Origin of the sequence: Streptomyces sp. NPDC056600 (genome assembly GCF_042792855.1) — a bacterium.
Lineage (GTDB): Bacteria > Actinomycetota > Actinomycetes > Streptomycetales > Streptomycetaceae > Streptomyces.
Window position 1 is genome coordinate 197,367 of sequence record NZ_JBHTVQ010000002.1, and the last position, 56,185, is coordinate 253,551.

General features: G+C 73.1%; 45 protein-coding genes and 1 pseudogene. 14 read left to right on the top strand and 32 right to left on the bottom strand.

Going from position 1 to position 56,185, the window contains the following annotated elements; translation table 11 throughout:
• Positions 1-345 precede the first annotated feature (345 nt).
• The 6 genes from ACFRAV_RS02100 to ACFRAV_RS02125 all read right to left on the bottom strand — a co-directional run bounded on the left by ACFRAV_RS02100 (position 346) and on the right by ACFRAV_RS02125 (position 8,681).
• Positions 346-1,680 carry a glycoside hydrolase family 43 protein gene (locus ACFRAV_RS02100; RefSeq protein WP_382550702.1) on the bottom strand — a complete coding sequence of 445 codons (1,335 nt, stop codon included), beginning with the start codon at positions 1,678-1,680 and terminating at the stop codon, positions 346-348.
• A 251-nt stretch (positions 1,681-1,931) separates the two neighbouring features.
• Positions 1,932-3,578: a glycoside hydrolase family 27 protein gene (locus ACFRAV_RS02105; protein WP_382550566.1), complete on the bottom strand. Its 1,647-nt coding sequence runs from the start codon at positions 3,576-3,578 to the stop codon at positions 1,932-1,934.
• A 212-nt stretch (positions 3,579-3,790) separates the two neighbouring features.
• The gene (locus ACFRAV_RS02110) at positions 3,791-4,702 is read right to left on the bottom strand and encodes an amidohydrolase family protein (RefSeq protein ID WP_382550568.1); all 912 of its coding nucleotides are present in this window, start codon (positions 4,700-4,702) and stop codon (positions 3,791-3,793) included.
• A 93-nt stretch (positions 4,703-4,795) separates the two neighbouring features.
• Positions 4,796-5,779, bottom strand: coding sequence for a 3-hydroxyacyl-CoA dehydrogenase NAD-binding domain-containing protein (locus ACFRAV_RS02115; protein ID WP_382550570.1), 984 nt, complete (start codon positions 5,777-5,779; stop codon positions 4,796-4,798).
• Positions 5,776-7,764 carry an acetoacetate--CoA ligase gene (locus tag ACFRAV_RS02120; protein WP_382550572.1) on the bottom strand — a complete coding sequence of 663 codons (1,989 nt, stop codon included), beginning with the start codon at positions 7,762-7,764 and terminating at the stop codon, positions 5,776-5,778. Before ACFRAV_RS02120 ends, ACFRAV_RS02115 begins: the two co-directional genes overlap by 4 nt.
• Entirely contained in the window at positions 7,761-8,681 is a 921-nt protein-coding gene (locus tag ACFRAV_RS02125) for a crotonase/enoyl-CoA hydratase family protein (protein ID WP_382550574.1), read from the bottom strand. The genes ACFRAV_RS02120 and ACFRAV_RS02125 overlap by 4 nt, the downstream gene beginning before the upstream one ends.
• A 170-nt stretch (positions 8,682-8,851) precedes the next feature.
• Between ACFRAV_RS02125 and ACFRAV_RS02130 the strand changes: the two genes are divergently transcribed.
• Positions 8,852-9,208 carry a MarR family transcriptional regulator gene (locus ACFRAV_RS02130; protein WP_382550706.1) on the top strand — a complete coding sequence of 119 codons (357 nt, stop codon included), beginning with the start codon at positions 8,852-8,854 and terminating at the stop codon, positions 9,206-9,208.
• Between the two features lie 29 nt (positions 9,209-9,237).
• Here ACFRAV_RS02130 and ACFRAV_RS02135 read toward each other — a convergent pair whose 3' ends face one another.
• The 5 genes from ACFRAV_RS02135 to ACFRAV_RS02155 all read right to left on the bottom strand — a co-directional run bounded on the left by ACFRAV_RS02135 (position 9,238) and on the right by ACFRAV_RS02155 (position 16,610).
• The gene (locus ACFRAV_RS02135; RefSeq protein WP_382550576.1) at positions 9,238-10,566 is read right to left on the bottom strand and encodes an MFS transporter; all 1,329 of its coding nucleotides are present in this window, start codon (positions 10,564-10,566) and stop codon (positions 9,238-9,240) included.
• 247 nt (positions 10,567-10,813) lie between these two features.
• Positions 10,814-12,109: a PHB depolymerase family esterase gene (locus ACFRAV_RS02140; protein WP_382550578.1), complete on the bottom strand. Its 1,296-nt coding sequence runs from the start codon at positions 12,107-12,109 to the stop codon at positions 10,814-10,816.
• Positions 12,110-12,418: 309 nt separating this feature from the next.
• Positions 12,419-13,414: a PaaX family transcriptional regulator C-terminal domain-containing protein gene (locus ACFRAV_RS02145; protein ID WP_382550581.1), complete on the bottom strand. Its 996-nt coding sequence runs from the start codon at positions 13,412-13,414 to the stop codon at positions 12,419-12,421.
• 163 nt (positions 13,415-13,577) lie between these two features.
• Positions 13,578-15,023, bottom strand: a complete 1,446-nt coding sequence (locus tag ACFRAV_RS02150; protein WP_382550583.1) for a non-reducing end alpha-L-arabinofuranosidase family hydrolase — start codon at positions 15,021-15,023, stop codon at positions 13,578-13,580.
• A gap of 573 nt (positions 15,024-15,596) precedes the next feature.
• On the bottom strand, positions 15,597-16,610 hold the full coding sequence (locus ACFRAV_RS02155) for a LacI family DNA-binding transcriptional regulator (protein ID WP_382550585.1): 1,014 nt from the start codon (positions 16,608-16,610) through the stop codon (positions 15,597-15,599).
• Between the two features lie 431 nt (positions 16,611-17,041).
• Here ACFRAV_RS02155 and ACFRAV_RS02160 point away from each other — a divergent pair, with 431 nt between their 5' ends.
• Both ACFRAV_RS02160 and ACFRAV_RS02165 read left to right on the top strand, forming a co-directional pair.
• Positions 17,042-18,007: a glycoside hydrolase family 6 protein gene (locus ACFRAV_RS02160; protein ID WP_382550587.1), complete on the top strand. Its 966-nt coding sequence runs from the start codon at positions 17,042-17,044 to the stop codon at positions 18,005-18,007.
• Between the two features lie 94 nt (positions 18,008-18,101).
• Complete coding sequence (locus ACFRAV_RS02165) at positions 18,102-19,556, top strand: endo-1,4-beta-xylanase (RefSeq protein ID WP_382550589.1); 1,455 nt, start codon at positions 18,102-18,104, stop codon at positions 19,554-19,556.
• Between the two features lie 63 nt (positions 19,557-19,619).
• Here the strand turns inward: ACFRAV_RS02165 and ACFRAV_RS02170 are convergent, their stop codons facing one another.
• The 8 genes and pseudogenes from ACFRAV_RS02170 to ACFRAV_RS02205 form a co-directional block, all read right to left on the bottom strand.
• Complete coding sequence (locus ACFRAV_RS02170) at positions 19,620-20,849, bottom strand: RNA polymerase sigma factor (RefSeq protein WP_382550591.1); 1,230 nt, start codon at positions 20,847-20,849, stop codon at positions 19,620-19,622.
• Entirely contained in the window at positions 20,846-21,547 is a 702-nt protein-coding gene (locus ACFRAV_RS02175; RefSeq protein ID WP_382550593.1) for a YciI family protein, read from the bottom strand. Before ACFRAV_RS02175 ends, ACFRAV_RS02170 begins: the two co-directional genes overlap by 4 nt.
• A 102-nt stretch (positions 21,548-21,649) precedes the next feature.
• Positions 21,650-22,138, bottom strand: a complete 489-nt coding sequence (locus tag ACFRAV_RS02180; protein ID WP_382550596.1) for a GNAT family N-acetyltransferase — start codon at positions 22,136-22,138, stop codon at positions 21,650-21,652.
• A 225-nt stretch (positions 22,139-22,363) separates the two neighbouring features.
• Positions 22,364-22,633 (bottom strand): annotated as a pseudogene (locus ACFRAV_RS02185) (potassium-transporting ATPase subunit KdpA); the annotation flags it as partial.
• Between the two features lie 8 nt (positions 22,634-22,641).
• Complete coding sequence (locus ACFRAV_RS02190; protein ID WP_382550598.1) at positions 22,642-22,731, bottom strand: K(+)-transporting ATPase subunit F; 90 nt, start codon at positions 22,729-22,731, stop codon at positions 22,642-22,644.
• Positions 22,732-22,968: 237 nt separating this feature from the next.
• Complete coding sequence (locus ACFRAV_RS02195) at positions 22,969-25,527, bottom strand: ATP-binding protein (RefSeq protein ID WP_382550600.1); 2,559 nt, start codon at positions 25,525-25,527, stop codon at positions 22,969-22,971.
• A 39-nt stretch (positions 25,528-25,566) separates the two neighbouring features.
• On the bottom strand, positions 25,567-26,250 hold the full coding sequence (locus ACFRAV_RS02200) for a response regulator (RefSeq protein ID WP_382550602.1): 684 nt from the start codon (positions 26,248-26,250) through the stop codon (positions 25,567-25,569).
• 188 nt (positions 26,251-26,438) lie between these two features.
• On the bottom strand, positions 26,439-27,353 hold the full coding sequence (locus ACFRAV_RS02205) for a UbiA family prenyltransferase (RefSeq protein ID WP_382550604.1): 915 nt from the start codon (positions 27,351-27,353) through the stop codon (positions 26,439-26,441).
• Positions 27,354-27,473: 120 nt separating this feature from the next.
• Between ACFRAV_RS02205 and ACFRAV_RS02210 the strand changes: the two genes are divergently transcribed.
• Genes ACFRAV_RS02210 through ACFRAV_RS02220 form a run of 3 tightly spaced genes read left to right on the top strand, consistent with a single transcriptional unit; the run spans position 27,474 to position 30,157 of the window.
• Positions 27,474-28,547 carry a type III polyketide synthase gene (locus tag ACFRAV_RS02210; RefSeq protein ID WP_382550709.1) on the top strand — a complete coding sequence of 358 codons (1,074 nt, stop codon included), beginning with the start codon at positions 27,474-27,476 and terminating at the stop codon, positions 28,545-28,547.
• A 9-nt stretch (positions 28,548-28,556) separates the two neighbouring features.
• A complete protein-coding gene (locus ACFRAV_RS02215) occupies positions 28,557-29,072 on the top strand; it encodes an isoprenylcysteine carboxyl methyltransferase family protein (RefSeq protein ID WP_382550606.1) in 516 nt (171 codons plus the stop codon).
• Positions 29,069-30,157: an NAD(P)/FAD-dependent oxidoreductase gene (locus ACFRAV_RS02220; protein ID WP_382550608.1), complete on the top strand. Its 1,089-nt coding sequence runs from the start codon at positions 29,069-29,071 to the stop codon at positions 30,155-30,157. Before ACFRAV_RS02215 ends, ACFRAV_RS02220 begins: the two co-directional genes overlap by 4 nt.
• A gap of 49 nt (positions 30,158-30,206) precedes the next feature.
• Here ACFRAV_RS02220 and ACFRAV_RS02225 read toward each other — a convergent pair whose 3' ends face one another.
• The 4 genes from ACFRAV_RS02225 to ACFRAV_RS02240 all read right to left on the bottom strand — a co-directional run bounded on the left by ACFRAV_RS02225 (position 30,207) and on the right by ACFRAV_RS02240 (position 35,635).
• Positions 30,207-32,630: a SpoIIE family protein phosphatase gene (locus ACFRAV_RS02225; protein WP_382550610.1), complete on the bottom strand. Its 2,424-nt coding sequence runs from the start codon at positions 32,628-32,630 to the stop codon at positions 30,207-30,209.
• 157 nt (positions 32,631-32,787) lie between these two features.
• Positions 32,788-33,840, bottom strand: coding sequence for a 4-hydroxy-2-oxovalerate aldolase (gene dmpG / locus ACFRAV_RS02230; protein ID WP_382550613.1), 1,053 nt, complete (start codon positions 33,838-33,840; stop codon positions 32,788-32,790).
• The gene (locus ACFRAV_RS02235) at positions 33,837-34,805 is read right to left on the bottom strand and encodes an acetaldehyde dehydrogenase (acetylating) (RefSeq protein ID WP_382550615.1); all 969 of its coding nucleotides are present in this window, start codon (positions 34,803-34,805) and stop codon (positions 33,837-33,839) included. Before ACFRAV_RS02235 ends, dmpG begins: the two co-directional genes overlap by 4 nt.
• A 26-nt stretch (positions 34,806-34,831) precedes the next feature.
• Positions 34,832-35,635: a 2-keto-4-pentenoate hydratase gene (locus ACFRAV_RS02240; protein WP_382550617.1), complete on the bottom strand. Its 804-nt coding sequence runs from the start codon at positions 35,633-35,635 to the stop codon at positions 34,832-34,834.
• A gap of 70 nt (positions 35,636-35,705) precedes the next feature.
• On the opposite strand from ACFRAV_RS02240, the gene ACFRAV_RS02245 reads away from it, so the two are divergent.
• Positions 35,706-36,476: an IclR family transcriptional regulator gene (locus ACFRAV_RS02245; protein ID WP_382550619.1), complete on the top strand. Its 771-nt coding sequence runs from the start codon at positions 35,706-35,708 to the stop codon at positions 36,474-36,476.
• Between the two features lie 492 nt (positions 36,477-36,968).
• Here the strand turns inward: ACFRAV_RS02245 and ACFRAV_RS02250 are convergent, their stop codons facing one another.
• Positions 36,969-37,652 (bottom strand): TetR/AcrR family transcriptional regulator, encoded by a 684-nt coding sequence (locus ACFRAV_RS02250; protein WP_382550621.1) that lies wholly within the window; start codon positions 37,650-37,652, stop codon positions 36,969-36,971.
• Between the two features lie 256 nt (positions 37,653-37,908).
• On the opposite strand from ACFRAV_RS02250, the gene ACFRAV_RS02255 reads away from it, so the two are divergent.
• From ACFRAV_RS02255 to ACFRAV_RS02265, 3 genes are read left to right on the top strand one after another with little or no spacing between them, the layout of a single operon-like run.
• Positions 37,909-39,456, top strand: coding sequence for a bifunctional 3-(3-hydroxy-phenyl)propionate/3-hydroxycinnamic acid hydroxylase (locus tag ACFRAV_RS02255; RefSeq protein ID WP_382550623.1), 1,548 nt, complete (start codon positions 37,909-37,911; stop codon positions 39,454-39,456).
• Positions 39,457-39,493: 37 nt separating this feature from the next.
• Entirely contained in the window at positions 39,494-40,438 is a 945-nt protein-coding gene (locus ACFRAV_RS02260; protein WP_382550625.1) for a VOC family protein, read from the top strand.
• Complete coding sequence (locus tag ACFRAV_RS02265; RefSeq protein WP_382550627.1) at positions 40,438-41,283, top strand: alpha/beta fold hydrolase; 846 nt, start codon at positions 40,438-40,440, stop codon at positions 41,281-41,283. Before ACFRAV_RS02260 ends, ACFRAV_RS02265 begins: the two co-directional genes overlap by 1 nt.
• A gap of 260 nt (positions 41,284-41,543) precedes the next feature.
• On the opposite strand, the gene ACFRAV_RS02270 is transcribed toward ACFRAV_RS02265, so the two are convergent.
• From ACFRAV_RS02270 to ACFRAV_RS02300, 7 genes are all read right to left on the bottom strand, one after another.
• Positions 41,544-42,989 carry a PepSY-associated TM helix domain-containing protein gene (locus ACFRAV_RS02270; RefSeq protein WP_382550629.1) on the bottom strand — a complete coding sequence of 482 codons (1,446 nt, stop codon included), beginning with the start codon at positions 42,987-42,989 and terminating at the stop codon, positions 41,544-41,546.
• Between the two features lie 129 nt (positions 42,990-43,118).
• Positions 43,119-43,592, bottom strand: a complete 474-nt coding sequence (locus tag ACFRAV_RS02275) for a hypothetical protein (RefSeq protein ID WP_382550631.1) — start codon at positions 43,590-43,592, stop codon at positions 43,119-43,121.
• Positions 43,593-43,993: 401 nt separating this feature from the next.
• On the bottom strand, positions 43,994-44,683 hold the full coding sequence (locus ACFRAV_RS02280; protein WP_382550633.1) for an ABC transporter ATP-binding protein: 690 nt from the start codon (positions 44,681-44,683) through the stop codon (positions 43,994-43,996).
• On the bottom strand, positions 44,673-45,587 hold the full coding sequence (locus ACFRAV_RS02285; protein ID WP_382550712.1) for an ABC transporter ATP-binding protein: 915 nt from the start codon (positions 45,585-45,587) through the stop codon (positions 44,673-44,675). Before ACFRAV_RS02285 ends, ACFRAV_RS02280 begins: the two co-directional genes overlap by 11 nt.
• Before the next feature lie 332 nt (positions 45,588-45,919).
• Positions 45,920-46,825: an ABC transporter permease gene (locus ACFRAV_RS02290; protein ID WP_382550635.1), complete on the bottom strand. Its 906-nt coding sequence runs from the start codon at positions 46,823-46,825 to the stop codon at positions 45,920-45,922.
• Positions 46,815-47,807 carry an ABC transporter permease gene (locus ACFRAV_RS02295; protein ID WP_382550637.1) on the bottom strand — a complete coding sequence of 331 codons (993 nt, stop codon included), beginning with the start codon at positions 47,805-47,807 and terminating at the stop codon, positions 46,815-46,817. Before ACFRAV_RS02295 ends, ACFRAV_RS02290 begins: the two co-directional genes overlap by 11 nt.
• Positions 47,804-49,396, bottom strand: coding sequence for an ABC transporter substrate-binding protein (locus tag ACFRAV_RS02300; RefSeq protein ID WP_382550639.1), 1,593 nt, complete (start codon positions 49,394-49,396; stop codon positions 47,804-47,806). Before ACFRAV_RS02300 ends, ACFRAV_RS02295 begins: the two co-directional genes overlap by 4 nt.
• 406 nt (positions 49,397-49,802) lie before the next feature.
• Here ACFRAV_RS02300 and ACFRAV_RS02305 point away from each other — a divergent pair, with 406 nt between their 5' ends.
• Positions 49,803-51,629 (top strand): glycoside hydrolase family 15 protein, encoded by a 1,827-nt coding sequence (locus ACFRAV_RS02305; RefSeq protein ID WP_382550641.1) that lies wholly within the window; start codon positions 49,803-49,805, stop codon positions 51,627-51,629.
• Positions 51,630-51,692: 63 nt separating this feature from the next.
• On the opposite strand, the gene ACFRAV_RS02310 is transcribed toward ACFRAV_RS02305, so the two are convergent.
• Positions 51,693-53,186 (bottom strand): non-reducing end alpha-L-arabinofuranosidase family hydrolase, encoded by a 1,494-nt coding sequence (locus tag ACFRAV_RS02310; RefSeq protein WP_382550643.1) that lies wholly within the window; start codon positions 53,184-53,186, stop codon positions 51,693-51,695.
• 441 nt (positions 53,187-53,627) lie between these two features.
• On the opposite strand from ACFRAV_RS02310, the gene ACFRAV_RS02315 reads away from it, so the two are divergent.
• The 3 genes from ACFRAV_RS02315 to ACFRAV_RS02325 all read left to right on the top strand — a co-directional run.
• Complete coding sequence (locus tag ACFRAV_RS02315) at positions 53,628-54,113, top strand: DUF2975 domain-containing protein (RefSeq protein WP_382550645.1); 486 nt, start codon at positions 53,628-53,630, stop codon at positions 54,111-54,113.
• 241 nt (positions 54,114-54,354) lie between these two features.
• Positions 54,355-55,461 (top strand): multiple monosaccharide ABC transporter substrate-binding protein, encoded by a 1,107-nt coding sequence (gene chvE, locus ACFRAV_RS02320; RefSeq protein WP_382550649.1) that lies wholly within the window; start codon positions 54,355-54,357, stop codon positions 55,459-55,461.
• A gap of 30 nt (positions 55,462-55,491) precedes the next feature.
• A partial coding sequence (locus tag ACFRAV_RS02325; protein ID WP_382550653.1) for an ATP-binding cassette domain-containing protein occupies positions 55,492-56,185 on the top strand: 694 nt, incomplete at its 3' end.

The following is a 56,185-nucleotide window of genomic DNA, read 5'->3' on the forward strand; positions in this document are numbered from 1 at the left end:
CCTCCGACGCTACCGCGCGCCCTGAGCCCTCCCCAACGTCTCCTGTCCGCCCGGTCAGAATTCGCTATATGACCCTAGAGATGTGCTTCGCGTGGAGGGGGGGGCGGGGCGGCGGGGCGGGCGGCGCGGGTGGCCGCCTTGAACTCGGTTGTGGGGGTGTGGGGGTGGGGTTGCCTGGACTGGGGGGTCCACGTTCTGGGCCGGGGGGCGGAAGGGGGGCGGCCGGCGGCGCCCCCGGCCGGACCGACGGTCCGGCCGGGGGCGTGCGCGGCGACGGCGGTGACTGCGGTGGGTGCGGTGACTGCCGTGGGGTGCGGTGACCGCGGTGACGAGGGCGGGGCGCGGTCAGGCGGTGAACTGCCACCAGTTCACGTTGAAGAGGTAGCCGCTGCCGCCCGTGTAGCGGAAGTAGACGTCGCGGGTGCCTCCGGCGCCGGTCACCGGGCAGGAGACGGTCGTCCACGTCTGCCAGCCCCCGGTGCCGGGGACGGTGCAGGTGCCGGCGAGGGGACCGGTGGCGCTGTCCAGGCGGACCTCGATCCTGCCGCCCGAGGTCGCCGAGGCGACCCTGGCCTGGAAGGAGCGGGCTCCGGAACCGAAGGCCGCGCCCTTGACCTTGATCCAGTCACCGTTCTCGACGTACCCGACGTCCATGCCGCCCTCGGTGGACGCCTCGGTCTCCACGCCGGTGGCCCAGGCGATCGTCTCCGCCTCCTGCCGGACGTACGGGTTCAGCGTGCCCACCTGCGGAGCGCCGGCCGAGGTCATGTTGATCGTCGGGATCGTGCCGTCGGCGTTGTAGGCGAACTTCTCCACGGCCACCGAGCGGGTGAACCCGCCGCCGCCGGGGAGCGCGCCGTTGTGGTAGAAGAAGTACGAGTTCCCGGCGAAGTCGACGATGCCGGGATGGTTGGTGAAGCTGGAACCCTGCGTGGGCATGATCGTGCCGCGGTAGGTCCAGGGGCCGGTGGGGCCGGGTGCGGTCGAGTAGGCGATGAACTCGGAGCAGCAGGCCGCCGCGAACACCAGGTGGTAGAGGCCGTTGCGCTTGTAGACCCACGGCCCCTCCTCGTACAGGGTGGGACGCTCCGTGTTGCCGGCGCGGGTGCCGAACCCCTGGGTGGTGAGGGGGATCTGCGTCGGCGTGCCGGAGTAGGAGGTCATGTCGGCGTTCAGCCGTACGTACCAGAGGTTCGGGTTCCCCCAGTACAGGTACGCCTGGCCGTTGTCGTCGATGAAGACGGTGGGGTCGATCTCGCCGTTCTCCACCAGGGGCCGTCCCAGGGCGTCCCGGAAGGGGCCGGTGGGCGAGTCGGCGACCGCCACGCCGATGGCCATGCGGCCGGTGGCCCGGTTCTTCATCGGGGCGTACCAGTAGAACTTCCCGTTGCGCGCGACGACCTGGCCCGCCCAGGCGTCGGCGCTCGCCCAGCTGAACGTGGCGAGGCTCATCGGGGAGCCGTGGTCGGTCCAGTTGACCATGTCGGAGGACGAGTAGACCCGCCACTCCTTCATGGTGAACCAGGTCGAGGCGTCCTCGTCGTGACCGGTGTACAGGTACACCCGGCCGTTGTGGACCAGGGGGGCCGGATCGGCGGTGTAGACGGTCTGGACGAGGGGGTTGTCCGCGTGGGCGACGGACGGCTGGAAGAGCGTGAGGCAGCACAGGAGGCTGATCACCCAGGCGAGACCACGACGGTGGACGGGCCTGAGGCGGAGCACGGAGCGGAGCGATGACTGGTGCGGCACCGGTCGTCCTCTCTCGGTGTGGGGGCAGGGGCGGTGTGCGAGCGGGTGCGGGGACCCGCCGGGAGGGGGGTGCGGCGTCGCCGGGCAGGCCTCGGGGCATGGCCGTGCCCGGCGGCCCAGGCAGGGGCCGCGCTCCGCCGGGGGGACCGGTCGGAGCGGGGCGCCCTGCCGCGGTCACCTCGTCAGGTACGGGTCCACTTCTGGTTGCTCTGCCCGTTGCAGCTCCACAGGACGAGCCGGCTCCCGTTGGCCGTGGCGGCCTTCTCGACGTCCAGGCAGAGACCCGAGAGGGTGTTGCGGATCGACCCGTCGGAGGCCAGGGTCCACTTCTGGTTGTCCTGGCCGTTGCACGGCCAGGTGATCACCCGGGTGCCGTTGGTGGTGCCCCGCTCGTAGGCGTCGAGGCACTTGTCCCCGAACACGCGGATCTCGCCGCCCGCCCACGTCGTCCACAGCTGGTTGGCGGCGGTGTGGCAGTCCCACACGAGGACCGTCGAGCCCGACGCGGTGGAGGCGTTGTCCACGTCCACGCAGCGGCCGGAGCCGGCCCCGCGCAGCCGCAAGGTCTGGTGGGCCAGCGGGGTGCCGCCGGACACCCGGAACACGGCGATGCCGTGGGAGGGGACGGAGGCGGAGATCTGGCCGCCGCTCGTCGAGTTGGCGCCGGTCCACAGGTCGGTCAGCGTGAACGAGCCGCCGGACAGCCCGATCTGGGCCGCCGTGGTGCTCACGGTGGCGGTGCCGCCGCCGCGGTTGAGCAGCCCCACGGCCACCGAGCCGTCGGCCAGCTCCTTGGCGAAGACCTCGGTGTCGCCGTCGTCGCGCACCCGCCGCCCGCCGGCGCCCAGGGAGTCCTGGTCGACGGCGATCAGCCGGGGGTTGCGCAGCACGGCGCTGATGTCGGCGGACATCGACCGCACGTCGTTGCCGGCCATCAGCGGCGAACCCATCAGGGCCCACAGCGCGAAGTGCGAGCGCGACTCGTTCAGGGTGAGTCCGGGCCGTCCGACCACCAGCATGTCCGGGTCGTTCCAGTGTCCGGGACCGGCCTGTGCGGCCAGGGGCGCCGTGACGTCCAGGACGTTGCCCACACCCATCGGGTAGCTGTTGACGTTGCCGTTCTGCCAGATGTCGAGCAGGTCCTCGGTGGTGCGCCACATGTCGGCGACCTCGCCCCAGTTGTACCTGTCGCCGGTGATGGCGTGGTAGCTGTTGGGGTTGACGCTGTAGACGATCGGGCGCCCCGTGGCGCGCAGCGCGTCCCGCATGATCGCGAACCGGGCGACCTGCTCGTCGCGGGTGCCGTTGCCGGAGCACCAGTCGTACTTCAGGTAGTCCACACCCCAGGAGGCGAAGGTGCGGGCGTCCTGCGCCTCGTGGCCGAGGCTTCCGGTGGCGCCGGGGAAGGCGCCGCCGCCCTGGGCGCAGGTCTTCTCGTTGGGCACCTGGTAGATGCCGAACTTCAGGCCGAGGGAGTGGATGTGGTCCCCGAGCGCCTTCATGCCGCTGGGGAACTTGATGGGGTGCGCGCGGAGGTTGCCCTGGGCGTCGCGCTGCGGGTCGAACCAGCAGTCGTCGACGACCACGTACTTGTAGCCCGCGTCCCGCATACCGGAGGAGACCATCGCCTCGGCGGCCTGGCGGACCTGTGTCTCGGTGATCTGGCACCCGAAGCTGTTCCAGCTGTTCCACCCCATGGGCGGGGTGAGGGCCGGACTGCCGGGGGCGGCCTGCGCCTCGGGCGCGTGGGGGGTAGCCACCAGGAGCGCCAGTACGGCGGCCACGGTGGTGAGGAGGCATGCCAGTCGTCTGGGTAATCGTTCCGTCATCGTCGTCCCTTCGACATCGAGCGGCTCAACATTGTTACCGCTAACACGAGCCGTGAGCCAGGTGCGTGACGTCAAAATCACCCTCCGGCACCGAAGGGTTCTGCCGGAGTGGCCGCTGAGCTGGGAATGATGTTGTTTCCGAATGTCCGGTGATGGTGTGCCGGATCAGCCGTCGACCAGCACGGCTACCCATCTTGTTATCGCTAACACGGTCACGCGACGGGCTTTTGCTCCCTGTTCAGGCCCAGCACGCGCAGGGCGTTCTCCTTGAGGATCAGCGGGCGCGCCTCGTCCTTGATGTCCAGCCTCTCGAAGTCCGCGAGCCACCGGTCGGGGGTGAGGACAGGGAAGTCGGAGCCGAAGAGGACCTTGTGGCGCAACGGGCCGCCGGCCTGCCGGACGAGTTGCGGCGGGAAGTACGTGGGGGACCAGCCCGACAGGTCGAGGTACACGTTGGCCTTGTGGGTGGCGATCGAGATCGACGAGTCCACCCAGGGCACCGACGGGTGGGCGAGCACCATGGTCAGGTGGGGGAAGTCCGCTGCCACGTCGTCGAGGAGCATCGGGTCGGAGTACCGCAGCTTGATGCCCCGACCGCCGGGGAGTCCCGCGCCGATGCCGGTCTGTCCGGTGTGGAAGAGGGCGACGGTGCCGAGTTCCTGGAGCGTCTCCCACAGCGGGCGGTGGGCCGGGTCGTTCGGCGCGAAGTTCTGCAGGCTGGGGTGGAACTTGAAGCCGAGGACGCCGTACTCCTCGGCCAGACGTCGGGCCTGCCGCACGGCCCGGTCGCCGCGCAGTGGGTCGACGGAGCCGAACGGCAGCAGCACGTCGGCGTGTTCGGCGGCGCCTTCGGCGATCTCCTCGCTGGAGAGCGACGGGTGACCGAGGCCGGTGGTGGCGTCGACGGTGAAGACGACCGCGGCCATGTTCCGGGCGCGGTAGTGCCCGGCAATCTCCTCCAGGGTGGGCGTGCGCGGATGCCCGGACCGGAAGTACCGGGCCGAGGCGTCCAGGAGTTCCTGGTCCAGGGAGAGGCGGCCGTGGCCGTCGCACTCGATGTGGACATGCGTGTCGAGCGCGACGATGGCGTCGGGGTCGACGCGGGGGCGATAGCGGGCGGTCACGTGCGCACTCCTCGTCGGGGCGTCGGGGGGGCGGGAGGGCTGGGCGTCGGGGGGCGGCGGGGGCAGGGCGTCGGGGCCGGCTGGGGGGCGGTGTCAGGGCAGGGAGCGGCGGCGGCGCTTCTCCTCGATGAGCTGGACCAGCAGTTCGTCCCGCTCGGCCACCATGCGCGCCTGGTCGACGCCGGTGAGTTCCTCGTCGACGCCGCGGACCAGCGCCTCGGTCAGGGCCGGGGTGAGCTGTGGCGTGCCGAGGTCGTCCATCCAGCGCTGGGCGGGCGGTCCGAGGTGTTCCAGGGTGTGGGCCATGCCGCCCGACCCGCCGGACAGGTGCTGGTTGACCAGGGGGCCGAGCAGCGCCCAGCGCAGGCCGGGGCCCTCGGAGACGGCCGTGTCGATGTCGGCGACGGTGGCCACGCCTCGTTCCACCAGCGAGTAGGCCTCCCGCCACAGGGCGGCCTGGAGCCGGTTGGTGACGTGGCCGGGCACCTCGCGCCGTACCAGGACCGGCCGTTTGCCGACTGCGGTGTAGAAGCGCAGGGTCTCCTCGACGACGGACCGCTCGGTGTGCGCACCCGGCACGACCTCGACCAGCGGGATGAGGTGGGACGGGTGGAAGGGGTGGCCGACCAGCACCCGTTCCGGGCGGCGCGCGCACATCGTCTGCAGCGTGCTGGGCGTGATCCCGGAGGAACTGCTGGCCAGGGGCGTCCCCGGCGGGGCCGCCTCGTCGAGCTCGGCGAGCAGCCGCCGCTTGGCGTCCTCCCGCTCCGGGCCGCTCTCCTGCACGAAGCACGCACCGTCGGCGGCCTCCGCCGCGCTGCCGGTGAACCGCAGCCGGTGCGGGTCGGCGCCTTCGGCGAGGCCGAGCCGGGTGAGGGCCGGCCAGGCCATGCGGACGGATTCCCGTAGCCGCTCCTCGGCGCCGTCGGCGGGGTCGTGGGCGTGGACGTCCAGGCCCTGGGCCAGGAACAGGGCGGCCCACCCCGCGCCGATGACGCCGGTGCCCACCACCGCGGCGTGCCCGGCGCCCGCCACCGCGGGCCCGAGGTCCCCCGCGGCGGTGCGCCCGGCGCTCATCGGGCGTCCTCGGCGCGGCGGCGGCCGTACTCCGCGAACGCGTCGAGCGCTGACGGGTCGACGAGCGCGCCCGGGGAGGCGACGGCGGCCGGGTCGGCGCCGAGCAGGATCCGCTTGACCGGCACCTCCAGCTTCTTGCCGGTCCGCGAGTACGGCACGGAGGGCACCGCGACGATCCGGTCCGGCACGTGGCGCGGCGACAGGGCGGACCGGATCCGCGCGGACAGCCGCTCCCGCAGGCCGTCGTCGACCCCGCTACCGGGGCTGGGCACCACGAAGAGGATCAGTTCGCCCGTGCCGCCCGCGGGATCCTCGAGGTGGACGACGACGCTGTCGGTGATCTCGTCGGCGTCCTGCAGGACCCGGTAGAACTCGCCGGTGCCCAGCCTCACCCCGCCCCGGTTGAGGGTGGCGTCGGACCGGCCGGTGATCAGGCAGGAGCCGGCGGCGGAGAACCGGCACCAGTCACCGAAGCGGAACGCGCCCGGATAGGCCGAGAAGTAGGCGTCCCTCAGCCCGCTGCCGTCCGGGTCGCCCCACAGGCCGACCGGCATGGACGGCATCGGTGAGGTGATCACCAGCTCGCCCAGCTCCCCCACGACGGACCGGCCGTCCCGGTCGTACGCCTTGACGTCGACGGCCAGGCTCGGCCCGGACATCTCGCCGGCGTACACCGGCGTGAGCGGCGACGCCTGCACGAGTCCGGTGCAGACGTCGGTGCCGCCGCTGCCGACGTTGAGCAGCACCCGGCTGCCGAACTGTTCGGCCACCCACCGGGCGCCCTCGGGCGGGAAGGGACTGCCCGCCACACCGATCTGCCGCAGCCGGGAGAGGTCGAACTCCTCGGCGGGCCGCATCCCTTCCTTGCGGCAGGCCATCAGGTAGCCGGGGCTCGCGCCCATGAGCGTCGCGCCGGTGCGCTCGGCGAGCCGCCACTGTTCCCCCAGCCCGGGATGGAGCGGGTTGCCGTCGATCATGACGATGGAGGAGCGGACCAGCAGCGCCGACACGAGCGTGTTCCACATCATCCAGGCCGTGGTGCTGAACCACAGCAGCCGGTCGCCGGGGCCCAGGTCCCAGTGGAAGGCGTGGTTCTTCAGGTGCTCCAGCAGCAGTCCGCCGTGGCCGTGGACGATGGCCTTGGGCCTGCCGGTGGTGCCGGAGGAGTAGAGCACGCACAGCGGATGGCCGAACGGAACGGGCTCGAAGGCGAGGGGTTCGTCGGTGTCGGCCAGCAGGTCGGCGAAGGGCACCGCCCCGTCCAACGCGTGCCGTCCGTAGGGGACGTGGACGAGGTGGCGCACGCCGGGCAGCGCGGCGCGGATCTCCGCGACCTCGGCCCGCTTGTCGGCCTCCTTGTCGCCGTAGGTGTACCCCGCGACGGCGAGCAGGACCTTGGGCTCCACCTGTCCGAACCGGTCGTGCACGCTGCGCGGCCCGAACTCCGGTGCGCAGGCCGTCCATACGGCGCCGAGACTGGCGGTGGCCAGGTAGGCGACCAGCGTCTCGGGGATGTTGGGCAGGTAACCGGCCACCCGGTCGCCCCTGCCGACGCCCAGGCGACGCAGCCCGGCGCGTACCCGCCGTACCCGCTCGGCGAGTTCGGCGAAGGTCAGCTCGACGGGCTCCCGGGTCTGGGAGTGCGCGACGACGGCGACCGTGTCGGCGTCCTCGGGCCGGCCGAGGGCGTGCTCCGCGTAGTTGAGGGTGGCGCCGGGGAACCAGCGGGCGCCGGGCATCTCCCGGGTGGTGAGGACCTTCTCGGCGGGGGTGTGGAACCGGACGCCGAAGTACTCCCGGACCGACTCCCAGAAGTCCTCGAGGTCGCGGACCGACCAGGCCCGCAGCTCCTCCCAGGAGGCCAGGTCGGCCCTGCGGTCGTCGCGCAGCCAGGTCAGGAACTCCCGGACGCGGGCGACGCGGGCCCGCTCCGGGACGGGCGGGTGGAGGAGTTCGGGTTCCCTGGGCGGGTGGGGGGTGCTCATCGTGCCTCCTCGTCGACGGAGGTGAGGGGGGAGGTGGGAGCGGGAGAGGGAGCGGAAGGGGAACGGGGAGCGGGGGGTGGGGACACGGGCGCGGAGGCCGGTGCCGGTGCGGAGGCCGGTGCGGTGACCTTGGCCGCCCGGCCGGACAGGAAGGCGTTCATCCGGTCCTTGGCCTCAGGGCTGCTCTGGGCGACGCCGGCCATCAGGGATTCCAGGAGCAGCCCGGTCTCGGGCGCCGCCTCGGCGATCCTGGGCAGGGCGTGGATCACGGCGTAGTTGGTGACGGGGCTGTTCCGGGCGACGCGGGCGGCGAGTTCGAGCGCCTTGGACAGGCCCTCCCCCGTCGCGGTCCGGTAGGTGGCGAGTCCGGCGGCGGCGCCCTCGTCGGCGTCGAGCACACGGCCGGTGAGCATCATGTCGGCCATCAGGGCCACACCGGTGAGGCGCGGGATCCGGACGGAGGCGCCTCCGCCGACGAACAGGCCGCGTTCCCCCTCCGGCAGGGCGAAGAAGGCCGAGTCCTCGGCGATCCTCAGGTGGGCGGAGGCGGCCAGCTCCAGGCCGCCTCCCACGACGGCGCCCTTGAGCACCGCGATCACCGGCACGGTTCCGCACGCGATCCGTTCGAAGGCACGGTGCCACATGCGGGAGTGGTGCAGGCCCTGCACCGCGTCCCGTTCCCTGAGTTCCGCCAGGTCGAGTCCCGCGCAGAAGTGCTCGCCGTCGGCGGCCAGCACCACGGCCTTCGCCCAGGCGGGCGGGGCGTCGAAGAAGCGGCCGAGGCCCAGTACGGTGGCGTCGTCCAGGGCGTTGCGCTTGGCGGGGCGGCTCAGGGTGAGGATCGCGACGTCGCCGTGACGGGCCGGCGCGAGAGATGCCGGCGAGAGGGATGCGGGGAGGTCGTTCTCTGCGGTCACACCATCTCCAGACCATCAGGAACCTTGATGATCAACCATGGTTGGTACCCTCAAGATTCCTGTCAATACCCGGGAGGGAAACGGTGGAGGAAGCCGAGGGCCGGCGCGCGCCGTCCTTGCTGTATGCGGTCAAGCGGCTCGAACTCGTCATCCGTGCGCGCCTCGACGAGATGCTGCGCGGCTCGGGGGTGACCACCCTCCAGTACACGGCGCTCACCGTGCTCGAACGGCGTGGCGGCATCTCCGCGGCGCAGCTGGCCCGCGACTCCTTCGTCACCCCCCAGGCCATGGCCGACATGCTGCGCGCGCTGGAGCAGCGCGAGCTGATCTCCCGCTCCCCCAACCCGGCCAGCCGCCGCGAACTGCTGGTCCACCTCACGGAGGAGGGCCGCCGCCTCCTCGCCGAGTACGCCGATGCGCACGCCGCGATCGAGGAGCTGATGCTCTCGGGGCTGAGCAGGGCGGAACGCGCGCGCCTGCGCTCGTCCCTCGACGGTTCCTGGCGGGCGTTGCGCCCGCCCCGGTGACGGGAGCGGCCCCGGGACGGGCACGCGCCTCAGGCGTTCTCGCGTTCCTCCGGCCGTCTCCCGGCGGGCGCGGCGAGCGGGTTGCGGCTGGTCTCGCCCAGCGCCAGCACGCAGACCACAGTGAGCGCGCAGAACGCGGCGATGACCAGGGAGATGGCGGTCGTGCCGCCGCCGAGCGCCTGCGCCTCGGCGAAGATCAGCGGCGCGAAGCCGGCTCCGAGGCCGGCGAGCTGGTAGCCGAGCGAGGCCCCGGTGTAGCGGCTGCGGGTGGTGAAGAGTTCCGCGTACAGCGCGGCCAGCGGCCCGTACATCATCGGGTGCAGGACCGACTGCCCCACGACGACGGCCACCACCAGCGCGGCGGTGCTCCCGCTGTCGACCAGCGGGAAGAGCACGAAGGAGTAGGCGCCCACCGCCACCGCGCCCGCGGCCACGACCGGCCTGCGGCCGAAGCGGTCGCTGGCGGCGGACCAGCCGAGGATGCCGGCCACGGCGAGCGTCGACGAGACGGTGAGGGCGTGCAGCACCGTCTCCCGGCCGTAACCGGCCCGTACCGCGTAGGAGATGATGAACGTGGTGAGGGTGCCCTGCACCACGAACGCGCTCAGACCGACGCCCACGCCGAGCAGCAGCACCCGCGGATGGTTGCGCAGCACGTCCCCGAGCGGCGCCCGCCGCGGCGCCTCCTGCGCGGCGGCCGACGTGAAGACGGGCGTCTCGGCGACCCGCAGCCGCACGAAGAGGCCGATGGCCAGCAGTACGAGGCTCAGCAGGAACGGTATGCGCCAGCCCCAGGCGAGGAACGCCTCCTCGCCGACGGCCGCGGCGGTCGCGGACATCACCACCGTGGACACCGCCATGCCGCACGGCGCTCCGGCGTTGGTGAAGCTCGCCCACAACCCGCGCCGCTCCGTGGCGTGTTCGGCGGACATCAGCACCGCTCCGCCCCACTCGCCGCCCACCGCGACGCCCTGCACCACGCGCAGCACGACCAGCGCGATCGGGGCCAGGCTTCCGGCGCTCGCGTGGGTGGGAAGCACGCCGATCAGGAAGCTGGCGACACCCATCAGGACCATCGACAGCACCAGCATGTTCTTGCGGCCCAGCCGGTCCCCGAAGTGGCCGAACAGCACGCCGCCCAGCGGGCGGGCGAGGTAGCCGGTGGCCAGGGTCCCGAAGCTGGCCACCGTGCCGGCCAGCGGGTCGAGGTCGGAGAAGAACACGTCGGCGAAGACCACCGCGGAGGCGGTCGCGTACAGCAGGAAGTCGTAGTACTCGATGACGCTGCCGAGGAAGCTGGACGTGACGGCGCGGCGCAGTTGGGTGCTGTCGCCGGGGGTGGGGGGTGCGGGCTTCATGCCAGGGCTCCTTCGCGCTGCCGGCCGGGGAGACTGTCAGGTTTCCTGATCGACGGTCAGTGTCGGGACGATCAGGAAACCTGTCAATGCTTCGGACGTGCGCGACCGCACCGGCGCCGGTGGGCCGCCGGTTCACACGCATGCGGGGCCGTGCGGACCGACGGCACGAGAGCGGGCCGACGGCACGAGGGCGGGCCGGAGCCCTCGGGAGGGCCCCGGCCTGTCCGGTGTCCGGTCGGTCCGTGCGTCAGCTCGTGACGCAGGCCGCGCCGTTGAGGGTGAAGCCGGTCGGCGAGGCCGTGTTGCCGGTGTGGGTGGCCTGGAAGCCGATCGTGGCGGACTGGCCCGCCGCGAGCGTGCCGTTGAAGCCCACGTTGGTTGCGGTCACCTGCCCGCTGGTCCCCTTGTAGGTGGCGTTCCACCCGTTGGTGATCGTCTGCCCGCCGGGGAGGGTGAACGCGAGCGACCATCCGTTCACCGCCGACGTGCCGGTGTTGGTGATTGTGAGGTTCTCGGTGAGCCCGTTGTTCCAGGCGGTGACCGCGGCGGTCACCTTGCACGCGCTCGAGCCGGGCGGCGGGGTGGTGGGGGTGCCGGTCGTCGGGCCGGGGCCCGGGGTGCTGCCGGTGAGGCCGAAGAACTGGACGGCCTGGGCGGCCATCCCGGTCGACGGCAGGGAGTGACCGGCCCCCTGGATGCTGTACGCCTCGACGTTCACCGCACCGGAGGCGCCCGCGAACCGCTGCCGGTTCCAGCCCGACTGCGGGGTGTCGGAGGACGTCGGCGTCTGGCTCAGCCCGAACACGTCGGTCCACTGCTCGACGCTCTCCTGCAGCAGCGAGTAGGGCACGAGGGTGTCGCTGGTGCCGTGCCACAGCTGGATCCGGGGCCGCGTCCCGCTGAAGCCGGGGTAGGCCTGCCGCACCAGGTCACCCCACTGCTGGGGGGTCCTGTTCATGCTTCCGCCGGTGCACTTGCTGGTGCTGGGCGGGTAGTCCGCCGCGTTGGCGAAGCATCCGAACGGAACGCCCATGAAGGAGGCGGCGGCCTTGAACACGTCCGGGTACAGGGCGAGCATGTGCTGCGTCATCATGCCGCCGGACGAACTGCCGGTGGCGAACACCTGGTTCGGGTCGGCGTTGTACTGCTGCTTCACGTAGTTGATCATCGAGATGATCGAGACGGGGTCGCTGCCGCCGCCGCGGCGCTTGGCCGCGTCCGACCAGGTGTCGAAGCACTTGCCGAAGCCCGCCGACTGGGTCGCCGTCGGGTAGACGACGATGAATCCGTACCGGTCGGCGAGTGAGGCGAACTCGCTGCCGGAGTAGAAGTTCGGGCCGGTGCCGCCGCAGCCGTGCATGGCCACCACGACCGCCGGCTTCGCGGGACGGCTGTCCGGCACGTAGACGTGCATCTGCATGTTGCCCGGGTTGTCGCCGAAAGCGGTGACCTGGGTCAGCGACGCGGCCTGCGCGGGCACCACCGTGACCAGGCCGATCAGCGCGATGCCGACCGCCACCACGACGGCGGCCAGCCTTGTCAACGGCGTTAACGGTCTGCGTGATCTCTTCACTGCGGACTCCTCGGGACTGCGCCGTACGGCATCCGGCCGAGGCCGACCGTGCCGGCGGTGGGGGGAGCGCCCTCGCGCGGGATCGCGACGCGGGCACGACTGTCTGCGGCCGGCGGAACCGCGGGCCGATGGAGCGGTGAACGTCGAGGCCTCGGCCGATCGAGGGGGACCCGCCCGCGGCCCTCGCGGACAAGGACCGAGGGCCGCGGGCGGCCACCATGAGGCCCTGGGGCCCCACGCCTCATATAACAATGACCGTATCCCCCGGACAGAAAACCGTCAATCAATCTGCGACGAACGGGAGTTGGCCTTGGGGGACCCGCCGAGCCGCACTCCCGCGAGCAGGTCCGCGGTGGAGTGGGCCCCGATGCCGCCGTCCGCGCCGGAGGGCAGCGCGGCCACCGCGCGGACGTGCTCCTGGGCGGTCCCGGCGAGTCCGTCGTAGACGGCCGTGAAGAGGTCCCTGACCTGCTCCCTCCGCCAGCCCGGCGGCATGCACCGCATCGGCAGCCGCGGGTCGAGTACGTGGAACCGGCGGTAGGTGTCCATGACCTCGGTACGCGCGCACACGGCCTCGACGCCACCCACGCCACCGGCCCGCATCCGGTCGAGCAGCGGATTCCAGCGGTCGACGAAGGAGGTGTACTCCTCGGCGATGGCGTCGACGTCCCAGGCCTCCAGCGGATCGCGGCGGGCGGTCGACTCCAGTTCCACGTGCCGGGCCCGGAAGACCGTCAGCGATCCCGGGCCGACCCCGGCCAGCTCCTCCCGCGCCCTCGGGCTGAACGGCCGGGGCGACAGCCACAGCCCGTCGTACAGCGGCGCGTACCCGAGCCAGCGCAGTCTCCCGCGCAGCGTCCGGCGCTCCGCGCTGCGCCCCTCGGGGAGCGAGAAGGAGATGACCGTCCACATGCCGTCCCACTTCTCGGCCCGCTCGGTGAACGCGACGATCGAATGTCCCGAGAGGGAGAGGTTGACCGCGGCGGGGTCACTGAGCCGGTAGGAACTGTGGCGCCCCTGCCGGCTGCTCTCCAGCACGCCCCGCCGGGCCAGCCGGCTGATGGCGGTGCGGCCGGCCGCGGGCGTGACGCCGAACTCGCCCAGCAGCGCCACGATCGCCCCGGAGGGAACGGGCGCGCGGGTGCGCAGGGTGTAGTCGGCCAGCAGCGTCACCGTGAGGCTCTGTGGTGAGCCCCCGGCCCGCCGGCGGGGAAGCCGCACCGAGTCGGTCGGGTCGTCGGGATAGATCTCGTTGACGTCGAAGGGACGGGCCACGACACTCCCCGGCACGGCTGCGTACGGCTGCTTCGGTAACTCCCGCAACTTACCGGCCGGTTGGAACAGCCGCGAGCCTGCCCCGCCCTCCCGGGACCGACTCGCCGCACGCAGGGGAGGAACCCCGGCCGAGGTGCGGCCGGGGTTCCTCGTGTGAGGTGCGTCAGCGCTGCAGGGTGAGGATGCCCGGCCGGTACGGGAGGGCGTTGTAGTCGCCTCCCGAGTTCGGGGCCTTGCCCTGGTAGAGGAGCTGCAGGTTGCAGGGGTCGATGGTCATGGTCTGGTCGGGGTTGTTGCGGACCAGGTCGCCGTGGCTGATGTCGTTGGTCCAGGTGGCGCCGCTGTTGGCCTTGCCCGCGAACGGGTTGCTCTCACTGGCCGCCTGCGGGGTCCACGACCCGCTCAGGCTGGAGGACGTGAAGGAGCGGAAGTAGCGGCCGTTGGCGCCCATCGCCTCGACGATCATCAGGTACTGGTTCTGGCCCTGCACCTTGTAGACCTGGACGGCCTCGAACAGGTTGGCCTTCGTGTCGCTCATGACCGTGGTGTACGAGGAGCCGAAGTTGCCCGGGAAGTTCCCGATCGGCATGCTCGCCCGGTAGATCTTGCCGTTGTCACCGGCGAAGAACAGGTACATGTTCTGCCCGTCGGCGATCAGCGTCTGGTCGATCGGACCGGTGTCGGAGCCCGAGATGCTGCCGGTGAACAGCGCCTGCGGCGAGGACCAGCCGTTGACGTTGGTGGGGTCGCTGGACGTGCGGTACATGAAGGCCGCGGAGCCCCACTGGTAGGCCAGCATCCAGATGTTCTTCGGCGCGAAGTAGAAGAGCGTCGGCGCCACGGCCGCCTGGCTCATCCCGTTCTGGCCGGCCGACGCCATGTCGGACGGGTTGGTGAACGGGCTGAAGGCCATCGAGCCGTAGGAGGAGCCCGTCGAGTACGAGCCGTAGACCAGGAACTTGCCGTTGTGCTTCACCGCGGTGAAGTCCTTCAGCGAGACCCACCCGTTCTTCGGCTGCGCCAGCGCGCCCGTCGAGGACCACCGGTACGACGACGGAAGCGAGCACGAGCCGCCGGTGGGCGGGGGCGTCGTCGGGGTGGAACCGCCGCCGGCGGTCAGGCCGCTCCACTTCTGGTTGTTCTGGCCGGTGCACGTCCACAGCTGGATCCTCGTGCCGTTGGCCGTCCCGTTGTCCTTCGCGTCCAGGCACAGGCCGGACTGCACGCCGACGATCGAGCCGTCGGAGTTCACCCGCCACTGCTGGTTCGCCCCGCCGCTGCAGGCGTAGATCTGCAGCTGGACGCCGGCCGTGGTGGAGCTGCCCGGAACGTCCAGGCACCTGCCCATCACGGTCAGCTGGTTGCTGTCGGTCAGCGTCCACAGCTGGTTGGACTGCCCGTTGCAGTCCCAGAGGTGCAGGTACGTGCCGTTGGCGGTGTTGGAGCTCGGCAGGTCCAGACACCGGTTGGACGGTGCGTGACGCAGGGCGCCACTGGAGGCGGCCTGGGCCGGCTGGGCCACCAGCATCGCCGCCAGCGCGGCCAGCACCGCGACCGCGGCGGAGAACACCGCGGACAGGCGCCTGCGGTGGAGATTCTCTCTGCGCATGAGACTTCCTCGTCTTGGGCAAAGGGGGGATTCCGGCCCGACCCGTGAGGACCGTCCGGACTGTCGGTGTGATGCTCTGCGTTGACGGACCGTCGAACTCGAAGCACACCGTGCCCCACCCCCGGGAAGGGGGTCGAGTGCCGTCGAGCAAGGTGAAACGGATGGGCCGTGACGCGGTTGATTGTTACCGCTAACACCACCGGGAGGCCAGGCTCGTGCACCGGAAATCCTCACCGGGCCAGGAAAGGCGGCAGAGCCTTCCTGGCGGACGAAGCCCTGCGGACCCTGCCCCAGCACACACCTCCGGCGCGTTGGATGACCCCGCTGACCAGCACATTGTCGCTCCGACAGGGCGTCACGGCGGCTGCGGGACGGACCGCTTCGCAGGTGACGGTTCGGCCCCGGCCGGGTTCTCCGTCCACGGCGGCCTGTCGACTCGACTCTCCCTCAGTCGAGCGACGCGCCTCGGCGTACGGGGCAACAAACGGATCTTTCCTGCTGAGTTGTTATCGCTAACACCGAACGCGCAGGTCTGCGGGCCCCAGCCGTGGCCACCGCGCTCCCGCGCCGCCGTCAGGCGCTGGCGCGGATGACCAACCGGGTCGGCAGGATCAGCGCGGACGGGTCCTGCCCGTTGACGAGGGCGGCGAGCATCCGCGCCGTCTCCCGCCCGAGGGCCTGTATGGGCTGGTGCACGGTGGTGAGCGGCGGATCCGAGACCTGCGCGACCGCCAGGTCGTCGAAGCCCACCACGGCGACGTCGTCCGGGACCCTTCGGCCCGCCTCGCGCAACGCGCGCAGCGCGCCCACGCCCATGTTGTCGTTGGCGGCGAACACCGCGTCGACGTCCGGGCGGTCCGCGAGCAGCGCGGTCATGGCGGCGGCGCCGCTGTTCTCGGTGAAGTCCCCCGCCCGGGGTGGGAACGGGTCGAGGCCGGCGGCCAGCATCGCGTCCCGGTACCCGCGGTAGCGGGTGCGTCCGGCTTCGGTGTCCAGCCGCCCGCAGAGCGCGGCCACCCGCCTCCGGCCGAGCGAAATCAGGTACTCGGTCGCCTCCCGCGCGCCTCCCGCGTTGTCGACGTCCACGTACCAGCGCGGTACCGAGCCGACCGGCCGTCCGCCGAACACGACGGGCATCGTCGCCCTTTCGGCCATCCGGGCGAGCGGATCGTCCTCGCGGAGCGCCATCAGCATCACGCCGTCCGCGCCGTTGGAGCGGAGGAGTTCCTCCACCCTCCTGCGGCCCCGGTCGGAGGCGGCCAGACAGAGCATCAGGTGCAGGTCGGCCTCCTCCAGGGCTGCCGACGCCCCGACGATCACCTGGGCGAAGAACGGGTCGGCGAAGATCGACGGGTCCTCCCCGGAGACGACCAGGGCGGCCGCACCCGTCTGCCGGGTGGCCAGCGCCCGTGCGGTCGAGTTGGGCACGTACCCGAGGCGGCGCACGGCCCGCGCGACCGCCTCGCGCTTGACCCGGCTGACGTGCGGGGCGTTGTTGAGTGCGCGTGAGGCCACCGAGCGGGACACGCCTGCCAGTTCGGCCACCTCGTCGAGCGTCGGCTGCCGGCGCGGCGCATCCTGTGCCATGGAACGCGTTCCTCTCCTGTCGACCGGACGGCGTCCATCCTCGCCCATGGCGTCACCTCCCCCGACAGGGGCCGGGGCGGCCGGGACGACGGCGTCATGACGGCCCGTGAGGGAGTTCCCAGGACAGAACTGGGAGCGCTTCCAGACAGATCCGGCGCCTTACCGGCGGTAAGAGTGCCGCTCCGTCCCTGAGCCTTGACAGCACAAGCGGAACGCCACAACCTTACCGATGGCATCCCCCTGAACCTCAGGGCTGGAAGCGCTTCCAGTTTGGGAGCGCTCCCCCGAGGTCGTGTTCGACTCCTGCCTGTGTCGCCCCCACGGAGGACCGGCACCGAACGGGGACGCCGCACCACCGCACTTCCTTCAGCGCGTCGCACGCTCGGGACGAGGCCGGCGGCGCGTCACTGCCAGGAAATCGAGGTACACACATGCGCCGCAGATTCCGCACCCTGCTGGCAGCGCTCTCCGCCCTGCCGCTCGCGCTCGCCGCCGCTCCGTCCGCCCACGCGGCCGATCCGACGACCCTGACCAGCGGGTTCTACGTGGACCCCGACTCCAGCGCCAAGCGGTGGACCGCCGCGAATGCCGGCGACGGCCGGGCGGCCGCGATCAACTCCTCGATAGCCAACACTCCCATGGCCCGTTGGTTCGGCTCCTGGAGCGGCACCATCGGCACGGCCACGGGAGCGTTCGCGGGCGCCGCGGACAGCCGGGACAAGCTGCCCGTGCTCGTCGCCTACAACATCTACAACCGTGACTACTGCGGCGGACACTCCGCGGGCGGGGCCTCCTCGCCCTCCGCCTACGCGAGCTGGATAGCCCAGTTCGCCGGGGGCATCGGCAGTCGCCCCGCCGTGGTCATCCTGGAGCCGGACTCCCTCGGGGACTACGGGTGCATGACGCAGGCCCAGATCGACGAGCGTGAGGCCATGCTCACCGGCGCCCTCTCCGAGTTCAGCCGCCAGGCCCCCAACACCTGGGCCTACCTCGACGCGGGCAACCCGGGCTGGACCGATGCGGCGACGATGGCCCGCCGTCTCCACGAGGCCGGTCTCCGGCAGGCCCACGGCTTCTCGCTGAACGTCTCCAACTACTTCACCACGGCGCAGAACACGGCCTACGCCAACGCGGTCAACAGCGCGCTGAGCTCCCGCTACGGCTACACCAAGCCGTTCGTGGTGGACACCAGCCGCAACGGCAACGGCTCCAACGGCCAGTGGTGCAACCCGTCCGGCCGCCGGATCGGCACGCCCACCCGCCTCGGCGGCGGTGCCGAGATGCTGCTGTGGATCAAGACGCCGGGCGAGTCCGACGGCAACTGCGGCGTCGGAGCCGGCTCCTCGGCCGGCCAGTTCCTCCCCGAGGTCGCCTACAAGATGATCTACGGCTACTGATCCGGAGAGCTCGGCACGGCCGGCCCCCGCCGGACGGCGCGCCCCCTCTCACCGCAACACCTCCCCAGATGTCCACCCCCCTGGAGGTACAGCCATGGGCTCCTACGCCCTTCCCCAACCCTTCGTCCGCCGGAGGATGCGCAGCCTGTTACTGGCGCTGCTCGTCGGCGTCCTCGGCGCGTCCCTCGCCCTGATCGGGCCGCCCGAGGCTCGCGCCGCCGAGAGCACGCTCGGCGCCGCGGCCAAGCAGAGCGGCCGGTACTTCGGCACCGCGATCGCCTCGGGCCGGCTGAGCGACTCGACGTACACCACGATCGCCAACCGTGAGTTCAACTCGGTGACGGCCGAGAACGAGATGAAGATCGACGCGACCGAGCCGCAGCGCGGTCAGTTCAACTTCACCTCCGCCGACCGCGTCTTCAACTGGGCGACGCAGAACGGCAAGCAGGTGCGCGGTCACACCCTGGCCTGGCACTCCCAGCAGCCGAGCTGGATGCAGAACCTCAGCGGCAGCACGCTGCGCCAGGCGATGATCGACCACATCAACGGCGTGATGGGCCACTACAAGGGCAAGATCGCCCAGTGGGACGTCGTGAACGAGGCCTTCCAGGACGGTAGTTCGGGAGCGCGGCGCGACTCCAACCTGCAGCGCACGGGCAACGACTGGATCGAGGTGGCCTTCCGCACCGCGCGGGCCGCCGACCCGGCCGCCAAGCTCTGCTACAACGACTACAACGTCGAGAACTGGACCTGGGCCAAGACGCAGGCCATGTACAACATGGTCAAGGACTTCAAGTCGCGCGGCGTGCCGATCGACTGCGTGGGCTTCCAGTCGCACTTCAACAGCGGCAGCCCCTACAACAGCAACTTCCGCACCACGCTGCAGAACTTCGCGGCCCTCGGCGTCGACGTGGCGATCACCGAACTCGACATCCAGGGCGCCTCGTCCACGACCTACGCCGCCGTGGTCAACGACTGCCTGGCCGTCTCGCGCTGCCTGGGCATCACCGTCTGGGGCGTGCGCGACAGCGACTCCTGGCGCTCCGGCGACACCCCGCTGCTGTTCAACAACGACGGCAGCAAGAAGGCCGCCTACACCGCCGTCCTCAACGCGCTGAACGGCGGCACCTCCAACCCCGGCCCCACGCCGACGCCGACGCAGCCCTCGGGCGCCGGTCAGATCAAGGGCGTGGCCTCGGGACGCTGCGTCGACGTGCCCAACGCGAGCACCACGGACGGGACCCAGGTCCAGCTGTGGGACTGCAACAACGGCACCAACCAGCAGTGGTCGTTCACCGCGGCCGGTGAGCTCAGGGTCTACGGCAACAAGTGCCTGGACGCCGGAGGCACCGGCAACGGGGCCAAGGTCCAGATCTACTCCTGCTGGGGCGGGGACAACCAGAAGTGGCGCCTGAACTCCGACGGATCGATCGTCGGCGTCCAGTCCGGTCTCTGCCTCGACGCCGTCGGCGCCGGAACCGGCAACGGCACCCTGATCCAGCTCTACTCCTGCTCGGGCGGTGGCAACCAGCGCTGGACCCGCACCTGACGGGTCCGCGACGGACCACTCCGGTGGGGCCCCCGGATTCCCGGGGGCCCCACCGGGGCGTCGTCACTCTTCCCTGTCCAACTCGGCTGCGCGACAGGCGTATTCGCGGGCGATCGCCGTGTTCGGAGCGGCATTCTCCGCCGCCCGGTACATCCGCGCCGCGTCGCGGGTGCGGCCGAGGCGGCGCAGCGCGTCGGCGCGGACGGCCGGCAGGGCGTGGTTGCCGGCCAGCTCCTTGGGCGTTCCCAGGGCGTCGACGGCGTCCAGCTGGGCCTGCGGACCGTCGCGCATGCCGACGGCGACCGCGCGGTTGAGCGCGACCACCGGATTGGGGCTCAGGGCCGAGAGGCGGTCGTACAGATCGACGATCCTCCCCCAGTCGGTGGCGGCGGCGACCGGGGCGAGGGCGTGCTGCGCGGCGATCGCCGCCTGGAGCGCGTAGGCGCCACCCGCAGGCAGCGCCTCGCCGGCGAGGGCCACGCCCTCGGCCACGAGCGCCTGGTCCCACAGTGTCCGGTCCTGGTGCTCCAGCGTGACCAGGCCGCCGTCCTCGTCGAGCCGGGCGGCGCGCCGGGAGTGCTGGAGCAGGAGCAGCGCGAGCAGGCCCCGCGCCTCCGGTTCCCCGGGTGCCTCGGCGGCGACGAGGCGGGCGAGCCGGATCGCCTCCTCGGCGAGGGCGTCGCGGGTGGTGTTGCCGTCGCTGGGCGCGTACCCCTCGGTGAACACGAGGTAGATGACGGCGAGCACCCCGCCCAGCCGCTCCGCACGTGCCCCGGGCGGCGGCACCCGGTAGGGGATCCCCGCGGCCGCGATCTTGCGCTTCGCCCGCAGGATCCGCTGCGAGACGGTGTCCTCGCCGACCAGGAAGGCGCGGGCGATCTCGCGTGTGGTGAGGCCTCCGACCGCCCGCAGGGTCAGCGCCACCCGGCCTTCGACGGGCAGCGCCGGGTGGCAGCAGGTGAACACCAGCCGCAGCCTCTCGTCCCCGGGCGGTCCCGGTTCGCGGGCCGCCTCCACCGCGGCGGCCTCGGCGAGCTTTCCGTGTTCTGTCGTCCGCCGGCGCAGCACGTCGAGGGCGCGGTTCCGGGCCGCGGTCACCAGCCACGCTCCCGGTTTCCGTGGCACCCCTTCCCGCTCCCAGGCGGGCAGGGCGCGGGCGAACGCCTCCTGGGCGCAGTCCTCGGCCAGTTCCCAGTCGCCGGTCAGGCGCACGATCGTGCCGAAGACGACGCCCCACTCGCCGCGGTACGCCTCGGCCAGCGCCGCCCGGACCTCCGACGGACCGGTGGTCACGTGAGGTCCGTCCAGAACTCACGCAGCTCCGCGGTCCCCGACCGTGCCATGGGGCATCGGGCCAGGTAGTCGACCGCCTCCTCCCACTCGCCGTCGATGAACACGATGCCTGACACCCACTCCGGCACGTCCGCGTACGCCCCGTCGGTGACCAGCACTTCTCCCGCCCGGCGGCGCACGAGGGTGGCGTCGTGGACGGGACGCAGGTGCTCGCCGCCGAGGTAGCGGCCGGAGGCGATGCCGTCGAGGACCCAGTGGGCCACGGCGGCCGGGTCGGGGGTGAAGGGCGGCGCGGCGGGGTCGGTCCGGAGGATCCCGAGGAAACGCGCGGCGGGCGCGTCCCCCTCGTGCGGGACGTTCCCGGTGCCCGGGCCGAGGTCGAGCGGTGCGACCGGCCGGATCTCGATGCGTCCGCCGGTCGCCATCGGGTGCGAGGCGGCGACCTCGATCGCCTCGTCGAGGTCGGCGGCCTCGATGAGGTCGTATCCGGCGATCCACTCGTTCGTCTCGGCGAACGGGCCGTCGGTGACCAGTACGCGGTCGCCGCGGACGCGGACCGTCCTGGTCTCGTCGACGGGCCTGAGTGGCATTCCCTCCGTCCGGACGCCGCGGCCGTTCCACTTCTCGACCCATGCCTCCGGGCTCTCGTCGGTCGGTTCCCCCGCGGGGTCGGTGGCGACGAACAACACGTACTTCATGACCGTTCTCCTTCCGAACGTCTCAAGAGAACGACGAAGGGCCTCCGCCGGATCCGACAGTGCGGGCGACATTTTCGTCGAGGAAATTCTTCCGGCGTCGCGTCATTCCGGGGGGATGCGGAACTCCAGGACGGGACGGTCCCACGGCACGGCGGGCGGGTTCGCCGGCGCCGTCCCGGTCCGCACCGCGCCGACGAGGCGGTAGAAGTCCTCGGCGGGAGGATGGGACACCACCTCGACCCGGTCCAGCCCGGCGGCACGGGCCTCCGCCTCCATGTGCGCGACGAGCAGGCTTCCGATGCCCCGTCCTTGCGCCTCGTCGGCGACGAACAGCAGATCGAGTTCCGGTGGAGCGAGGACCAGCGAGTAGAACCCGAGGACCCTGCCGCCGTCCTCGTCGCCTCCGACGGCGACGAACACGCGGTGGGCCTCGATGTAGTCAGGACCGACCCGGTATCCCGCGACCGCGGCCGCGTACCGCCCCTCGTACGCGCCCGATCCCCGCACGAGCCGCGTGAGCCGTCTGGCGTCCCCCGCGACAGCCCTCCGGATCGTGACCGGCCGGCCGCCCCGTGACGTGCGTGAACCCATCCGAGGAGTATTCCGCACCGGGGAGCACTGGCGCTCACCCGGTCGGACCTCGCCTTCCCCTCCCGACGGCGTCGGCCGCCCGGCAGGTGAGCCGGCCCCCGCGACGCGGCGCGCCGTCGTCGCCCGCGCTGTCGAGCACGGCGGCGGTGGCGCATCCGAACGCGTCGCCCGGGTCGGTGAGGGAGAAGGCGGTGGTCAGCACGGAGCCGATCTGCGGACCGCCGGCGAACCCGGCAGGAGACCCTGGAGCCGCTGAAGGAGGTAGAGCAGGAAGACCCCGGCCACGGAGAAGGCGAGGACGCCGCGCAGATAGGCGGGCCAGGTCATCCCGGCCGCCGGGTCGGCGCCGATGCCCCGGTAGATCCACCTCTCGACCCGGAGGTGCCGCGTCGAGGAGTAGACCCGGGCCATGTGGTTGCCGAGCGGAACGTAGGCGAGCGCCAGCGCGCCGGCCAGGGCGAGCAGTTGGAGCGCTGCGGAGAGAAGGGGACTCATGGCGGCTGTCAGAACCTCTCCGGGAGGAGGAGGGCCAGGACGAGAAGGCCCAGCAGGGCGACGGCCACGGCCAGGCAGACGACGTTCTCGGCGGTCACAGCTTCGTCACCCCCTTGGCGACGAGGACCACCAGCGTGAACGCCGCGATCGTGGTGACGACGAAGGCCACATCGGCCGTCGTGAGCTCCTGGAATGAGGTGCGGTGGAGTGGACCTCCTCAGCGAAACCCCTGGCGAGCCGTGGTGGGCCGGGCGTTGACGGGCCCCTGACGGCCGCCGCACGATCCTTGACAGCTCCCTGACGCCGGGCCGTCGATCGAGCCGGGCGCCGGGCCCCTACCGGGGGCCGGCCGGGTCCGGGGCGGCGGCCGGGTCCGGGGCGGCGGCCGGGTCCGGGGCGGCGGCCCGCGGCAGGTCGAGGACCATGGTGAGCCCGCCGCCGGGGGTGTCCTCGGCCCGCAGGGAGCCGCCCATGGCCTCGGCGAAGCCGCGCGCGACGGCCAGCCCCAGGCCGACGCCGTTGCCGCGCGGCGCGTCGCCGTGGCGCTGGAACGGCGCGAAGACGCGTTCCTTGTCCTCGTCGGGGACTCCGGGGCCGCGGTCGACGACGCGGACCTCCACCCGGTCGCCGATCACGCCCGCGGAGACCAGCACGGGGACGCCGGGCGGGCCGTACTTCACCGCGTTCTCCACGACGTTGGCGACCACCCGCTCCAGCAGGCCCTTGTCGACGGACACCATGGGCAGCGACTCGGGGATCTCCAGGTCCACCTCGGCCCGCGGCACGCCTTCCAGCGCCATCGGCACCACCTCGTCGAGGTCGACGGCGCGGATCAGCGGCGTCACGGTGCCGGTCCGCAGGCGGGACATGTCCAGCAGGTTGCCGATGAGCTGGTCGAGGCGGTCGGCGCCGCTCTCGATGCCCGCGAGCAGTTCCGCCCGGTCCTCCTCGGACCAGACGACGTCCGGCGAGCGCAGCGAGGTCACCGCCGCCTTGACGCCCGCGATCGGGGTGCGCAGGTCGTGGCTGACCGCGGCCAGCAGGGCGGTGCGGATCCGGTCGCCCTCGGCCAGGACCTTGGCCCGGTCCGCCTCCTCGCGCAGCCGGCGGCGGTCCAGGACGACGGCCGCCTGGGCCGCGAACGCGGCCAGCACCCTGCGGTCCTCGGCGGGCAGCACCCGCCCGGTCAGCACCAGGGCCATCCGGTCGCCGGCCGGCACGTCGACGTCCGCGTCCTCCGGCTCGGCGGGCGCGTCGGGCCCCACGCTGCCGGCCGGGATCCACGGCGCGGTCCCGTCCTCGCGTTCCAGGATGGCCGCCGAACGCATCCCGAAGGTCTCCCGGACCCGCTCCAGCAGGCCTTGGAGGCCGGTCTCCCCGCGCAGGACGCCGCCGGCCAGGTGGGAGAGGATCTCCGCCTCGGCCCGCAGCCGGGCCGCCTGGTGGGCCCGCCGGGCCGCGAGGTCGACCACGGACGCCACCGAGACGGCCACCACCACGAAGACCGCCAGGGCCAGGATGTTGGTGGGGTCGGCGATGGTCAGGCGGCTGACCGGCGGGGTGAAGAACCAGTTGATCAGCAGTGATCCGACGACCGCGGAGGCCAGGGCGGGCAGCAGGCCGCCGAGCAGCGCGGCCGCCACCGTCAGGGTGAGGTAGAGCAGCATGTCGTTGGCCAGGCCCAGCGACACGTCGATCCCGGCCAGCAGCAGCGTCAGCAGCAGAGGGCCGCCGACGCCGGCGAGCCAGCCCAGGAGGATGCGGGTGCGGCCCAGCCGGGCGCCGCGGGCCGCGGGCAGGCCGCGGCCCTTGCCCGCCTCGTCGTGGGTGATCAGGTGCACGTCCAGGTCGGGTCCCGACTCGCGGGCCACGGTGGCTCCCACGCCGGGGCCCAGCACGTACTGCCAGCTCCTGCGGCGGGAGACGCCGAGGAGGATCTGCGTGGCGTTCGCCCCGCGGGCGAACGCGAGCAGCGCGGCGGGCACGTCGTCGCCCACCACTTGGTGGAAGGTGCCGCCGAGGTCCTCGACGAGCTTGCGCTGCACCGCCAGTTCCTTCGGCGAGACGGACGTCAGGCCGTCGCCGCGCAGCACGTGCACGGCCAGCACCTGGCCGCCGGCGCCCTTCTCCGCGAGACGGACCGCGCGCCGTATCAGGGTGGCTCCCTCGGGTCCGCCGGTGAGCCCGACGACGATCCGCTCGCGCGAGCCCCAGATGGCCGAGACCTCGTGCTCGCTGCGGTAGGCGTTGAGGTACTCGTCGACCCGGTCCGCCACCCACAGCAGCGCCAGCTGCCGCAGGGCGGTGAGGTTGCCGGGGCGGAACCAGTGGGCCAGGGCCGCGTCGACCTTGTCCGGCCGGTAGACGTTGCCGTGCGCCAGGCGGCGCCGCAGCGCCTGCGGGGACATGTCCACCAGTTCGATCTGGTCGGCCCGGCGGACCACCTCGTCGGGGACGGTCTCCTGCTGCCGGACGCCGGTGATCGACTCCACCACGTCGCCCAGCGACTCCAGGTGCTGGATGTTGACCGTGGAGACGACGTCGATGCCGGCCGCGAGCAGTTCCTCGACGTCCTGCCAGCGCTTGTCGTTGCGCGATCCCGGCACGTTGGTGTGGGCCAGCTCGTCGACCAGGGCGGTCCGGGGCCGCCGGGCGAGCACGGCGTCCAGGTCCATCTCGGTGAACTCGGCGCCCCGGTGGACGACGGTCCTGCGCGGAACCCGTTCGAGACCGTGCAGCATCACCTCGGTGCGGGGCCGGTCGTGGTGCTCGACCAGGGCCACCACGCAGTCCGCGCCGCGTTCGACGCGCCGGTGCGCCTCCGAGAGCATCGCGTAGGTCTTGCCGACACCCGGCGCGGCGCCGAGGTAGATCCGCAGCTTGCCGCGTGCCATCGCGTTCCGTCCTTCACTCGTCCGTGGGGCCCGGGTCCCTCACGGCTCGAAGCGGTAGCCCATGCCGGGCTCGGTGATCAGGTGCCGGGGGCGGGAGGGGTCCGCCTCCAGCTTGCGGCGCAGCTGCGCCATGTAGACCCGCAGGTAGTTCGTCTTCCTGCTGGAGTACGCGCCCCACACCTCGCGCAGCAGCTGCTGCTGGCCGACGAGCCGGCCCGGGTGGGTGACCAGGATCTCCAGCAGGTGCCATTCGGTGGGGGTCAGGCGGACGTCCTGGCCTCCCTTGGCGGCCTTCTTGGCCATCAGGTCGACGCTGAAGGCGTCGGTCTCCACCACGGCGGTCCCGGACTCCGGCGGCGCGACCTCCTTGCGGCGGACCGCGGCGCGCAGCCGGGCGAGGAGTTCGTCCATGCTGAACGGCTTGGTGATGTAGTCGTCCGCCCCGGCGTCCAGCGCGGCGACCTTCTCCGCCGACGCGTCCCGCGCCGACAGGACCAGGATGGGCAGCCGGGTCCAGCCGCGCAGCGCCTCGATGACCGTCGCCCCGTCCATGTCCGGGAGCCCGAGGTCCAGGATCACCACGTCGGGCCGGTGGGCGGCTGCCAGGCGCAGCCCGGTGACGCCGTCCGGCGCCGCGTCGGCCTCGTACCGGCGGGCCCGCAGGTTGATCACCAGGGCCCGCACGAGCTGCGGGTCGTCCTCGACCACCAGTACCCGGGTCATCGGTGGGGGTCTCCTTCGTATCGTCGCTCCCGGGCCGCGGTGCGGCAGACACCGATCCCGACGACGAACAGCAAACCCCCGGATCCGTCGTCGGTCGCTGTTTTTGACACATCCCATACGAGACCGGCCCCGGCCTTGACGTTTCACTGACGCGGGGCCGCCGTACCGTCCTCGGGGCGGGTGGGGTGTCACGTCATGTCCGACCCTTGGAGCAGGAGTTGCAGGACGGCGACGGCGGCCACGGCCATCGCCGCGCGGAACGGCCGTCTGCTGCCGGTGCCCGCCGGCGCCGCCATGCCGGCGAAGGCGGCGATCGCGGCCGTCGCGCCCAGCGCCCACGCCCAGGGCCCGGGCCGGCCGGCGGGCCCCGCGGTCAGCACCCCCACGGCGGTCAGCATCAGGGTGGGGGCCAGCCACCGGCAGACCGGGCGGCCCAGCCGCTGCGGCAGCCCGCGCACCCCCGCGACGAGGTCGTCCTCGATGTCGGGCAGGACGTTGGCCACGTGCGCCCCCACGCCCAGGAGCGCCGCCGCGGCCGTCGCCCACCAGGCGGGCCGGGCGCCGTCCGGCATGCCCAGGGTCACGAAGGCCGGCAGCGACCCGAAGGACACGGCGTAGGGCACCGGCGAGAGGACCGTGCGCTTCAGCACCAGGTTGTACGCCCAGCCGGAGGCGACGCCCAGGAGGTGGACCGCGCCGGCGGCGATGTGGCCGAGCAGGGAGAGCGGTACGCACAGCGCGAGGGCGGCCGCCGCGGCGAGGCCGGCCGTCCGGGGCGACAGTTCCCCCGCCGCGACCGGTTTGTCGCGGCGCCCGCAGTCCCGGTCGCGTCCCGCGTCGATCGCGTCGTTGCACCACCCCACGGACAACTGGCCGGCGAACACGGCCGCGGCCACCGCCGCCGAACCCGCCGTCCCGCGGCCGGCCGTCACCGCCAGCGCGGTGACGAACGCCGTCACGGCGAAGGCGGGCTCCGGATGGCTCGCCCGCAGCAGCAGCCGCCCCAGCGCGGCGCGGCGCGGCGCGAGGGGCAGGGGTGGAGCGGGTGGCAGGGACGGCGCGGGCGGCACGGGTGGCAGGGGGTCGGACGGGTGGAATGTCACGTGGAGAAGCAATAGGCCACCCGCCGCGTGGAAGACATCACCGACATGCCGGTCTCCGCGATCACCGACCCTTCCGTCTCCCCCGAGGGCGCTTCCCGCCCGGTCGGCCGGACCGGTGCGGTGAGCACGGTCGCCGGTGTGCACACCGTCCTGCCGCCGCACGCGTACACGCAGGAGGACCTCACCGAGGCGATCGGCGACCTGTGCCTGGCGCCGGGCGCCGACCGCGCCCTGCTGCGGCGCCTGCACCGGTCCTCCGGCGTGCGCACGCGCCACCTCGCCCTGCCGATCGAGCGGTACGCCCGGCTCGCCGACTTCGGGGAGAGCAACGACTGCTGGCTGGCCGTGGGCACGCGGCTGGCCGAGGAGGCCGTCGCGGGCGCCCTGCGGCAGGCCGGCCTGCGGCCCGAGGACGTCGACCTCCTGCTGTGCACCTCCATCACCGGGATCGCCGCTCCCTCGCTCGACGCCCGGACGGCGGGCCGTCTGGGGCTGCGGCCCGACGTCAAACGGCTGCCGGTCTTCGGCCTGGGGTGCGCGGCGGGGGCCGCCGGACTCGCCCGGATCCACGACTACCTGCGCGGCCACCCCGAGGGCACGGCCGTACTGCTCAGCGTCGAACTGTGCTCCCTGACCCTGCAACGGCGCGACGACTCCACGGCCAACCTGGTGGCCGGCGCGCTCTTCGGCGACGGCGCGGCCGCCCTGGTCGCCCGAGGCGGCGCCTGCGCCGACCCCGCGGCCCGGGGCACGGCGGCGGGCCCCTCCGTCGTGGCGGTCCGGAGCCACCTCTATCCGGGCACCGAGCGGCTCCTGGGCTGGGACGTGGGGGCCGGCGGGTTCCGTGTCGTGATCGACGCCGGAATCCCGGACCTGGTCCGCGACCACCTCGGCGCCGGCGTGCGCGCCTTCCTCGCCGAACAGGGGCTGACCACCGCCGACATCGGGACCTGGGTGTGCCATCCCGGCGGCCCCAAGGTCCTGTCCACGCTGACCGGGACGCTCGGCCTGCCCGCGGACGCCCTCGCCGCCTCGTGGTCGTCGCTGGCGCGGGTGGGGAACCTCTCCTCGGCCTCGGTCCTGCACATCCTCCAGGGCATCCGGGACGCGGGCCGCCCGGAGCCCGGCTCCTGGGGACTGCTCCTGGCCATGGGTCCCGGCTTCTGCTCCGAACTCGTCCTTCTGCGCTGGTGAGGACCTCTCATGCCCTGGTACGCCCTTCTGCTGCTCGCCACCGTCTGCCAGCGGCTGGCCGAACTGCTGCTCACCCGGCGCAACGCGGCGTGGGCCCGCACGCGTGACGGGGTGGAGCACGGCCGGCGCCACTACCCGGCCATGGTCGCGCTCCACACCGGCCTGCTCGTGTGCTGCCTGGCCGAACCCCTGCTCCTGCACCGGCCGTTCCTGCCCGCGCTGGGCTGGCCGATGCTGGCGCTCGTGTGCCTGGCGCAGGCGGTGCGCCTGTGGTGCATCGGCACCCTCGGTCCCCGCTGGACCACCCGGGTCGTCGTCCTGCCCGGCGCGCCGCTGATCCGCACCGGTCCCTACCGGTTCCTGCACCACCCGAACTACGCCGTCGTCGTCGTGGAGGTCGCCGCCCTGCCCCTGGTGCACACCGCGTGGGTGACCGCGGCGGTGTTCTCGACCGCCAACGCCCTGCTGCTGACGGTTCGGGTGCGCTGCGAGAACGCGGCCCTGGCCTCCGCCGCGCCGGCGTGAGGGGCGCCTCCCACGACCTGGTGGTCGCCGGAGGCGGGCCGGCCGGGCTGGCCACCGCGCTCCACGCGGCGCGCGCCGGGCTCGACGTCGTCGTGGCCGAACCCCGGTCGGCCCCCATCGACAAGGCGTGCGGGGAGGGCCTGATGCCCGGGGCGGTGCGCGCCCTGGCCCGGCTGGACCTGCGGGTGCCGGGGCATCCGCTCACCGGCATCCGCTACGTGCAGGGCGACCGCCGCAGCCACGCGTGCTTCCGCGACGGGGGCGGCCTGGGCGCCCGCCGCACCGAGCTCCACGAGGTGCTGCACCGCGCCGTCCTCGACGCCGGCGTACCGGTGCTGCCGGTCCGGGTGGGCGAGGTGCGCCAGGACGCGACCGGCGTGACCCTGCCGGGATGCGGGCTGCGCGCCCGGTGGCTGGCCGCCGCCGACGGCCTGCATTCGCCGCTGCGGCGCTCCCTCGGCCTCGAGGTGGGCACCGGCGCGCCGCCCCGGTACGGGCTGCGCCGCCACTACGCCGTCGCTCCGTGGACCACGGCCGTCGAGGTGCACTGGGGTCCCCACGCGGAGGCCTACGTCACCCCGCTCGGCCGCCACCTGGTCGGTCTCTCGCTGCTCACGAGCCGGCGTGCGTCCTTCGACGTCCAGATGGCCGACTTCCCGCACCTGCTCGACCTGCTCCCGCCCCGCGCCGCGGTCACCGCGGTGCGGGGAGCGGGACCCCTGCGCCGGCGGTCCCGCACCCGCCACCACGGGCGGGTGCTGCTGGTCGGCGACGCCGCGGGCTACATCGACGCGCTGACCGGCGAGGGCGTCTTCCTGGCCCTCGTCGGGGCCGAGGCCCTGGTGCGCAACCTGTGCCGCGGCACGCCCGGACGCTACGAGACGGACTGGAAGCGGGCGACGCGACGCCACCGGTACCTGACGGAACTGCTGACGGCGGCGCGCCGCCGTCCCGTGCTGGGTTCGCTGATCGTCCCCACGGCCGAACGTCTGCCGCGCCTGTTCGCGGCGGCGGTGAACGCCCTGGCCCACGACGTCGGCCAGGACCCGGCACGCCTCGGGGACGGCGAGGCGGCCGCCCGCTGACCGCCCCTCGCCGTCGGCCCGGGCGCCTCGCGCCCGGGCCGGCGGTCCGTCAGCGCGGCGGCCCGGCGGGTGGGGCGAGCGTCTGCTCGGTCCAGATGGTCTTGCCCTCGGGGGTGTAGCGGCTGCCCCACCGATCGGTCATCTGGGCGACGAGGAAGAGGCCGCGGCCGCCTTCGTCGGACAGGCGCGCCCGGCGCAGGTGGGGCTGCGACTGGCTGGGGTCCGACACCTCGCAGATCAGGCGCTCGTCCTTGACCAGGCGCACGCCGATCGGTCCGCCCGCGTAGCGGATCGCGTTGGTGACCAGCTCGCTGACGATCAGTTCGGTGGTGAACGCGGCCTCCTCCAGCCCCCACCGCGCCAGCTGCGAGGCGACGAGACCGCGGACCCGGACGACCTGGTCGGGGTCGGCCGGCAGTTCCCAGCAGACGAAGTCGTCGTCCGGCAGCCGGTCGACCCGGGCCAGCAGCAGTGTCAGGTCCTCGGCCCGGGGCCGGGCCCGCAGGCGGTGCAGCAGCCGGTCGGTGACGTCCTCCAGGGGTTCGCCGCCGTCGGCGGCGGCGCGGGCGCTGTCCGCGACGAGGCGCAGGTCCCCGGCATCGGCGGACGGGGCGGCGTCCGAGGGGCCGCAGTGGAAGGCGAGGACGTCACCGGGGTCCAGGCGCAGCTGCACCGCTTCGAACGGCTGGTGGTCGCCGCTTCCGAGCGGCGGGCCGGGCCGGAGGTCGACACGGGTGACGCCGTCGGCGCCCCGCCGGGCGAGCAGGGGCGCCGGGTGGCCGGCGCTGGCCATGCGGCACCACCCTGTGACCGGATCGTAGGCGGCGTACAGGCAGGTCGCGGCGTACAGGGAGCCGGAGAAGGAGGCCGGCCGGTGTTCCTCGTCCCCGCCCATGCGCGACACCAGGTCGTTGAGATGCCCGAGGAGCTCGTCGGGCGGCAGGTCCACGTCCGCCAGGGTCTGCACCGCCGAGCGCAGCCGCCCCATGGCGCCGGCGGCGTGCACCCCGTGCCCGGCGACCCGTCCGACCACGAACGCCGTCCGGGCGCCGGACAGCCGGATCACGTCGTACCAGCTCCCGCCGCTTCCCTCCGCGCTGCCGGCCGGCAGGAAGACGCCCGAACTCTGGGCGGCCGTGGTCCGGCTGACCGGTGGTGGCAGCAGACTCCGCTGGAGTTCCTCGACGGTCCGGCGTTCGCGGGTGTAGCGGCGGGCGTTGTCCAGGCTCAGCGCCGTGCGGGAGGCGACGGCGTCGATCAGCGGGACGTCGCTGTCGCCGTAAGGCAGCTGGCCCGGTCCCCGCCACGCGCACAGCACGCCCAGGACGTGGCCGCGGGCGAACAGCGGGACGAAGAGGGCGGAGGCGGCCGCGGCGGGGAAGAGGAGCCGCATCCGTTCGGGGTCCGTCTCGAGCCGCCGCCGCAGCGCGGCCAGGTCGGGCACGACCGCCGTGCTGCCCGCTCCGACGGCCTCGGTCTCCACCTCCCTGGCGCGCACCCGGTCGCCCAGTTGATAGATCTCCGGAGGCCAGCTGCCGTCCGCGGACGCGACGGCGACCCGGTGCAGTGGTGTGCCGGGCACGAAGGTGGCGGCGTCGCCGCCCTGACGCACCGGCTCGGTCAGGTCCACGCAGGCGAGGTCGGCGAATCCCTCCTCCACCAGGAGGCGCACGACGTGCTCGGCGTTGCGGGTCACGTCCAGCGACCTGCCCAGCCGGCGTGCCGAGGCGTGCAGGAGGGTGAGTTCCTGCTGGGCGGCGTTCCGCCTGGTGACGTCGATGAGCAGCGCGGCGGCGCCGTGGGGCCGGCCGCGCCGGTCCTCCAGCGGGAACGCCGACACGGAGACGAGCCGTTCCTTGCCCGGCAGGCCGTGTCCGCGGGCCGGGACCATGGGATGGGCGGCGGGCTCTCCCGTCTCCCGCACCCGCCGCAGGCAGGACTCCAGTCGCGCGGCGTCCTCGGCCACCAGGACGTCCTCGAGCCGCCCCTCCCACGGACCTCCCCCGGAAGGCTGGTCCAGTCCGAAGAAACCGGGGCTGAGGAGAACCCGGTCCCCGGGACCGGGTACGTCGACGACCAGCCCCACCGCCTCCTGCGCGAACACGCCCCGCACGAGGGCCCGGGTGCGTCCCGCGGCGGGTGGGGGTCCGGCGGCGGCGAGGAGCACCAGCCGCCCGGGGGGACCACCGGCCGGCAGCGGCACGACCTCGGCGTCCGCCTCGACCGCCGTCCCGTCCCGGTGTCTCAGGACCAGGGAGTGCTGCCCGCTCGCGGGACCGTCCGGTCCGCCGGCCCGGCGCGGCTCGACGGGGCCGACCTCGCTCCACGGCCGCCCTTCGAGTTCCTCGGCATCGCGGCCGAGGAGGTCCGACACGGCGGCGCTGCACCGCCGCACCGTCCCCCGCTCGTCCAGCAGGAGCACCACCGGCCGGCCGGCCGGTGACCCCTCCTCATGCCGCGAACTCGTACTCACCCGTCTGCAGCCTCACTCGATGCCGGGGAACGCTCCTGCACCATTGGAGGGAGCCCCGGCCCTCATGGCCATTCGCCATGCCGGGCATTCGGGGAACGCGGGCCGAACAGTCCAACGCGGGCGGTCCGAGGCGGGCGGTCCGAGGCGGCGCGGGGCGTCAGGCCGCCGGGGCCTTCCGGGCGGCGAGGTCCAGCGCGATGTCGATGATCATGTCCTCCTGGCCGCCGACGAGGCGGCGCCGCCCGCACTCCATGAGGATGTCGCGGACGTCGACGCCGTACCGGCGGGCGGCGACCTCGGCGTGGCGCAGGAAGCTGGAGTAGACCCCGGCGTAGCCGAGGGTGAGGGTCTCCCGGTCGACGCGGACGGGCCGGTCCTGGAGCGGGCGGACGATGTCGTCGGCGGCGTCCTGCAGCGTGAAGAGGTCGCAGCCGTGCCGGTAGCCGGACAGGTCCGCGACCGCGACGAACGCCTCCAGCGGACAGTTGCCCGCGCCCGCGCCGTGCCCGGCGAGGGAGGCGTCGACGCGGCGGACGCCGTTCTCCACCGCGACCACCGAATTGGCCACGGACAGCGAGAGGTTCTCGTGGGCGTGGATGCCGATCTCGGTCTCCGGGTCGAGGACGTCCCGGTACGCGCGTACCCGCGCGGCGACGTCGTTCATGGTGAGCCGGCCGCCGGAGTCGGTGACGTACACGCACAGGGCGCCGTAGCTCTCCATGAGCTTGGCCTGGCGGGCGAGTTCGGCGGGCTCGGCCATGTGGGAGAGCATCAGGAAGCCGGAGACGTCCATGCCCAGCTCGCGGGCGGCGGCGATGTGCTGGGCGGAGATGTCGGCCTCGGTGCAGTGGGTGGCCACCCGCACGGAGCGGACGCCGAGGTCGTAGGCGTGCCTCAGTTCGTCGATGGTGCCGACGCCGGGGAGCAGCAGGGTGGTGAGGCGGGCGTTCTTCAGCACGGAGGCCGCCGCCTCGATCCACTCCCAGTCGGTGTGGGAGCCGGGGCCGTAGTTGAGGGAGCCGCCGGCGATGCCGTCGCCGTGGGCGACCTCGACGGCGTCCACGCCGGCCTCGTCGAGGGCGGTGACGACGCGCTTGACGTCGTCGGGGGTGATCCGGTGGCGGACGGCGTGCATGCCGTCCCGGAGGGTGACGTCCTGCACGAAGATCTCGGGACCCGCGACCGGGCTGTCGGAAGGCTGAGTGCTCACTTCGCGGTCTCCTTCGCGGCGGCGATGCGCTCGGCCATCTGCACGGCGGCCGAGGTCATGATGTCGAGGTTGCCCGCGTACTCGGGCAGGTACATGCCCGCGCCTTCGACCTTGAGGAAGACCGAGACCTGGTGCGTGGGGCGGGGGCCGTCGGCGTCGCCCTCGGCGAGGAGGGTCTCGACCGGCTGGTCGGCGGGGATGTCGGTGATCTGGACGTCCTGGACCATGCGGTAGCCGGGGACGTACACGTTGACCTCGGCGACCATCTTCTCGACGGAGGCGGTGATCTCGCGCCGGGCGCTCACGCCGTCCTCGCCCTCGGGGAGGGTGACCAGCGCGAAGACGGTGTCGCGCATCATCAGCGGCGGCTCGGCCGGGTTGAGGATGATGATCGCCTTGCCGCGCCGCGCGCCGCCGACCTGGACGATCGCCGAGGAGGTGGTCTCGGTGAACTCGTCGATGTTGGCGCGGGTGCCGGGACCGGCCGACTTCGACGCGATGGAGGCGACGATCTCGGCGTACGCGACGGGCACGACCCGGCTGACCGCGGCGACCACCGGGATGGTGGCCTGGCCGCCGCAGGTGACCATGTTGACGTTGGGGGCGTCCAGGTGCTCGTCGAGGTTGACGGCGGGGACGACGTACGGGCCGACGGCGGCCGGGGTCAGGTCGATCATGCGGATGCCGAGCGGGCGCAGCTTCTCGTCGTTGACGCGGTGGGCGCCGACGGAGGTGGCGTCGAAGACGATGCCGATCTCGTCGATCTGCGGGGACTTCAGGAGGCCGTCGACTCCTTCGGCGGTGGTCTCGAAGCCGAGGCGGGCGGCGCGGGCGAGGCCGTCGGAGGCCGGGTCGATACCGACCATGACCCCCATCTCGAGGTGCTGCGCGGTGCGCATGATCTTGATCATCAGGTCGGTGCCGATGTTGCCCGACCCGATGACGGCGACCTTCGTCTTGCTCATCGGGAGTCCTAGGGGGAGGGGGGAGGTCAGCTGAAGGTGACCGAGACGGTGCCGAGGCCGGTGACGGTGGCCTCGACGGTGTGGCCGGCGGCGACCGGGCGCATCGGGCCGAGGGCCCCGGAGAGGACCACCTGGCCGGCCCGGAGCGGGGAGCCCAGATCGCGGGCCCGGCGGGCGAGCCAGACGAGGGCGTTGACCGGGTCGCCGAGGCAGGCGGCGCCGCTGCCGGTGGAGACGGTCTCGCCGTCGATGGTCATGGTCATCGCGGCGTTAACCGGGTCGAAGCCGGACAGCGGGACCTTGCGGGTGCCGAGGACGTAGCCGCCGGCGGAGGCGTTGTCGGCGACGGTGTCGCCGAAGCTGATGTCCCAGCCGGCCACCCGGCTGCCGCAGATCTCCAGGGCGGCCACCGCGTGGTCGACCGCCTCGCGGACCTGGGCGTCGTCGAGCGGGCCCTCGGCGAGGTCGGCCTTCAGGACGAAGGCGATCTCGGCCTCGATGCGCGGCTGGAGGATCGCGTCGGCCGGCACGGTCGAGCCGGCGGCGTACTCCATGTCGTCGAAGAGGACGCCGAAGTCGGGCTGGTCCACGCCGAGTTGCTGCTGGACGGCGGCGGAGGTGAGGCCGATCTTGCGGCCGACGACCGCGGCGCCCGCCTCGGTCCGTTCGGCGGCGAGCAGGGACTGCACGGCGTACGCGGCCTCGACGTCGTCGCGGCCGATCAGGTCGCGGACCGGGGCGGCGGGAACGCCGGTGGCCGCGGCCTCGCGGAGCCGGGCAGCGGCGGCGGCGATGCTGTCGGGACCGACAGCGGGCTGGGTGTGGGGCATGGCGTCCAATGTGGCGCACGGGGCAGGCGGACACCACAGCGGCGTTCCACTCAGCGGTACGCTGTTGTGCATGGAGCAGCAGCACGGCCGGGGCGATCTCGACACCGTCCTGGGCAAGGCGCTGGCCCTCCTGCGGGCGTTCGGGCCGGCCGACTCGGTGCTGCCGCTGGCGGAGCTGGTGCGGCGTACCGGGCTGGCGAAGGGCACCGTCCACCGGGTCGCCAAGGACCTGGTGCACCACCGGCTGCTGGACAGGACCGAGCACGGGTACCGGCTGTCCGGCGGCCTGTTCGAGCTGGGGCTGCGGGCCGCCGCCGAGCGGACGACGGTGGAGCTGGCGATGCCGTTCCTGCAGGACCTCTACGAGCGCACCCACGAGACGGTGCACCTGGGCGTGCGGCAGGGCGGCGAGGTGCTGTACCTGACGAAGATCGGCGGGCACCGGCAGGCCAGGACGCCCTCCCGCACCGGCGGGCGGATGCCGGTCCACTGCACGGCGATCGGCAAGGCGCTGCTGGCCCACTCCGAGGAGGACGAGATCACCGCGGTCCTCACGGGGACGCTGGAGCGCCGCACGCCCCGCACGATCGTCGCGCCGGGAATGCTGCGCCGGCAGCTCGAGCGGGCGGTGGAGACGGGGGTCGCCTACGAGTGGGAGGAGTCGACGCCCGGCCTGGTCTGCGTGGCCGCGCCGGTTCTCGATCCGGGCGGGCGCACGGCGGTGGCCGCCATCAGCGTCTCCGGACCGGTGAGCCGTTTCCGCCCCGAGTCGCACGAGAACACCGTGCGGTCCGCCGCGGCGGCGCTCGGCGCGGTCATGGCGGGCCGCCCCCGCGGCTGACCCGCCGAGGGCATCAACCACCGACCTTACGGCGAGCGCCCCCGACACGCTGCGGGGCGGCCGCGGCACCCGGCGAACACCGAGGGCGGCGGCATGGCGTCGCGAGCGCCGTCACGACGGAAGCGCCCTCGACGCGGTGCACCACGAGCGCGGCACGCGACGAGCACCGACCGCGGTAGGCGCCGTCGGCGCGCGCGGCTAGCGCCGCCCTGGCGGGCACCGGCTGCGGTAGGCACCGTCGGCGCACGCGGCTAGCGCCGCCCTGACGAGCACCGTCGGCGTACGAGGCGCGAGCACCGGCCGCGCACGTGGCGCGAGCACCGCCGGCCTACGTGTCGCGAGCACCGGCCGCGCGGCGAGCACAGGGCGCCGGACAGCGGCGTCGGCGACGGCCGGCCGAGGACGGCGCGGTGCGGCCCACCGGCGTGGCGCCCGGTCGGCGGAGGCGGCGTGGCGGACAACGGCCGCGGCCGGCGGCGTCGACCCGTGCCGTCACCGGGAGAGCATCGCCCCGCCGAGTCCCGCCATCGCGTCGGCGAGCTGTTCCATCCACTCCGAGATCGGCTTGCCGCCCTCCGACTGGAGGGCCACGAACGCCCCGTCGAAGCCGGCCATCCCGAACGCCGCCAGCGCGTCCGCGACCTGGTCCGCGGCCTCGTCCCCCGCTTCGGCGAACGACGAGCGGACCATGTGCCGCATCAGCGCCCGGCCCTCGTCGCGGACCGCGATCACCGTCCGCATCGCCTCCGGCGCCTCGGCCGCCTCGCGGCTCATCACCAGCACCATCAGCAGGCGCAGGAACTCCTCGCCGTGCTCCAGCACCTCACCGGTCCGCCGCAGGTACCACCGCAGGCGCTCCCGGGGATCGCCGCCCGCGGGCGGGTTGCCGTGGGCCTGGCGCATCGCCGCGAAGAAGTCGTGGGCGCCCCGCTCCATGACGGCGGAGAGCAGGCCCGCCTTGGACTCGAAGTGGTGGTAGAAGGCGCTCTTGGGCAGCCCGGTCTCCTTGGAGAGCGCCGACATCGACGTCCCGGCGTAGCCGCGGACGGACATCACCCGGGCGGCGGCGTCCAGGATCTCCTGCCGCGACCGGCGGCCGCGGCGGTTCCCGGCATGCGCCGGAGGCCTGAACTTCTCCGCCGGCTCCACCCGCTCCACCCTCTCCGCCTCGCTCACCCTGCGGATTCTACGGGCCGGGGCCCGGCGTCCCGCCCGGGCGGCCGGGCCTCGGTTCCGGCTCACCTCTTGACAGCGGCCCGCTCTGCCCGTTCCCTGGGAATGTACCGATCGATCGGTCCAAAACTGTGACCGGATCCGGCGACCACCCCCTTGACGCAGCACCTCGTCACCCTGTTGGCTCCCTCCAGCAAACCGAACGGTTGGTACAAAACTTCCTCGCATTGCGTCCGAGCTGTGAGACCGGAGCCAGCGCATGACCATGAGCTACGACGCGGATGTCGCGATCGTCGGGTACGGCCCGACCGGAGTGATCGCCGCACTGACCCTCGCCAAGTACGGCATCTCCGCCGTGGCCTTCGAGCGTGACCGGGACATCTATCCCCGGGCCCGCGCCGTGACCGTCAACGACTGGACGATGCGGATCTTCCAGGACCTGGGCATCGACGAGCGGGTCGAGAAGGTGGTCGACCCGCAGCGCGCCCTGCGGTGGATCACCTACGACGGCGCGGAGATCATGCGGGTCGAGCACCCGCCGTCGACGCTCGGCCGCCGGCCGCGCTTCTACAACATCTACCAGCCCACCATGGAGGCCGAGATCCGCGCGGCCGTCACCGAGCGGCACGCGGACCTGGTCACCGTGCACTACGGGAACACGGTCACCGGGATCGACCAGGACGCCGAAGGCGTCACCGTCACCTCCGCGGCCGACGACGGCACCACCCGCACCACCCGGGTCAAATACGTGATCGGCTCCGACGGCGGCAGCAGCTTCACCCGCGGTCACGTCGGCTGCAGACTGCTCGGCGACACCGACGAGACCACCTGGGTGGTCGTCGACTGCCACGTCCGGCGCTGGTGGCCGGACCGCGACTTCCTCACCTTCTGGTCCGACCGGGAACGTCCGGTCGTCGACATCGCGCTCTCCGCGGGCAACCACCGGTGGGAGATCCCGCTCAAGCCGGACGAGTCCCCGGCCGACTACCCGACCGCCGTCGAGGTGTGGCCGCTGCTCAAGGCGCTCGGCGTCACCGAGGAGGACGTCGAGATCCACCAGCACGCCTTCTACAAGCACCACACCCGGATGGCGGACAACTGGCGCAGGGAACGCGTCTTCCTGGCCGGCGACGCCGCCCACCTCATGCCTCCGTGGGCCGGCGCCGGGATGCAGTCCGGCATGCGCGACGCCCACAACCTCGGCTGGAAGCTGGCCCGCGTGATCAAGGGCGAACTGCCCGAGAGCTGGCTGGACACCTACGAGGCGGAGCGCCGCCCCAACGCCGCCTTCTACACCGGCCTCGCGGTCGGCCTCGGCCGGGTCATCCGGCAGGTGGCGACGGAGGAGGAACTGGCGGCGATGAACGCGGTGCCCGAGAACACGGTCACCCCCTTCGAGCCGCCGCTGACCGCTCCCCCGGTGCTGGAGGCCGGATGGCTCCGCGGTCCGGTCGGCGACGCGAGCGTCGTGGGCCGGATGGTCCCGCAGCCGGTCACCGGCGACACCGCCGGGCGCATGGCACGTCTGGACGACCTCCTGGGCGACGGCTTCGTGCTGCTGGGGGACGACGTGGACCCCGCCACCCTGCTGAGCGCCGAGGAGAAGGCCGGATGGGACGCGCTCGGCGCCCGCTACCTCGCGGTCCGCCCGAAGACCTCCTACACCCGGTCCGACGACGACCTGGTCGACCTCGACGAGGTCCTCCTGCCGTGGCTGCGTCGCTACGGCGCCCGCGCCGTGGCCGTGCGCCCGGACCGGTTCGTCGCCGCCGCCGACGTCAGCTCCCTCGCCGTTCCCGCCCTCTGAAGTACCCCCGAACCACCAGAAGTTAGGAGCAACGCCGATGTCCGGAGTCAAGGAACTCGGTTACGTCGTCTACGAGGTGAGCAGCCTCACCGACTGGGAGCACTTCGGTGTCGAGCTGCTCGGCATGCAGCTCGGGGAGAGGACCGGGGACGGCTTCACCCTGCGCACCGACGAGAAGGCCCACCGCTGGGTCGTCACCGAGGGCCCCGCCGACGACCTGGTGGCCACCGGCTACGAGGTCTCGGACGCCACCGCGCTGGAGGCGCTGGTCGCCAAGGTCCGCGCGGCGGGCCTCGAGGTGACCGAGGGCGACGCGGCGCTGGCCGCCGCCCGCAAGGTGGAGCAGATCTTCGTCACCGCCGACCCGATGGGCAACCGGGTCGAGCTGGTCACCGGCCTGGCCGACGCCGCCACCCCGTTCTCGTCCGCCAAGCTGCTCGGCGGCTTCGTCACCGGCGCCGGCGGCGCGGGCCACCAGGTCCTGCTGGCGCACGGCGTGTCCCGCGAGACCTACCTGGCCTTCTACATCGACCTGCTGGGCTTCCGGATCAGCGACATCATCGTCGAGGAGCTGGCGCCCGGGATCGTCGCCGACCTGATCTTCCTGCACTGCAACGGCCGGCACCACACGGTGGCCTTCGGCGACATGCCGCACACGAAGAAGACCCACCACTTCATGGTCGAGGTGCAGGACATCCGCGACGTCGGCCTGGCCTACGACCGCTGCATGGACGCCAAGCAGCCGTTCGAGATGACGCTCGGCATGCACCCGAACGACCACATGTTCAGCTTCTACGTCTTCACGCCCTCGGGGTTCAGCGTCGAGTACGGCTGGGGCGGCCTGGTCATCGACGAGGAGACGTGGGAGGTGAAGACGCTCGACCGCCTGCACAGCTGGGGCCACCGCCCCTCGAGCGTGGTCGCCGAACTGCTCGCCGCCGCCCCCGCCCCTGCCCCCGCCCCGCACGAGGAGGACCACTGATGGCTCTCGACCGCGACGACATCGCCCGCACCGTCAGGACGGCCGACTGGGAGCTGCGTTACTACGAGGCCGGCTCGGGGCATCCGCTCGTGCTGCTGCACGGCAGCGGTCCCGGCGCCACCGGGTGGAGCAACTTCTCCGGCAACATCGAAGCGCTGGCCGAGCACTTCCACGTGTACGCCGTCGACATGCCCGGCTGGGGCGAGTCCTCCGCCGCCACCGTCGACCAGCTCGACCACGTCGAGGCCGCCGTTCAGTTCCTGGACGCCCTCGGCATCGAGAAGGCGGCGTTCGTCGGCAACTCCATGGGCGGCCAGACCTCGCTCCGGCTGGCCACCGAGCACCCCGACCGCATCACCCACCTGGTCACCATGGGCCCGCCGGTGGGCCGCGTCCCCACTCTCTTCGGCCCCGGTGACGGACCCTCCGAGGGGCTGAAGCACCTGATCGCGGCCTACCGCGACGCGAGCCCGGAGAACATGCGCCGGCTCGTCGAGATCATGGTCTACGACAAGGCCCGGTTCGCCACCGCCGAGCTGTGCGAGGCTCGTTCGGAGGCGGCGCTGGCCCGTCCGGAGCACCTGACCAACTACGTCGACGGGCTGCCCAAGGGCGCCCCGCTGCCGAAGTGGGTCAAGCCGGAGCTGCTGCCGCGGATCAAGGTGCCCACGCTCCTGATCCACGGCCGCGACGACCGCGTGGTGTCGTTCGAGACCTCGCTGTTCCTGCTGGCCAACATCCCCGACAGCCGACTGGTCGTCCTGAACCGCTGCGGGCACTGGGCGATGATCGAGCACCCCGACGAGTTCAACCGGCTGGTGACCGACTTCGTGGCCAACAACTGACGGCCGCGGCCGGCGAGGTGGCGGCGCTCCGGCGCACCACCTCGCCGGCCTGCCGTCGCGGCGGTGTCGCCGCGCCGCCACGGGGTCTGTCCGGACCCGCCCGGTCCGACGCCCGGGGCCCCCGCCCGGGCGTCGGTCCGGCGTGCCCGGGCACGCCCGGGGAGCGCGCGGACCACGAACCCCGGGCTCTCTTCAACACGTCGGCACGTCAGGCACGTCAGGCACGTCGGCGCGTCACGCGCGTCGCCGCGTCGGGCCCGTCAGGGACGCCGGACGCGTCGTCCGCGGACCGCGCCTGCCGCGGCGTCGACGACGAGGAACGCCGCCAGGGTGACGCCGAGCAGGGGCAGTGCCCAGCCGACGGCCACCACGACCGGCGCCCCGACCAGGAGCACCGGAAGCGGCAGGCTCCGCCAGGCGCCCCGGGCCGGCGGCTTCCCGAAGGCCGCCCGGCCGTCGTCACGGGTGGGCCGCCGCTGCCACCACATGCGGTATCCCCAGGACATCACGCACAGCAGGCCGACCGCGATCGCCGCGAGCACGATCTGGTTGACGATGCCGAAGAGCACGCCCATGTGCGCCTGGACTCCGAGCTTGCTCAGCTTGGCGGCGAGCGGATGGTCGGCCCAGCGGGTGCGGTCGGTCACCTCGCCCGCGGCAACGTCGACGGCGACGCTGTCGTAGTGCACCGGCCAGACGTTGTCGCTCTGGGCCACCGTCCAGGCCAGGCCCTCTCCCGCCGGCGGGGTCACGGTCACGGTGCCGCCGAGTCCGGCGTCCCGGGCCGCCCGCAGAGCCGCGTCGAAGTCCGCCGGACCGGCCGTGAGGGCGTCGCCGCCCCCGCCACCGTGGCCGGCGTGGCCGCCCTCGCCTTCGTCCGGACCCGATCCGGGCAGGGTGGTGTCGAGCACCGGCGCCTGTCCCCGGACGGCGTCGACCGCCTGGTCGAACCGGGCGCCCGCGTACTGCGACCAGGTCAGGCCGGTGGCGCTGAGGAAGAACAGGCCGAGCGCCAGCCAGACGCCGGTCGCCGCGTGCAGGCTCCGCGTCCGGCGGACGCCGGTGGCGGAGCGGTCGGGGAGCAGGACGCCGCGGGCCGTGGGGGCGCGCCGTCCCCGGCTCCGCCCGATCCACAGCACCAGGCCTCCGGCCGCCACCACCCACAGCCAGCTGGCCGCGAGTTCGGAGTAGAGCGTGCCCCGCTCCCCGAGGTGGAGACTGCGGTGGAACTCGTCCAGCCAGGTGGTGACCGGGGTGGCTCCCCACCAGGTGGTCAGCTCGCCCTGCGTCCCGGCCGTGTAGGGGTCGACGAACACGGTGTGCTGTCTCTCCCCCCACTCCGGGGAGGAGAACACGACCCGGGTGGTGTCCTCCGGACCCGGCGGCGTGACCACCGAGGCGAGCACGCCCTCGGGGTGGGCGGCACGGGCGGCCTCGAGCTGCTCGGCCAGAGGACGCGGCGCGTCCCCGACCTGCTCCACGGCGAGCCAGTCGCCGTACACGAGCTGGTCCAGCTGAGGGGTGAAGGCGTAGAGCAGCCCGGTGAGGGCCGCGACGAACAGGAACGGCGCGACGAACACGCCGGCGTAGAAGTGCAGGCGCACGAGCAGCGCGCGTAAGCCTTGGCGGGAACGCGGCGGGCGGCCCGCGTCGGGTGCGCCCGCCGGGCCCGGCTGCGCTGCCGGGCCGGTTTCGGTCGTGGTCATGGGTGATCCCTCGTCCGGCGCGCCGTGGCACGGCGCGCTGCGAAAGGTGGACAGGACGACATCCCGTCCGGACCGGGTCCGGACGGGTGTGTTCCGGCCGCGCCCGCGTGGGGCGGGCGGCGGCCAGGATCACCGAGGGGGCCCGCGCCTGCCGCGGGCGCGGGCCAGGAGAGCACCGAAGGACAGGGGCGGCGGACCGGACGGCTTCGGCACGCGGACGGTCTCGGGACACGGCGTGCCCGTCGGCGCCGGGAGGCGCAGCCCGCGGGCCAGCAGCCGTGCCAGACGGCGAAGCAGCCGTTCCCCGCGCAGCAGGACCACGACGGCCCCGAGTGTGGCCAGCGCGTGCGCCGCCCCCATCGCGGTCGCGGCGTCCGGCGCGGCTGACTCGTGCGCGTGGTGCGGGGTGTGCGCCGGGTGCGGCATGGACCCGTCCCCGCGCGGGTGGTGCCCGGACGGGCCGGTGGACGCGTGGAACGCCAGGTGCAGCAGCGCCTGCTGCATCGCCGCTCCGAGGACCGCGGCCCGGAACGCGTGCCGCCGGGCCCGGGCCGAGAGCGCGGTGTTGAGCGCGGTCAGCACCACGAGGGCGGTGGCCGTCACCCCCGCGCCCGGGCGCCCTCCGCCGGCGGCCGTGTGCCCGGCCGCGCCGAACAGCAGGGAGGCGCCTGCCGGGAGCAGGGCGGCGGCTGCCCGACGGTACCGGGCCGGGCGGCGGACTTCGAGGCGGCGGGTTGCGAAGCCACGGGTTCGAGGGCAGCGGGTTCCGGTGCCCGGCGCTCCGCGGGTCACGGCGGCGTGCGGTGGGCCGGTGCCGGACACCCGTCACGGGCGGGCAGCGGTGCGGCGCCTCCGTGCCTCGGTGCTGTCTCGGGCGGCATCCGGGCCTCCGGAGTGCGGGCGACCACGAGGGGGGCATGTCGCCAGGGCACCAGTATCGGCTCGGCGCCCGGGCGTCGCCGAGGCCGTAACCGGCCAGAGTGACGCCGGGGACGGCTGAGCCTTCAGGGCCCGGGCAGCGCGTCCTCGGAACCGGCGGCGCCGAGGGTCGGCCAGGGAACGAGGCGGTCGCACCAGCGGTCCAGGAGGACGGAGTCGTGGCCGACGGCGAGGAGGGTGGCGCCGGTGGTGCGGCGGTAGGTCTCCACGGCGGCGACCAGCGCGGCCGTCGTGGACGCGTCGAGCATGGCGGTCATCTCGTCGCAGATCAGCAGGCGGGGACCGAGGACGAGGGCCCGGGCGAGGCAGGCGCGCTGGAGTTGGCCGTCGCTGACCTCGTGCGGGCGGCGCGGCAGGAGGTCGGGGGTGAGCCCGACCAGCGGGGTGAGGTCCCGCACCCGGGCGGGGACCTCCTCCCGGCGGCCGGTGGCCCGCAGGGGCTCGGCGATCAGGTCGGCGAGGGTGAGACGGGGGTCCGCGGCGAGACGCGGCTGCTGGAGGACGACGCCGACGGCGGTGCGCAGCGAACGGGGCGCCCGGTGCCGCCAGCCGGTGACGGGCACGCCGTCGAAGGACACGGTGCCGGAGTCGGGGCGGTGCAGGAGGGCGGCGACGCGGGCCAGGGTGGACTTGCCGCAGCCGCTCGGGCCGAGCAGGCCGACCGCCTCGCCGGAGGCGAGCGTGAGCGAGGCGTCCCGCACCACCGGGGCGGAGCGCTCGTAGCCCGCGGTGACGGACCGGATCTCAAGCCGCACGGACGACCTCCCGGGGGGGGTGGCAGGCGATGCCCGACGCCGCGGACGGGGCGACGGCGCACGTCCGGTCGGCGGAGGCGCACCGGGGGGCGAAGGCGCAGCCGGACGGGAGCGCGTCCAGCGGCGGCGGGAGACCGGGGATCGGGGCGAACGCCCGGTCGGGCAGGGCGTCGAGGAGGCCTCTGCTGTACGGGTGGCGGGGACCGGGCGTGCCGAAGAACGCCTCCGCGGTGGTGAGTTCGACGACGCGGCCGGCGTACATGACGGCCACCCGGTCGGCGACGCGCTCGGCGGCGGCGAGGTCGTGGGTGATCATCAGCAGCGCGCGGCCCGCGCCGTCGTCGACGTGGCGGCGCAGCTCGTCGACGGTGTGGTCGACCAGGTCGCGGTCGAGACCGGTGGTCGGCTCGTCGGCTAGCAGCAGGGGCGCGTCGCCGGCCAGGGCGAGAGCGGTGGCGGCCCGCTGGGCGAGACCACCGGAGAGTTCGTGCGGGTGGCGGTCCAGGTGGCCGACGGGGAAGGCCGCCCGGGCGGCGACCTGTTCGGCGGCGGCGCGCAGTGCCGCGCGGCCCCGCACGACGGTGAGCTGGGCGACGGTCTCCTCCAGCTGGGAGCGGATCGTCCGGACCGGGGTGAGGTGGGCGGCGGGGCTCTGCGGGATCAGGCCGGCCAGGCGGCCGCGGACCTGACGGGCCAGCACGCGTTCGCCGGCGGTGAGCAGGTCGAGCCCGCCGAGAACGGCGTGGCCGGCGGTCTCGGCGTTGGCGGGCAGGAGGCCTAGGAGCGCCGAGGCCAGGACGGACTTGCCGCAGCCGCTCTCGCCGACCAGGGTGAGGCACTCGCCGGCCCGGACGTCGAAGGAGACGTCCGTGACGGCGCGCACGGCGGCCCGCCCACGCGGCATGCGGAACCGGACGTGCAGGTCGCGGACGGACAGCACGACGGGAACACCCGCCGCCTCGTCGCCCCCGCCGGCGGCATCCGCGGCAGCGGCACTCCTGGTGGCGGCGCTCCTGGCTGCGGCGTCCGCGGCAGCGGCACTCCCGGTGCCGGCACACGCGTCGGCGGCACGCGCGGCGGTCCCGCCCACCGGTGCCGGACCCGTGGCGGCGCCCCCGCCGGCGGCATCCGCGGCAGCGGCACTCCCGGCGGCGGCACCCGCGGCGGCGGCGCGGCCGGTGGGAGTGGCCTCGGCGGCGGTGGGCGTGGTGGCGCGGGGCGGGTGGGCGGCGTCGGTCACAGGGTCAGCTCCGATCGGCGGCGGGGGTTGATCCGCTCGCGCCAGGCTCCGGCCAGGCCGGCCACGGCGAGGGTGGGGATCACCAGGAACAGGCCGGGGAACAGGGTCGGCCACCACTGCCCGGCGAGCAGCGAGCCCCGGGCGTCCTCGATGAGGTTGCCGAGGCTCGCCATGTGGGTGGGCAGGCCCAGGCCGAGGAAGGACAGGGCCGACTCGTGCCACATGGCGTGCGGCACGGAGAGCACGGCGGCGAGGCCGGCCTGCGGCAGGACGCCCGGGACCAGGTGGCGTACGGCGACGCGCCACCGGGACGCGCCGCCGGAGATCGCGGCGTCGACGTAGGGCCGGGAGCGCAGCGAGAGCACCTCGGCGCGCACGATCCGTGCCGTGGAGATCCAGTGGGTGGCCGCGACGGAGACCAGGACGGGCAGCACTCCGGGCCGCCACAGGGCGACCACGAAGACGCCGAGCAGGAGGTGCGGGACGGAGGCCACCGCGTCCACGGCCCGCATCAGGACCCGGTCCGCCCGTCCGCCGAGGGTCGCCGCGAGGGTGCCGACGGCGGTGCCCACCACCGCGGCGACCAGGGCGGCGGCCACCCCGACGAACAGCGACACCCGCAGCCCGTGGACGCAGCGCAGCAGCAGGTCACGGCCCAGGTCGTCGGTGCCGAACGGGTGGGCCGGGCCGGGGGGCAGGAGCTTGGACCCCAGGTGCACGGACTGCTGGTCGAGCTGGACCAGCGGCGGGACCACCAGCACCGCCACGGTCACCACGGCGAGGACGCCGGCGGCGGAGCCGACGCGCAGGGTGCGCCAGGAGCGCCGCGTGGGGCCGGCGGGCCGCCAGGCGGGGGCCGGTGAGGGCGCCGGCGCGGGCGCCGTGGACGCGTCACAGGTCACGGAAGCTCACCCTCGGATCGGTCAGGCCGGTCAGCAGGTCGGCGAGGAGGTTGCCGAGCAGGACGGCGACGGTGGCGCACGCGGTCAGCGCGGCCAGCAGCCGGAAGTCGACTGAGGTGGCCGCGGAGACGGTGGCGGCGGCGATGCCGGGCCAGCTGAAGACGGTCTCCACCAGCAGTGCCCCGGTGATGAGTTCGGGCACCCGGGTGCCGATCAGGGTGAGGACGGGGAGGAGTCCGGAGCGCAGGGCGTGGCGGAGCAGCACGGTGCGCTCGGTGAGGCCCCGGGCGCGGGCGCCGCGCACCGGGTCCTCGGCGAGCGCGTCGGTCACCCCCTGGCGTACGTAGAGGACGAACCACGGCAGCTGGGAGGCCGTCAGGACCCCGGCGGGCAGCAGGAGGTGGTGGGCGACGTCGGCCGGGTGCACCGTCTCGCTGCCGGTGTCGGTCAGGCCGCCGGCCGGCAGCACGCCGAGCCGCAGGGCGAACAGCCAGACGGCGAGCAGCGCGATCCAGAAGACCGGGGCCGCCGAGAGGACGTAGGCGGCGGAGGTCACGGCACGGTCGGTGAGCGACCCGGGGCGGCGGGCGGCGAGGACGCCGAGCGCGGTGCCCAGCAGGACGGCGGCGGCGAAGGCGGTGACGCACAGCAGGGCGGACCACACCATGCGTTCGGCGACGACCTGGGCCACCGGCTGGCGGAACACCGTGGAGTCGCCGAGGTCGCCGGAGAGCGCCGCGGTCAGCCAGTCCCACCACCGCGCCGCGAACGGCCGGTCGGCGCCGAGGTTGTCGGCCAGCCGGTCCAGGGTCGCCTGGTCGGCGGAGAGTCCGGCGGTTCCGGCGTAGGCGCGGACCGGATCGAAGGGGGAGGCGGCGGCCAGGGCGAACACCGCGAAGGTGACGGTCAGGAGCAGGGGGACGGCGTACAGCAGGCGGCGCCCGGCCAGCCGGGCCGCGCCGCGCGCCGAGGGCGCGGTCACGGCTTCGGCTGCCAGTCCTCGACGTTCCACCACGGGCCGCCGGCGAAGCCGTGCTCGTGGGGTTCGACCTGGGTGGTCAGGTCCTGCCAGCGGTCGGCGAGGACGTAGACGTGGTCGAGGTGGGTGAGGAAGGTGTAGCCGGGGTCGTCGGCGAGCTCGCGCTGCACGGTGTCGTAGGCGGCCTTGCGCGCGTCGGTGTCGCGGGTGCGGCGGGCGTCGTCGAGGGCGCGGTCGACGGCCGGGTTGTCGTAGTGGGGCATGTTGTTGAACCCGTCGCCCGCCAGGGACGAGTGGAGCAGGGTGTACAGGCCGAAGTCGGGGTCGCCGGTGCTGCCGAAGCCGGCGAGGACCGCGTCGCGGCCCATCCGGGGCTCGATGACCTCCCAGGTGGCGCTCTCCACCGTCACGTCGACGCCGATCCGCCTGGCGTCGGAGGCGTAGGCGAGGGCGAGGTCCTGGCGGATACGGTCGCCTGCCGGGTGGTGGAGGGTGAAGGCGGCGCGGACGCCGTCCTTGACGCGCACGCCGTCCCGGCCGGCCTTCCAGCCGGCCCGGTCGAGGACGCGGGCGGCCTTCTTCACGTCGTGGGCGCGTTCGGTGCCCCGCGCGAACCAGGGGTCGTCGCTGGGCAGCGGGCCGTAGGCGGGCCGGCCGGCGCCGTCCAGGACCTTGTCGACCATGGTCGCGCGGTCCACCGCGAGGTCGAGGGCACGGCGTACGGCGGGGTCGCCGGTCACCTCGTGGGCGGTGGGGAGGCTGACGGCGCGGTAGTCGTAGGACCGGGCGCGGTAGGTCGTCCGGTCCTGGTCGTCCTCGAAGGTCGCCGCCAGGTTCGGCGGCAGGACGGCGCCGTCCAGGTCGCCGGAGCGCAGGCGGGTGGCGCGGACGTCGTCGTCGGTGACTATCGCCATGGTGAGCGTGCGCACCGCGGGTTTCGGTCCCCGGTAGCGGGGGTTGGCCTTGAGGACGGCCTTCTCCCCCTTGCGCCAGTCGGCGAGGACGTACGGGCCGGTGCCGACCGGCCGGGTGTTGAAGGAACCGGTGTTGGGGTCCTGCCCGCCGGCCACGTGTTCGGGGACGATCGGCAGCACGGTGCGCGCCGCGAAGGCGGCGTAGGGGTACTTGAGGGTGAAGACGACCTTGTCGTCGGCGGCCGCCCGGACCGTGTCGACGGCCGCGAGTTCGCTGCGGTTCGGGTTGTTGGTCGCCTTGTCGAGGATCGTCTCGTAGGTGAAGACGACGTCCTCGGCGGTGAGCGGTTCGCCGTCGCTGAAGGTGACGCCGTCGCGCAGCGTGTAGGTGTAGGTGCGGCCGTCGGGGCCGACCTCGGGGAGGTCCTCGGCGAGGGCGGGCCTCAGTGCGAGGTCGGCGTCGAGTTCGAGCAGGCCGTCGAAGATCTTGGAGTTGCCGTCCTTGCCGTAGCCCAGGAGCGGGCTGAAGGTGTCCGGCTCCCAGGGGACGCCGATCACCACCGACTCGGCGGCGCCCCGCGCGCCGGTCCTCGCGTCACCGCCCGGAGCCGAGCAGGCGGTCGCCGCCACGCCCAGTGCCGCCGCCCCCGCGAGGGCCCTCGTTCGTCGACCAGTCATCAGTTCTCCGCCCGTGCCGTGCCGGTCAGCTTTGCGCACAACATGCTATTGCATATGACTCGCAATAAGCCGACGGGGGTCGGACGGCCTGGAGCAGAGGGCGCGTCCTTCCGTCCAAGGCGCCGTCCGCCGGTGCGGGAGAGAGCCCTCGCACGCCGGAGCGCGGTCGCGTGGGACGTCGGCGACCGGGATGCCCGGGAGGACCACCGTGCCGTTCTGATGGTGTGCCCTCGGGCCTCCCCGCCGTACCGCCCGCACGATCTGCGGCGGTGGTGGACCCGCATCGGCCCGGTCACCCACTCGCAGCAGTGCCGCCGCGACCGCCTCGCGTCCGCCCGCCCCCTCTGCGACGGTGGGGGCGAGGGCGCTGGACCACACCCACGGCTGCGGGGAGGAACGAGACCTCATGTACGATTCCGACCCACCGTTCCGGCCGATCCGCCGACGCGACGGTTATCTGCCGTTGGAGGACCTCGGGCTGATCGGCGACGGCACGACCTCGGCCCTGGTCGGACTCGACGGGTCGATCCCCTGGATGTGCCTGCCCCGGTTCGACTCGACGCCGCTGTTCTGCGGGCTCCTGGACCACGAGCGGGGCGGGCACTTCACCGTCCGGCCGGACGATCTGGTCGAGGCCCGGCAGTGGTACGTCGAGGACACCGGGGTGCTCGTCACCGAACTGCGCACCACCGAGGGCCTGCTCCGCCTCACCGACGCCCTCACGCTGCGGCAGGGCGCGGACCTCAGTGACGACGCCCCGGCCGGGCGCGCCGAACTGGTGCGCTCCGCGCAGGTCCTGTCCGGCCGGGTCCGGCTGCGGGCGGACCTGGAGCCACGGGGCGGGGCGCAGGCGCGCGCCCTGTTCAGCGGGGTGGAGCTGCGGCCCTACCGGCAGCCCGGGCTGAGGCTCCATCTGCGCTGCAGCCGCCCCCTGGAGGGACTGCGCAACAGCTACGACCTGCGGGAGGGCGACCGCCTCGATCTGGTGCTGTCCTGGGGCCGCTTCCACCGGCACCACCGCTTCGACGCCGACGCCATGCTCGCGGCGACCGGTGACGCGTGGCGCCGCTGGATGACCAGCTGCACGTACGAGGGCCCGCAGGGGCCCTTGGTGCGACGGTCCGCGATCACCCTGAAGATGTGCGACGACTGGTCGAACGGCTCGACGGTCGCCGCGCCCACCTCCTCCCTCCCGGCCCCCGTCGGCGGGATCAGGAACTGGGACTACCGCTACACCTGGATCCGGGACGCGGCCTTCGCCGTGTTCGCGCTGCGGCGCATCGGCTTCCGGGGCGAGGCGGACGCCTTCCTGGGCTGGGTCCTCGACGCCTTCGAGCAGACCGGGCGGCCCCGCATCATGTACACCCTCGACGGACTCCCGGTCCCCGACGAGACGGTGGACGGCGAGCTCGAGGGATACCGGCGCTCGGCCCCGGTGCGCTGGGGGAACGGCGCGACCGACCAGCGTCAGCACGACGTCTACGGCGAGATCCTGGACTGCGCCGACCAGTGGCTGCTGGCCGGAGGGGAGATCCAGCCCGCCCTGTGGTCCAGCCTCGCGAGGCTGGCGGACCAGGCGACCACCGCCTGGCACCAGCCCGACCAGGGCATCTGGGAGGTGCGCAACGACGGCGGCGTCTTCACCTACTCGGCGGGACTGTGCCACGTGGCGCTGGACCGTGCGGTGCGCATCGCCGAGCGGCACGGGCTGCCCGGACGGGTCGACATGTGGCGGGCCGCGGCGGACGAGTTGCGGAAGCGGATCCTCGAGGACTCCTGGGACGAGGACGCGCAGACCCTCAGCGTGGCGCTCTCCGGCGGGGGCGCGCTCGACGCCAGCCTGCTCGCCCTGCCGCTGCGCGGGGTCGTCCCGGTCGACCATCCGCGGATGGTCGCGACGGCGACCGCCGTGGCGACGCGCCTGTCGGCGGGCGACGGACTGCTGTACCGCTACCTGCACGACGAGTCCCCCGACGGTCTGGCCGGTGACGAGGGCGCGTTCGTGCTGTGCAGCTTCTGGCTGGTCGACAACCTGGCCGGTCAGGGCCGGCTGGAGGAGGCCGAGGAGCTGTACGCGTCCCTGTGCGCCCGTGCCAGCGCGACGGGGCTCCTGTCGGAGCAGATCCGTCCCGCCGACGGCGAGTTCATGGGCAACTTCCCGCAGGCGTTCAGCCACATCGGGATCATCGCCAGCGGGGTGAACCTCGGCCGGGCGCGGTCCCGCACCGGGTGAACGGCCGGGACCCCGGGTCCTTCCTCGCGAAGGCGGAAGGACCCGGGGCGTGGGCCGGACCGGTCAGCGTTGCAGGGTGAGCACGCCCGGCCGCCACGGCAGCTGGTTGTAGTCGCCGCCCGCGGTGGGCGACTTGCCCTGGTAGAGGAGCTGCAGGTTGCAGGGGTCGATGGTCATGGTCTGGTCGGGGTTGTCGCGGACCAGGTCGCCGTGGCTGATGTCGTTGGTCCAGGTGGCGCCGCTGTTGGCCTTGCCCGCGAACGGGTTGCTCTCGCTCGCGGCCTGCGGGGTCCACGACCCGCTCAGGCTGGAGGACGTGAAGGAGCGGAAGTAGCGGCCGTTGGCGCCCATCGCCTCGACGATCATCAGGTACTGGTTCTGGCCCTGCACCTTGTAGACCTGGACGGCCTCGAACAGGTTGGCCTTCGTGTCGCTCATGATGGTCGTGTACGAGGAGCCGAAGCTGCTGGGGAAGTTCCCGATCGGCATGCTCGCCCGGTAGATCTTGCCGTTGTCACCGGCGAAGAACAGGTACATGTTCTGCCCGTCGGCGATCAGCGTCTGGTCGATCGGACCGGTGTCGGAGTCGGGGAGACTCCCGGTGAACAGCGCCTGCGGCGAGGACCAGCCGTTGGGGTTGGTCGGGTCGCTCGAGGTGCGGTAGATGAACGGCCACTGTCCCCACTGGTAGGCCAGCACCCAGATGTTCTTCGGCGCGAAGTAGAAGAGCGTCGGCGCCACGGCCGCCTGGCCCATCCCGTTCTGGCCGGCCGACGCCATGTCGGACCAGTTCGTGAACGGGCTGAACGCCATCGAGCCGTACGACGAGCCCGCCACGTTCGAGCCGTAGACCAGGTACTTGCCGTTGTGCTTCACCGCGGTGAAGTCCTTCAACGAGACCCACCCGTTCTTCGGCTGCGCCAGGACCCCCGAGGAGCTCCACCGGTACGTCGACGGGAGCGAGCAGCTGCCGCCCGGCGGCGTGGTGGTGCCACCCACCTTGACGAGCTGCCACTGCTGGGCGCCCGCTCCGGTGTCGGTGGACTGGACGATGTTCGTGCCGTCCGCGGTGGAGCCGTTCTGCGGGCCGATCGCCTTGCCGCTGTTGCGGTTGATCAGCCGCACGTACCCGTCGGAGGAGTCGGCGAGACGGAACTGCTGGTTGGCGCCGTTGAGGTCGGGCCACTGGACGACCTGGCCGTTGTCGGCGGTGGACCAGTTGTACACGTCCAGCACCTTGCCGGAGAGCTTCGACCTCAGCCGGTAGTAGCCGTTGCCGGAGTCGACGAACTGCCACTGCTGCTGCGCCTGGTCGTTACGGGCCCACTGCACGATGCGGGCGCCGTCGTTGGTGGCCAGGTTGTACACGTCCATCGCCTTGCCGCTGTTGCGGTTGACGAGGACGTACGTGGCGCCGGTGTCGACCGTGGCGGCCGAGGCGGGGGTGGTGCCGAGCGCGAGGCACATCCCGGCGAGCAGGGCCGCGACGGCCGCTCCGACCGTCCCTCGCCGCCACCGCCATAACAGGCGGGCGCGTAACGGTTTCTCGGATGCCATGTCTTCCTCCTGGGGTAGCGGCCCGCCCGCCCCGGAGGGGCGTTCGGCGGAACCGGTGCGGTGGGGGGAGCGCCGGGTCGCGGACATGCGGCTGCCACGCCGAGGACGGAGCCCGTGGAAGGGCCCGCGGTGTGGGGTCCGGCGTTCGGCAGCCAGTGTGAGCGCTAACAACTGGAGGTGCAAGAGGCCTGCGCCGGGCGGGACGCGGACGCCTTCGGGGGCACGAGGGGCAGGCAACTCGAGGGACGACGTTCCCCGAGCTCAGGGCCACTGTGGCTGTGAGCGATCACAAACGGGAGCCGCTCCCCCGCGCCCGGTACGCCCGGACGGCCGCCCGCACCGCCCCCGCCGCCCGCGCCCGCACCGCGTCGGACGCACACCCTCTTGCCTCGCATATCGAAAATCGATAGATTCCCATCGCGATTCGATGGAGGGACAGGAATGGGAAAGCTGACCGTGGGGGCACTGCGCGTCGTGCTCGTGGTGGTGCTCGCCGGCACCGTGTTCGTGCAGGCCGGGATGGTGTGGGCGCTGGCCTACGACCCGGAGGACGGGTCGCTCCCGCTCACCCCGCTGCGTCTGGTCACGATGCTGGGCATGGTGACGGTGCAGGTCGCCGCGGTCTGCGTCTGGCGGCTGGTGACGATGGCACGACGCGGGACCGTGTTCTCCGACGCGGCCTTCCGGTACGTGGACGGCGTGATCGGGGCCGTGGTGGCCGCCTCCCTCGTGTGGTTCGCCGTCACGGCCCTCAACGCGCCCGGGCAGCGGGAGGATCCCGGCGTCACCGTCATCATGGCCGGGATCGGCCTGGCGATCCTGGGGGTCGCGCTGTTCGCGTACGTCCTGCGCACGCTGCTCGCCCAGGCCGTCGCGCGCTACGGGGAGGCGTCGCGGATGGAGGCCGAGCTGGACGAGGTGATCTAGGCCGGCCGCTCCCCCGGCCCTCCGACCCGCCCCCGGACCCCCGCGCCTCCGCACAGGAGGGCGGGGGTTCGCCGTGCGGACGGGGCCGGACGTGCCGCTGGAGGAAGATCCGTGAAGGAGCTGACCGAGATCTGTCCGCGGAGCGTGGCCCGCAGTACTGTGAGCGCTCACAAATTGACGGCGCATCAATGACCGGTCCCTGACGGCTCACCCCACCGACACGAACCAAGGATGGACGCCCATGCGCACGCGCAGAGCCACACTCGCCACGGCCGCCGCCGCCCTCGCCCTGGTACTGACCGCCTGCGGGCAGGACAGCGAGGGCGGCAGCGAGGAGAAGAAGGGTGGCCCCGAGGACGCCACCATCGGCATCGCGATGCCGACCAAGTCCTCCGAGCGCTGGATCGCCGACGGCAACCACGTCGTGAAGAGCCTGAAGGGCCTGGGCTACAAGACCCAGCTGGTCTACGGCGAGGACGATCCGGACACCCAGGTCGCCCAGATCGAGAACATGATCACCCAGGGCGTCTCGGCCCTCGTCGTCGCCGCCATCGACAACAAGTCGCTGGACAACGTGCTGCAGCAGGCGGCCGACGCCGACATCCCGGTGATCGCCTACGACCGCCTGATCCTCAACTCCCCCAACGTCGACTACTACGCCTCCTTCGACAACGAGAAGGTCGGCGAGCTCCAGGGCGGCTACATCGTCGAGAAGCTCGGTCTGGCCGACGGCTCGAAGAAGGGCCCGTTCAACATCGAGCTGTTCGCCGGCTCCAACGACGACAACAACACCAAATACTTCTTCGGCGGCGCGATGAAGGTGCTGCAGCCCTACATCGACAAGAAGCAGCTGAAGGTCCGCTCCGGCCAGACCGAGCTCAACCAGGTGACCACCCTGCGCTGGGACGGCGGCACGGCCCAGAAGCGCATGGACGACCTGCTGACCTCGGCGTACAAGTCCGAGCGGGTGGACGCGGTCCTCTCCCCCTACGACGGCATCTCCATCGGCATCCTCTCGGCCCTGAAGTCCGACGACTACGGCTCGAAGGCCAAGCCGCTGCCGATCGTGACCGGTCAGGACGCCGAGGTCGCGTCGGTGAAGTCGATCGTGGCGAAGGAGCAGACCCAGACCGTCTTCAAGGACACCCGTGAACTCGCCACGTTCGCCGCGGGGATGGTCGACTCCGTGCTGAGGGGCGAGAAGCCCGAGATCAACGACGACAAGACGTACGACAACGGCGCCAAGGTGGTTCCCGCGTACCTCCTCGAACCGGTGAACGTGGACGCCTCCAACTACAAGAAGATCCTGGTCGACAGCGGCTACTACGCCGAGGCCGACCTCAAGTAACGGCGCGGGCTGTGGGAAAGGAGACGGCCCGTGGCGGGACCCGTCCTGGAAATGCGCTCGATCGGCAAGACCTTCCCCGGGGTGACGGCGCTGTCCGACGTCAACCTGACCGTACGGCGGGGTGAGGTCCACGCCATCTGCGGGGAGAACGGCGCGGGCAAGTCGACCCTGATGAAGGTCCTCTCCGGCGTTCACCCGCACGGGAGTTACGAAGGAGAGGTGCTCTTCGAGGGCGAGCTGTGCCAGTTCCGCGACATCAGGGCCAGTGAGCGGCGCGGCGTCGTCATCATCCACCAGGAGCTGGCGCTGGTGCCGTACCTGTCGATCGCGGAGAACATCTTCCTCGGCAACGAGCACGCCCGGCGCGGCTTCGTCGACTGGACCGCGACGCTGCGGCACGCCGCGGATTTGCTGCGCCGGGTGGGCCTGCGGGACCGGCCGCAGACCCGGGTCGCGGACATCGGCGTGGGCAAGCAGCAACTGGTCGAGATCGCGAAGGCGTTGGCGAAGGAGGTGAAGCTGCTGATCCTCGACGAGCCGACCGCGGCGCTCAACGACGAGGACAGCGGCAAACTCCTCGACCTGGTGCTGGAGCTGAAGGAGCAGGGCATCACCTCGGTGATCATCTCGCACAAGCTCAACGAGATCCTGCGGGTCGCCGACTCGGTGACGGTCCTGCGGGACGGGCGCACGGTGGAGACGCTGGACGTGCGGGATCCGGCGA

What these genes read in the sequence shown, in the direction of transcription:
- ACFRAV_RS02160 (WP_382550587.1), top strand. Translation starts at nt 17,042, where the DNA reads ATGCGCCGCAGATTCCGCACCCTGCTGGCAGCGCTCTCCGCCCTGCCG.
- ACFRAV_RS02315 (WP_382550645.1), top strand. Translation starts at nt 53,628, where the DNA reads ATGGGAAAGCTGACCGTGGGGGCACTGCGCGTCGTGCTCGTGGTGGTG.
- ACFRAV_RS02235 (WP_382550615.1), bottom strand. Translation starts at nt 34,805, where the DNA reads ATGAGCAAGACGAAGGTCGCCGTCATCGGGTCGGGCAACATCGGCACC.
- ACFRAV_RS02130 (WP_382550706.1), top strand. Translation starts at nt 8,852, where the DNA reads ATGCTGCGCGGCTCGGGGGTGACCACCCTCCAGTACACGGCGCTCACC.
- ACFRAV_RS02270 (WP_382550629.1), bottom strand. Translation starts at nt 42,989, where the DNA reads ATGACCACGACCGAAACCGGCCCGGCAGCGCAGCCGGGCCCGGCGGGC.
- ACFRAV_RS02115 (WP_382550570.1), bottom strand. Translation starts at nt 5,779, where the DNA reads ATGAGCGCCGGGCGCACCGCCGCGGGGGACCTCGGGCCCGCGGTGGCG.
- ACFRAV_RS02305 (WP_382550641.1), top strand. Translation starts at nt 49,803, where the DNA reads ATGTACGATTCCGACCCACCGTTCCGGCCGATCCGCCGACGCGACGGT.
- ACFRAV_RS02150 (WP_382550583.1), bottom strand. Translation starts at nt 15,023, where the DNA reads ATGCGCAGAGAGAATCTCCACCGCAGGCGCCTGTCCGCGGTGTTCTCC.
- chvE (WP_382550649.1), top strand. Translation starts at nt 54,355, where the DNA reads ATGCGCACGCGCAGAGCCACACTCGCCACGGCCGCCGCCGCCCTCGCC.
- ACFRAV_RS02260 (WP_382550625.1), top strand. Translation starts at nt 39,494, where the DNA reads ATGTCCGGAGTCAAGGAACTCGGTTACGTCGTCTACGAGGTGAGCAGC.
- ACFRAV_RS02105 (WP_382550566.1), bottom strand. Translation starts at nt 3,578, where the DNA reads ATGACGGAACGATTACCCAGACGACTGGCATGCCTCCTCACCACCGTG.
- ACFRAV_RS02240 (WP_382550617.1), bottom strand. Translation starts at nt 35,635, where the DNA reads ATGCCCCACACCCAGCCCGCTGTCGGTCCCGACAGCATCGCCGCCGCC.
- ACFRAV_RS02165 (WP_382550589.1), top strand. Translation starts at nt 18,102, where the DNA reads ATGGGCTCCTACGCCCTTCCCCAACCCTTCGTCCGCCGGAGGATGCGC.
- ACFRAV_RS02300 (WP_382550639.1), bottom strand. Translation starts at nt 49,396, where the DNA reads ATGACTGGTCGACGAACGAGGGCCCTCGCGGGGGCGGCGGCACTGGGC.
- ACFRAV_RS02310 (WP_382550643.1), bottom strand. Translation starts at nt 53,186, where the DNA reads ATGGCATCCGAGAAACCGTTACGCGCCCGCCTGTTATGGCGGTGGCGG.
- ACFRAV_RS02180 (WP_382550596.1), bottom strand. Translation starts at nt 22,138, where the DNA reads ATGGGTTCACGCACGTCACGGGGCGGCCGGCCGGTCACGATCCGGAGG.
- ACFRAV_RS02215 (WP_382550606.1), top strand. Translation starts at nt 28,557, where the DNA reads ATGCCCTGGTACGCCCTTCTGCTGCTCGCCACCGTCTGCCAGCGGCTG.
- ACFRAV_RS02265 (WP_382550627.1), top strand. Translation starts at nt 40,438, where the DNA reads ATGGCTCTCGACCGCGACGACATCGCCCGCACCGTCAGGACGGCCGAC.
- ACFRAV_RS02285 (WP_382550712.1), bottom strand. Translation starts at nt 45,587, where the DNA reads ATGCCGCGTGGGCGGGCCGCCGTGCGCGCCGTCACGGACGTCTCCTTC.
- ACFRAV_RS02120 (WP_382550572.1), bottom strand. Translation starts at nt 7,764, where the DNA reads ATGAGCACCCCCCACCCGCCCAGGGAACCCGAACTCCTCCACCCGCCC.
- ACFRAV_RS02175 (WP_382550593.1), bottom strand. Translation starts at nt 21,547, where the DNA reads ATGAAGTACGTGTTGTTCGTCGCCACCGACCCCGCGGGGGAACCGACC.
- ACFRAV_RS02200 (WP_382550602.1), bottom strand. Translation starts at nt 26,250, where the DNA reads ATGACCCGGGTACTGGTGGTCGAGGACGACCCGCAGCTCGTGCGGGCC.
- ACFRAV_RS02195 (WP_382550600.1), bottom strand. Translation starts at nt 25,527, where the DNA reads ATGGCACGCGGCAAGCTGCGGATCTACCTCGGCGCCGCGCCGGGTGTC.
- ACFRAV_RS02135 (WP_382550576.1), bottom strand. Translation starts at nt 10,566, where the DNA reads ATGAAGCCCGCACCCCCCACCCCCGGCGACAGCACCCAACTGCGCCGC.
- ACFRAV_RS02255 (WP_382550623.1), top strand. Translation starts at nt 37,909, where the DNA reads ATGACCATGAGCTACGACGCGGATGTCGCGATCGTCGGGTACGGCCCG.
- ACFRAV_RS02245 (WP_382550619.1), top strand. Translation starts at nt 35,706, where the DNA reads ATGGAGCAGCAGCACGGCCGGGGCGATCTCGACACCGTCCTGGGCAAG.
- ACFRAV_RS02155 (WP_382550585.1), bottom strand. Translation starts at nt 16,610, where the DNA reads ATGGCACAGGATGCGCCGCGCCGGCAGCCGACGCTCGACGAGGTGGCC.